Source organism: Chitinophaga sp. (assembly GCF_039596155.1).
Classification (GTDB): domain Bacteria; phylum Bacteroidota; class Bacteroidia; order Chitinophagales; family Chitinophagaceae; genus Chitinophaga.
The window spans coordinates 230,686-288,356 of the sequence record NZ_JBCNKF010000004.1; the positions used below are offsets into that span (position 1 = coordinate 230,686).

Annotated in this window: 51 protein-coding genes (2 of these 51 only partly in view); 19 read left to right on the top strand and 32 right to left on the bottom strand. The window is 45.4% G+C overall.

All coding sequences use genetic code 11. The features are described 5' to 3' along the window. The 3 genes from ABDW33_RS05775 to ABDW33_RS05785 all read left to right on the top strand — a co-directional run. Positions 1 to 400: the final stretch of a glycoside hydrolase family 31 protein gene (locus ABDW33_RS05775; protein ID WP_343689117.1), read on the top strand. Its footprint begins 1,994 nt before the window's first position; the window shows 400 of its 2,394 coding nt (coding positions 1,995–2,394); the start codon falls outside the window, past its left edge; its stop codon occupies positions 398 to 400. Between the two features lie 512 nt (positions 401 to 912). Next, positions 913 to 1,323 (top strand): KGG domain-containing protein, encoded by a 411-nt coding sequence (locus ABDW33_RS05780; RefSeq protein WP_343689118.1) that lies wholly within the window; start codon positions 913 to 915, stop codon positions 1,321 to 1,323. 146 nt (positions 1,324 to 1,469) lie between these two features. Next, entirely contained in the window at positions 1,470 to 2,123 is a 654-nt protein-coding gene (locus ABDW33_RS05785; RefSeq protein ID WP_343689119.1) for a phosphatase PAP2 family protein, read from the top strand. On the opposite strand, the gene ABDW33_RS05790 is transcribed toward ABDW33_RS05785, so the two are convergent. From ABDW33_RS05790 to ABDW33_RS05875, 18 genes are all read right to left on the bottom strand, one after another. Then, positions 2,120 to 2,716 carry a hypothetical protein gene (locus ABDW33_RS05790; protein WP_343689120.1) on the bottom strand — a complete coding sequence of 199 codons (597 nt, stop codon included), beginning with the start codon at positions 2,714 to 2,716 and terminating at the stop codon, positions 2,120 to 2,122. The two genes, ABDW33_RS05785 and ABDW33_RS05790, sit on opposite strands and share 4 nt — an antisense overlap. A 191-nt stretch (positions 2,717 to 2,907) precedes the next feature. Next, positions 2,908 to 3,834 carry a DUF4382 domain-containing protein gene (locus tag ABDW33_RS05795; RefSeq protein WP_343689121.1) on the bottom strand — a complete coding sequence of 309 codons (927 nt, stop codon included), beginning with the start codon at positions 3,832 to 3,834 and terminating at the stop codon, positions 2,908 to 2,910. A 323-nt stretch (positions 3,835 to 4,157) separates the two neighbouring features. Then, entirely contained in the window at positions 4,158 to 6,092 is a 1,935-nt protein-coding gene (glgB, locus tag ABDW33_RS05800) for a 1,4-alpha-glucan branching protein GlgB (protein ID WP_343689122.1), read from the bottom strand. A gap of 145 nt (positions 6,093 to 6,237) precedes the next feature. Beyond that, positions 6,238 to 7,983: a DEAD/DEAH box helicase gene (locus tag ABDW33_RS05805; protein WP_343689123.1), complete on the bottom strand. Its 1,746-nt coding sequence runs from the start codon at positions 7,981 to 7,983 to the stop codon at positions 6,238 to 6,240. Between the two features lie 169 nt (positions 7,984 to 8,152). Continuing rightward, positions 8,153 to 9,460 (bottom strand): 30S ribosomal protein S12 methylthiotransferase RimO, encoded by a 1,308-nt coding sequence (gene rimO / locus ABDW33_RS05810; protein ID WP_343689124.1) that lies wholly within the window; start codon positions 9,458 to 9,460, stop codon positions 8,153 to 8,155. A 324-nt stretch (positions 9,461 to 9,784) separates the two neighbouring features. After that, complete coding sequence (locus tag ABDW33_RS05815) at positions 9,785 to 10,654, bottom strand: cupin-like domain-containing protein (protein WP_343689125.1); 870 nt, start codon at positions 10,652 to 10,654, stop codon at positions 9,785 to 9,787. 126 nt (positions 10,655 to 10,780) lie between these two features. After that, a complete protein-coding gene (gene ftsY, locus ABDW33_RS05820) occupies positions 10,781 to 11,743 on the bottom strand; it encodes a signal recognition particle-docking protein FtsY (RefSeq protein ID WP_343689126.1) in 963 nt (320 codons plus the stop codon). 172 nt (positions 11,744 to 11,915) lie between these two features. After that, positions 11,916 to 12,086 carry a DUF4295 family protein gene (locus tag ABDW33_RS05825; RefSeq protein WP_072357218.1) on the bottom strand — a complete coding sequence of 57 codons (171 nt, stop codon included), beginning with the start codon at positions 12,084 to 12,086 and terminating at the stop codon, positions 11,916 to 11,918. Between the two features lie 103 nt (positions 12,087 to 12,189). Then, positions 12,190 to 12,372: a 50S ribosomal protein L33 gene (rpmG, locus tag ABDW33_RS05830; protein WP_012790733.1), complete on the bottom strand. Its 183-nt coding sequence runs from the start codon at positions 12,370 to 12,372 to the stop codon at positions 12,190 to 12,192. A gap of 31 nt (positions 12,373 to 12,403) precedes the next feature. Further along, positions 12,404 to 12,640, bottom strand: a complete 237-nt coding sequence (gene rpmB / locus ABDW33_RS05835) for a 50S ribosomal protein L28 (RefSeq protein ID WP_072357217.1) — start codon at positions 12,638 to 12,640, stop codon at positions 12,404 to 12,406. Positions 12,641 to 13,029: 389 nt separating this feature from the next. Then, the gene (locus ABDW33_RS05840; protein WP_343689127.1) at positions 13,030 to 13,617 is read right to left on the bottom strand and encodes a carboxymuconolactone decarboxylase family protein; all 588 of its coding nucleotides are present in this window, start codon (positions 13,615 to 13,617) and stop codon (positions 13,030 to 13,032) included. An 85-nt stretch (positions 13,618 to 13,702) separates the two neighbouring features. Continuing rightward, on the bottom strand, positions 13,703 to 14,257 hold the full coding sequence (locus ABDW33_RS05845) for a peroxiredoxin (protein ID WP_183286734.1): 555 nt from the start codon (positions 14,255 to 14,257) through the stop codon (positions 13,703 to 13,705). Positions 14,258 to 15,178: 921 nt separating this feature from the next. Continuing rightward, a complete protein-coding gene (gene bshB1, locus ABDW33_RS05850; RefSeq protein WP_343689128.1) occupies positions 15,179 to 15,910 on the bottom strand; it encodes a bacillithiol biosynthesis deacetylase BshB1 in 732 nt (243 codons plus the stop codon). A gap of 118 nt (positions 15,911 to 16,028) precedes the next feature. After that, on the bottom strand, positions 16,029 to 16,511 hold the full coding sequence (locus tag ABDW33_RS05855; protein ID WP_343689129.1) for a hypothetical protein: 483 nt from the start codon (positions 16,509 to 16,511) through the stop codon (positions 16,029 to 16,031). A gap of 46 nt (positions 16,512 to 16,557) precedes the next feature. After that, positions 16,558 to 17,175 carry a DUF4294 domain-containing protein gene (locus ABDW33_RS05860; protein WP_343689130.1) on the bottom strand — a complete coding sequence of 206 codons (618 nt, stop codon included), beginning with the start codon at positions 17,173 to 17,175 and terminating at the stop codon, positions 16,558 to 16,560. A 127-nt stretch (positions 17,176 to 17,302) separates the two neighbouring features. Next, a complete protein-coding gene (locus ABDW33_RS05865) occupies positions 17,303 to 18,322 on the bottom strand; it encodes an alpha/beta fold hydrolase (RefSeq protein ID WP_343689131.1) in 1,020 nt (339 codons plus the stop codon). Between the two features lie 81 nt (positions 18,323 to 18,403). After that, entirely contained in the window at positions 18,404 to 20,938 is a 2,535-nt protein-coding gene (gene ccsA / locus ABDW33_RS05870) for a cytochrome c biogenesis protein CcsA (RefSeq protein WP_343689132.1), read from the bottom strand. Between the two features lie 81 nt (positions 20,939 to 21,019). Then, positions 21,020 to 21,418 carry a cytochrome c maturation protein CcmE gene (locus ABDW33_RS05875; RefSeq protein WP_343689133.1) on the bottom strand — a complete coding sequence of 133 codons (399 nt, stop codon included), beginning with the start codon at positions 21,416 to 21,418 and terminating at the stop codon, positions 21,020 to 21,022. Between the two features lie 276 nt (positions 21,419 to 21,694). Between ABDW33_RS05875 and ABDW33_RS05880 the strand changes: the two genes are divergently transcribed. From ABDW33_RS05880 to ABDW33_RS05890, 3 genes are all read left to right on the top strand, one after another. Next, a complete protein-coding gene (locus ABDW33_RS05880) occupies positions 21,695 to 22,741 on the top strand; it encodes an agmatinase family protein (protein WP_343689134.1) in 1,047 nt (348 codons plus the stop codon). Positions 22,742 to 22,802: 61 nt separating this feature from the next. Further along, a complete protein-coding gene (locus tag ABDW33_RS05885; RefSeq protein ID WP_343689135.1) occupies positions 22,803 to 23,393 on the top strand; it encodes a hypothetical protein in 591 nt (196 codons plus the stop codon). 12 nt (positions 23,394 to 23,405) lie between these two features. Then, positions 23,406 to 24,704, top strand: a complete 1,299-nt coding sequence (locus ABDW33_RS05890) for a radical SAM protein (protein ID WP_343689136.1) — start codon at positions 23,406 to 23,408, stop codon at positions 24,702 to 24,704. A 58-nt stretch (positions 24,705 to 24,762) separates the two neighbouring features. Here the strand turns inward: ABDW33_RS05890 and ABDW33_RS05895 are convergent, their stop codons facing one another. Beyond that, complete coding sequence (locus tag ABDW33_RS05895) at positions 24,763 to 25,983, bottom strand: MFS transporter (protein ID WP_343689137.1); 1,221 nt, start codon at positions 25,981 to 25,983, stop codon at positions 24,763 to 24,765. Positions 25,984 to 26,430: 447 nt separating this feature from the next. Here ABDW33_RS05895 and ABDW33_RS05900 point away from each other — a divergent pair, with 447 nt between their 5' ends. The 4 genes from ABDW33_RS05900 to ABDW33_RS05915 all read left to right on the top strand — a co-directional run bounded on the left by ABDW33_RS05900 (position 26,431) and on the right by ABDW33_RS05915 (position 30,781). Next, positions 26,431 to 27,318 carry a hypothetical protein gene (locus tag ABDW33_RS05900; RefSeq protein ID WP_343689138.1) on the top strand — a complete coding sequence of 296 codons (888 nt, stop codon included), beginning with the start codon at positions 26,431 to 26,433 and terminating at the stop codon, positions 27,316 to 27,318. A 224-nt stretch (positions 27,319 to 27,542) separates the two neighbouring features. Beyond that, positions 27,543 to 29,018, top strand: a complete 1,476-nt coding sequence (locus ABDW33_RS05905) for a DUF5723 family protein (RefSeq protein ID WP_343689139.1) — start codon at positions 27,543 to 27,545, stop codon at positions 29,016 to 29,018. Positions 29,019 to 29,111: 93 nt separating this feature from the next. Then, a complete protein-coding gene (locus tag ABDW33_RS05910) occupies positions 29,112 to 29,468 on the top strand; it encodes an SMI1/KNR4 family protein (RefSeq protein ID WP_343689184.1) in 357 nt (118 codons plus the stop codon). Positions 29,469 to 29,494: 26 nt separating this feature from the next. Next, a complete protein-coding gene (locus ABDW33_RS05915) occupies positions 29,495 to 30,781 on the top strand; it encodes a folylpolyglutamate synthase/dihydrofolate synthase family protein (protein ID WP_343689140.1) in 1,287 nt (428 codons plus the stop codon). Between the two features lie 127 nt (positions 30,782 to 30,908). On the opposite strand, the gene ABDW33_RS05920 is transcribed toward ABDW33_RS05915, so the two are convergent. The 5 genes from ABDW33_RS05920 to fbp all read right to left on the bottom strand — a co-directional run bounded on the left by ABDW33_RS05920 (position 30,909) and on the right by fbp (position 34,589). Further along, positions 30,909 to 31,469 (bottom strand): NUDIX hydrolase, encoded by a 561-nt coding sequence (locus tag ABDW33_RS05920; protein ID WP_343689141.1) that lies wholly within the window; start codon positions 31,467 to 31,469, stop codon positions 30,909 to 30,911. Positions 31,470 to 31,485: 16 nt separating this feature from the next. Next, positions 31,486 to 32,016, bottom strand: a complete 531-nt coding sequence (locus tag ABDW33_RS05925; protein WP_343689142.1) for a YfiT family bacillithiol transferase — start codon at positions 32,014 to 32,016, stop codon at positions 31,486 to 31,488. A 64-nt stretch (positions 32,017 to 32,080) separates the two neighbouring features. Next, positions 32,081 to 32,845, bottom strand: a complete 765-nt coding sequence (locus ABDW33_RS05930; RefSeq protein ID WP_343689143.1) for an ABC transporter ATP-binding protein — start codon at positions 32,843 to 32,845, stop codon at positions 32,081 to 32,083. Between the two features lie 102 nt (positions 32,846 to 32,947). Then, positions 32,948 to 33,481 (bottom strand): CAP domain-containing protein, encoded by a 534-nt coding sequence (locus ABDW33_RS05935; RefSeq protein WP_343689144.1) that lies wholly within the window; start codon positions 33,479 to 33,481, stop codon positions 32,948 to 32,950. Positions 33,482 to 33,578: 97 nt separating this feature from the next. Then, on the bottom strand, positions 33,579 to 34,589 hold the full coding sequence (gene fbp, locus ABDW33_RS05940; RefSeq protein ID WP_343689145.1) for a class 1 fructose-bisphosphatase: 1,011 nt from the start codon (positions 34,587 to 34,589) through the stop codon (positions 33,579 to 33,581). Between the two features lie 162 nt (positions 34,590 to 34,751). Here fbp and ABDW33_RS05945 point away from each other — a divergent pair, with 162 nt between their 5' ends. Continuing rightward, positions 34,752 to 36,017: an aspartate kinase gene (locus ABDW33_RS05945; RefSeq protein ID WP_343689146.1), complete on the top strand. Its 1,266-nt coding sequence runs from the start codon at positions 34,752 to 34,754 to the stop codon at positions 36,015 to 36,017. 73 nt (positions 36,018 to 36,090) lie between these two features. Here ABDW33_RS05945 and ABDW33_RS05950 read toward each other — a convergent pair whose 3' ends face one another. Further along, on the bottom strand, positions 36,091 to 36,549 hold the full coding sequence (locus tag ABDW33_RS05950; RefSeq protein WP_343689147.1) for a hypothetical protein: 459 nt from the start codon (positions 36,547 to 36,549) through the stop codon (positions 36,091 to 36,093). Between the two features lie 199 nt (positions 36,550 to 36,748). Here ABDW33_RS05950 and ABDW33_RS05955 point away from each other — a divergent pair, with 199 nt between their 5' ends. Together ABDW33_RS05955 and ABDW33_RS05960 are read left to right on the top strand one after the other, a co-directional pair. Next, positions 36,749 to 36,946 carry a hypothetical protein gene (locus tag ABDW33_RS05955; protein ID WP_343689148.1) on the top strand — a complete coding sequence of 66 codons (198 nt, stop codon included), beginning with the start codon at positions 36,749 to 36,751 and terminating at the stop codon, positions 36,944 to 36,946. 21 nt (positions 36,947 to 36,967) lie between these two features. Next, positions 36,968 to 39,397: an outer membrane beta-barrel protein gene (locus ABDW33_RS05960; protein ID WP_343689149.1), complete on the top strand. Its 2,430-nt coding sequence runs from the start codon at positions 36,968 to 36,970 to the stop codon at positions 39,395 to 39,397. Between the two features lie 126 nt (positions 39,398 to 39,523). On the opposite strand, the gene ABDW33_RS05965 is transcribed toward ABDW33_RS05960, so the two are convergent. Further along, on the bottom strand, positions 39,524 to 39,961 hold the full coding sequence (locus ABDW33_RS05965) for a CBS domain-containing protein (protein WP_343689150.1): 438 nt from the start codon (positions 39,959 to 39,961) through the stop codon (positions 39,524 to 39,526). A 217-nt stretch (positions 39,962 to 40,178) separates the two neighbouring features. Here ABDW33_RS05965 and ABDW33_RS05970 point away from each other — a divergent pair, with 217 nt between their 5' ends. Together ABDW33_RS05970 and ABDW33_RS05975 are read left to right on the top strand one after the other, a co-directional pair. Continuing rightward, on the top strand, positions 40,179 to 41,309 hold the full coding sequence (locus tag ABDW33_RS05970; RefSeq protein WP_343689151.1) for a glycoside hydrolase family 88 protein: 1,131 nt from the start codon (positions 40,179 to 40,181) through the stop codon (positions 41,307 to 41,309). 99 nt (positions 41,310 to 41,408) lie between these two features. Then, positions 41,409 to 43,343, top strand: a complete 1,935-nt coding sequence (locus tag ABDW33_RS05975; RefSeq protein ID WP_343689152.1) for a glycoside hydrolase family 97 protein — start codon at positions 41,409 to 41,411, stop codon at positions 43,341 to 43,343. A 156-nt stretch (positions 43,344 to 43,499) separates the two neighbouring features. On the opposite strand, the gene ABDW33_RS05980 is transcribed toward ABDW33_RS05975, so the two are convergent. Then, positions 43,500 to 45,299: a beta-galactosidase family protein gene (locus ABDW33_RS05980; protein WP_343689153.1), complete on the bottom strand. Its 1,800-nt coding sequence runs from the start codon at positions 45,297 to 45,299 to the stop codon at positions 43,500 to 43,502. 267 nt (positions 45,300 to 45,566) lie between these two features. On the opposite strand from ABDW33_RS05980, the gene ABDW33_RS05985 reads away from it, so the two are divergent. The 4 genes from ABDW33_RS05985 to ABDW33_RS06000 all read left to right on the top strand — a co-directional run bounded on the left by ABDW33_RS05985 (position 45,567) and on the right by ABDW33_RS06000 (position 53,380). Beyond that, the gene (locus tag ABDW33_RS05985) at positions 45,567 to 46,202 is read left to right on the top strand and encodes a carboxypeptidase-like regulatory domain-containing protein (RefSeq protein WP_343689154.1); all 636 of its coding nucleotides are present in this window, start codon (positions 45,567 to 45,569) and stop codon (positions 46,200 to 46,202) included. A gap of 193 nt (positions 46,203 to 46,395) precedes the next feature. After that, positions 46,396 to 46,866, top strand: a complete 471-nt coding sequence (locus tag ABDW33_RS05990) for a carboxypeptidase-like regulatory domain-containing protein (RefSeq protein ID WP_343689155.1) — start codon at positions 46,396 to 46,398, stop codon at positions 46,864 to 46,866. A 209-nt stretch (positions 46,867 to 47,075) separates the two neighbouring features. Further along, positions 47,076 to 52,310, top strand: coding sequence for a PKD domain-containing protein (locus ABDW33_RS05995; RefSeq protein WP_343689156.1), 5,235 nt, complete (start codon positions 47,076 to 47,078; stop codon positions 52,308 to 52,310). An 11-nt stretch (positions 52,311 to 52,321) separates the two neighbouring features. Next, positions 52,322 to 53,380, top strand: a complete 1,059-nt coding sequence (locus ABDW33_RS06000; RefSeq protein WP_343689157.1) for a PorP/SprF family type IX secretion system membrane protein — start codon at positions 52,322 to 52,324, stop codon at positions 53,378 to 53,380. A 156-nt stretch (positions 53,381 to 53,536) separates the two neighbouring features. Here ABDW33_RS06000 and ABDW33_RS06005 read toward each other — a convergent pair whose 3' ends face one another. The 5 genes from ABDW33_RS06005 to ABDW33_RS06025 all read right to left on the bottom strand — a co-directional run. Continuing rightward, positions 53,537 to 53,860 (bottom strand): hypothetical protein, encoded by a 324-nt coding sequence (locus ABDW33_RS06005; protein ID WP_343689158.1) that lies wholly within the window; start codon positions 53,858 to 53,860, stop codon positions 53,537 to 53,539. 319 nt (positions 53,861 to 54,179) lie between these two features. Beyond that, positions 54,180 to 55,877 (bottom strand): GMC family oxidoreductase, encoded by a 1,698-nt coding sequence (locus tag ABDW33_RS06010; RefSeq protein WP_343689159.1) that lies wholly within the window; start codon positions 55,875 to 55,877, stop codon positions 54,180 to 54,182. Between the two features lie 69 nt (positions 55,878 to 55,946). Further along, positions 55,947 to 56,522 (bottom strand): gluconate 2-dehydrogenase subunit 3 family protein, encoded by a 576-nt coding sequence (locus tag ABDW33_RS06015; RefSeq protein ID WP_343689160.1) that lies wholly within the window; start codon positions 56,520 to 56,522, stop codon positions 55,947 to 55,949. A gap of 165 nt (positions 56,523 to 56,687) precedes the next feature. Continuing rightward, the gene (locus tag ABDW33_RS06020; RefSeq protein ID WP_343689161.1) at positions 56,688 to 57,446 is read right to left on the bottom strand and encodes a L,D-transpeptidase family protein; all 759 of its coding nucleotides are present in this window, start codon (positions 57,444 to 57,446) and stop codon (positions 56,688 to 56,690) included. Positions 57,447 to 57,476: 30 nt separating this feature from the next. Continuing rightward, a protein-coding gene (locus tag ABDW33_RS06025; RefSeq protein WP_343689162.1) for a hypothetical protein crosses the window boundary here: on the bottom strand, positions 57,477 to 57,671 show its 3' portion. The gene runs 24 nt beyond the window's last position; 195 of the gene's 219 nt are visible here — the last part of the coding sequence; its start codon lies off the right edge, out of view; its stop codon occupies positions 57,477 to 57,479.

Consider the following 57,671-nt stretch of genomic DNA (forward strand, 5'->3'; position numbering starts at 1 on the left):
TGTAAGAGCAGGTGCTGTAATTCCTCACTACAACAAGATCCAGTATGTAGAACAAAGAGAAGCGGAAGAAATGATCCTGCATGTGTATTACAGCGATGTAGTTACCAACAGTGTGCTCTACGAAGATGCAGGCGATCATTATGGTTATAAGAATGGCCAGTACAATAATATTCGTTTCAAACAGGTATCAACAAAACAGCAGTTTGAACTCAGGAAACGCTACTTTGGCAACTATGATGCAGCCTACAAAAAGCATCATATTTATGTACATGGATTGCCATTCAAACCAAAGGAATATATCATCGATGGCAAGGCGGTAAAACTCTCTGCTGCCAATGCTGCTGCCGGTGTGTTCAAAATCATTGCAGAACGTAAATTCGAGACACTGATAATACGATAACCTGCCGGTGATTTCATAAAACTACAAATCCCAAATTCTCATGCCTGAGGATTTGGGATTCGTAGTTTTAAACCCATTTTGATTTAAAAAAAAAGGGCACTGTAGATTGAGATCTTAGTGCCTTTTCATAACCTATGCCAACTTTAGAGTTAATCAAAATTAACACGTTATAACGTATACACAAACAGTCCTATCAAAATGAACAAAATGAACGGAACGTTCAACACTGAACGAAACATATTTCGTTAATAAGAAGTTATGAAATCAAATTCCTTTGTTACCACAACCATTTCTTTAACAAATTGTTTAGAATAAGGGCAGATTCGCTACATTTTGTTAAGCATCCTCCACGCATACCGCGGTGACTTAGCAAGAAATAGTATGCGTAACACTGTAATACAATGGGTTATAAATACACGGCATAATAGTTGTGCCTCCTTTGGCAGAGAAATATGTTTTATTATCTGACGTTAAACGGAACCCATTATTAAACCTTTCAAAATTCATTTCTTATGGCTGCAGAACAAAACAATCACTTCACCCAGGAACAAGAAAAACTCGAAAGGGAGCATTCGCACAATCACAATCATGGACATGAGCAACATGGTAACCATGCTCACCAGAGTCACACTTCTGAAGGCGAAGAAAAATCGAAATCAGAAACTCCAAGTCGCAAAGATAAACGTGGCTTCGCCTCTATGGATGCAGCAATGCAACGGGCGATAGCCAGCAAGGGCGGTCGTGCTGCACATGCACAAGGCGTAGCCCATGAGTTTAATTCTGCGGAAGCTCGTGAAGCCGGACGTAAGGGCGGCGTAGCAGTAAGCCGGAACAGACAGCATATGGCCGAAATTGGTAAGAAAGGCGGAGAAGCAGCGCACAATAAAAGAAAGAAAGCACAGCAACAACAGAACGCTGAATAACCGTTTGCCCTGAAGTTTTTCCCAAAGAGGGATTGCCTGAAATGTGGAACCCACATTGCGGTAATCCCTTTTTTATATGAGGGAGAATTTCCACAATAGAGAATTTTTTCCAGGGAATAGAAAATCAGATTATTTTTATTCCTATTATGAAAGCTACCATCCGTCAACTTCAATATTTTCTGATCCCTTATTCAATACTTTTTGCCATCGCTATAACCCTAAAAATCATCTTTACAAGAGAAGAGATTTACTTTTTTATTAATGGGTTACATTTCCCCGCAGGCGATATTTTTTTCCGGTATGCGACCGAGATGGGTAGTGCGACTACCGCCACATGTGTGGTTTTAATACTGTTATTTGTAAACTATCGTTACAGTTTATTGCTGGCCAGCAGCTACCTGCTGACCAGCATGATAAATTTTCCACTCAAGTACCTGGTGAGCGCACCAAGGCCTAAATTGTACTTCACCGATTCACCCCGTGCCATCTACTGGGTACCAGATGTAGAAGTGCTCTCAAATCATTTCAGCTTTCCTTCGGGACATACCGTATGCGCGTTTACCACCGCTGTCGTGCTGACTTTTATAAGTCCCCGCAAATGGTACGGATGTATTTACTTTCTGCTGGCCGTACTGGTAGCTTATTCCAGAATGTACCTCAGTCAGCACTTCTTCGAAGATGTGACAGCCGGGTCTTTTGAAGCAGTAGTAGTTGTGACCTGTTGGATCTCCTGGTTTAACAATCGGACATTCTTCCGGAATGCTGGTTGGAATGGTGCACTGAGCAGGAAAAATGATTAGTGCTTTTTAGTCCCTGTTGCCTGATGCGGTAACTGTGACGGTTGGGTTGGAAGTTTCTTCGGTACCTTGTTGGTAATAGTGTCCAGTTCTTCAGGACTTACCGGCTCTCCCCTTTTGTAATATTCCTTGACCATGTTCCCATCCTCATCGTAAACCTTCCACAGGCCATCGCGGAGCGAGGTGGCGTTCCTCTTAATCTCTTCAAACTTTTCCTCCTGGGTAATGGGATCGATCACGCGGTAAGTTTCAATAGTATCGTCAATATCTTTGGCTACAAAATTTCCCTCCGCACTCAGCGCGCCATTCAGGTAGAAATATTGGGCAGGACCGTTCAGTACGTTATGTTTGTAGGTTTCTTTGGCAATCATAGCACCAGATTGCGCATATTTTTTCCAAACACCTTCCTTGCGATCATCAACATAGTTGCCTTCCCAGGTGTAACCATCTTCTCCCCTGGTGGCCGCTACTTCTTCGGACCATTCGCCCTGCTTGCGTTGTTGGTCGTCCTTTTTGTTTTGTTTAATTGTAAAGCCCTGCGAATACACAAATACGCATAACAGTTGTAGTACAGAAAATACGAGGAGTTTTCTCATTCAGAAGTATTTTTCACAAGTTAGTAATTTTTATCATATCTCACCTGGTATCCCATTGCCTGTTGTCTTTCATCACCTTTCTGATCCTGACAAAGTTCACTTTTTTCTAACAACGAAAAGAGGCTATATCAATAACGATATAGCCTCTCATTTTATGATTTATGTCTTATTCCTTATGTCCCGTTTCTATACTACTTGCTCAGTTTGATGGCATCTACCGACGTATTCTTACCAGTCTCGATCTTAATACCAGTAATGGTCGTATCTGCATATCCATTGGATGCGTTTACAAATACATTGTAAGTACCTGTCTGCAAGCCTCTGATCTTCCATTCTCCATTCTTCCATGGCAAAGCATACGCAGTGTCAGTACCATTGTACACGGTCAGTACCGGATAGGCATCATATGGCGTTACTTTACCAGAGATGCTGCCTGTTTCAGATACCAGGAATACATGAATTACCGGACGCAGAATAAACTTTCCATTGCCGGTTTGAACAATAGAACGGTCCACATCGAAATCCAGCCACAGACGGTAATGACCGCTCTGGTATTCTTCCCATTCTTCAGGACGAATGTTTACCACCAGTTTAACCTGACCGTTCACTGCTTTCAACGGATACTGTACGCTGTCTTTTACAACATAACTGTTTGCCCCAAGGTTGATCTGAATTCTTCTCACCTTACCTGCAGGTACTACACCTTCAGAGAGTAAGGTGTCAGCGCCGTTACGCAGCGAGAGGATATCGTATACCCCCGGAGAAATCGCCAGTGAATCCCAGATCTTGCATGAATCGTCCCGATCGTTGTGCTCTTCGCCCCAGTGACAACGGTTGTAATCGCTGCCCCAATCAGCGTCTCCACCATTGTCGTCACCCTTTCTTTTTCCATTGGAACCGTCACAGGTGTCGATCAGTACCTGCACAGACCTGATGTCAAGAAATACATTGTCAAAACGGCTGCCCGGATCATCCGCCAGGAAGATGTTCAGTTTCTGTTGGTTGGCCCCGGGCGCTGTTGAAGAGCCGGAGTTATCCTTTTTGCAGGAATACACAGCTACAGCCAACAATACTAACATGGCTAGCCCCCATCCGGAAGTGCGGAGATAGGTCTTCATAAAAAGAATGGTTTTATTGTTTAAAAAATAAAGATTCAGCCTACCTACAGACTTGCATAATTTTTACTACTGTTATTAGTAGGCTAATTTTAGATGGAAGAAATAAACAAAAGTTTAACAGTATATGATTATTTTTTATACAGACTTCTATTTATTTATTTTTCAATTTCTTATAAAGATGAAATTCAATTACTATATGCAATTTAGCACACGTTCTGTTAGGGATTCATCGCGGAATTCAGGGATTTTGTCGCAAAGATGAATCCCAAAAAAAAAGCCCTTCCCGGCAGGAAAGGACTTCATTACTTTTAATATGATTATAGCTACACTTTCTTAAATATTGCAGCACCCAGTGGCGGTAACCTTAGCAGCAAAGTATACTCTTTACCATTGTATGCCTGTTTCTCTGCGTTTACTATAGCTGTATTGATCACACCACTTCCAAAAAACGCGGTGGCATCACTATTCAACACTTCTTTCCAGCTACCAGCTTCACTCACTGCCAGCAAATAATTCTCTCTTGCCACAGGTGTCATATTCAGCACGATCAAAATATCTTCAGCAGGATCCATACCCTTTCTCAGATATGCCAATACACTGTTATCATAATCAGATACACTCACCCACTCAAATCCATAATACTCGAACTGTTTTATGTACAATGCAGGTGTTGTTCTGTACAAGTTATTCAAAGCCTTCACAAAAGCTTTTAGGCCCTGATGCGAGAGATGTTCCATCAGATGCCAGTCGAGCTGAGATTTATAATTCCACTCCGTTGTTTGTCCAAATTCATCTCCCATGAACAATAACTTTGTTCCCGGATGTGTGAACATATAACTGTACATCAATCGCAGGTTTGCAAACTTCTGCCAGTCGTCACCAGGCATTTTATACAACATAGGCGATTTACCATGCACCACCTCGTCGTGACTCAGCGGCAACATAAAATTCTCCGTAAATGCATAGGCAATGCTAAATGTGAGCTGATCCTGATGGGCCTTTCTATAATAAGGATCCCGTTTAAAATACGCCAGCGTATCATTCATCCATCCCATCATCCACTTCATACCAAAGCCCAGGCCCCCCATAAACACGGGTTTTGATACGCCGTAAAATGAAGTAGACTCCTCAGCAATGGTCTGCACATCCGGGAAGAGAGAATAAATGGTCGCATTCATGTTCTTCAGGAAAGAAATGGCTTCCAGGTTCTCCTCTCCCCCATGCTCATTTGGTTCCCATGCACCTGCTTCACGTGAATAGTTCAAATGGATCATGGACGCTACAGCATCTACACGCAATCCGTCTGCATGAAATTTATCTAACCAGAATATGGCATTGCTCAGCAGGAAAGACCGTACCTCGTTGCGTGCATAGTTGAATATATAACTGTTCCAGTCAGGATGAAAGCCTTTGCGCATATCTGCGTACTCATACGTATGACTTCCATCAAAACGGAATAATCCATGCTCATCGTAAGGAAAATGTGAAGGCACCCAATCCAGGATAACCCCGATCCCAGCCTGGTGAAATGCATCTACAAATGCCATGAATTCCTGCGGTGTACCATACCGCGAGGTGGGCGCATAGTACCCTGTTCCCTGGTATCCCCACGAGCCATCAAAAGGATGCTCCATGACCGGCATTAATTCCACATGGGTAAACTCCATCTCTTTCACATAAGGAATCAATCTCGCGGCTATTTCGCCATAATTATAAAAAACTTCATGATTATCAGGTTCAGGACGCTGCCAGCTACCCAGATGCACTTCATATACGGAATAAGGACTTTGCAAACTGTTGTGCTGCGCACGTGTCTTCATCCAGTTGCTGTCCTTCCATTTATAATCCAGCTCCCAGGTAATAGAGGCTGTTTTAGGACGCAGTTCCCAGTATTTTGCATAAGGATCTCCCTTACGGAGCTCCTCCCCGGTATTCGAACGGATAAAGTACTTGTAGCGTGTGCCCGGTGCTACCTGCGGTATAAAACCTTCCCAAATCCCCGATTTGTCCCATCGGGGGTACAAATGGTGACGATACTGATCCCAGTCATTAAAATCGCCAATCACAGATAAGTAAATAGCATTAGGCGCCCAAACGGCGAAATAAGTACCGCTTACTCCCTGAACGGTGATTTGATGGGAGCCGAATTTTTCATACAGGTGCGGATGCTGCCCTTCCTGAAACAGTTTGATGTCTTGCTCAGAGAAGAGAGAAAAGGGCTCTACGTGCTGTAATTGATGCGTGTTTTCTTTTATCATAAACCGGGAAAGGGCTGTGGGTACAAGATAGTTTAAATTTTGAATTTGGAAGGCCCAATCGTGATCATATCATCAACTATCCGGCCACAAAAAAATATCCCGTCTCGCCAAGCGAGACGGGATATTTACACTTTATCTAAGTCGATTAGTATCTCTTCTTAAATCCAGGACGGCCTGAACCGCTGCCACTACCGCTACCTTCCCAACGACGTTTTCCACCGCCATCTTCACGGTTACGGCTGCCGCCGCCTGGACCACCACTTCTGCGGCGATCGCCATCCTGCGACATTTCAATTCTTACACTGCGACCATTGTAATCAGCTTTCTTGAAAGTCTCCTGGAATTTATCAACCACATCGTTTTCTACTTCGAAGAAGGAGTAAACACCTTTCAGATCAATACGGCCAATCTTGTTACCACGCACACCGCTGGTATCGCACAGGTAACGCAGCATATCACCACGGGTAAAGTCATCTACTGAACCCAGATTAATGAACAGGCGGGTAAATTTACCATTACCACGTGCTGCACCACGCTCACCACCTTCGAAAGTACGTCTTTCTTCCTTCACGTTCAGATCAGGAGCATCCTGGTAGTACTCAAGGAACTGGTTGAACTCAAGAGAAGCAAAACGCTTGATGATCTCTTCTTTGGTCATAGCCTGGAACTCTTCAAATATGCGTTCCAGATATGGTTCGATCTGCTCTTCGTTTACAACTACGTTGTGTACTTTATGTACGAGACCAAACAGTTGTTTTTCACATACTGCGAAGCCATCCGGTACTTCAGCTTTTACAAACTTCTTACCGATCACGCGCTCGATCTGGCGGATCTTACCGATGTCGCGGCTGCTGATGATAGCGATAGATACACCTGATTTACCAGCACGTGCAGTACGACCGGAACGGTGAGTGTAGTTTTCAACGTCATCAGGCAGTTCATAATTGATAACGTGCGTTACGTTGTCAACGTCGATACCACGTGCAGCAACGTCTGTTGCTACCAGTACCTGCAGTGACTTTTCACGGAAGCGCTTCATCACCTTATCACGCTGCTGCTGGGTCAGATCACCATGCAGTGCATCTGCATTGTAACCATCACGGATCAGTGATTCTGCAATTTCCTGTGATTCTATTTTAGTACGGGTGAAGATGATACCGAAGATCTCAGGGTTGAAATCCACGATACGTTTCAGTGCCGCATATTTTTCGCGCGGACGAACCACGTAGTATTCATGCTCAATGTTGACATTACCACTGTTCTTATTCCCTACAGTCAGTTCGAACGGATCGCTCATATATTTCTGTGCAATACGACGTACTTCCTGTGGCATAGTAGCAGAGAACAACCAGGTGGTTTTCTCTTCAGGTGTGTTAGAGAGAATACTGTTGATGTCTTCCTGGAAGCCCATGTTCAGCATTTCATCTGCTTCATCCAGTACTACATAACGTACGTTTGAGAAATTAACCGCTTTACGGTCAATGATGTCCAGCAAACGACCAGGAGTAGCTACTACGATGTGTACGCCTCTCTTCAGGTCACGCAATTGCTGCACGATGCTGGAACCGCCATATACCGCCACGATGCTCACGTCTCCCAAATGCTTGCTGAAGTTCTTCAGGTCATTGGTGATTTGCAGGCACAGTTCACGGGTAGGGCATAATATAAGCCCCTGAGGGTGACGCTGTTTAATATCAATCTGCTGTAACAGCGGCAGGCCAAATGCTGCCGTCTTACCGGTGCCCGTCTGGGCCAAACCTACGAAGTCTCTGTCTCCGCCGAGGAGTACAGGAATAGCTTTTTCCTGTATCGGTGTAGGCGCTACGAATCCGAGGTCCTGGATTCCTTTCAAAATGGGCTCTTGTAAGCCTAAGGTTTCAAATGTTGTCATTGATTTGCTTTGATCAGGCTCCGTCGGGAGCCCTGGTATTATTTGCTTTGATCGGGCTCCGTCGGGAGCCCTTGTATATTATCCCAGCGACTTGTATCAACTGGGTTACTTTTTCCTGTTGTTTCTCTGAACAAAACTTACGCATTCATACCTGCGTTGGATTGTGCGCCTAAACAAGCTCACCTTCCAGGTCATAATCGTAAGCCTTCGTAATTCTTACGTTAACAAATTCACCGGGTTTCAGACGCTTCGTGGTGTTGATGATCACTTCATTATCTACTTCTACTGAATCAAATTCAGTACGCGCCAGATAACGGCCTGACTCTTTTTTGTCTACGATCACACGATAGATCTTTCCAACCATCTCCTGATTTTTTTCGAGGGAGATTTCCTGTTGTACTTCCATGATCTCCTGTGCTCTGCGTTCCTTTTCTTCTGCCGGGATATTATCTTCCAAATCATAGGCACTGGTGCCTTCTTCATGACTGTAGGTAAAGACCCCTACCCTGTCAAAACGCATCTTTTCGAGGAAGGCTTTGAGTTCTTCCACATCTTCCAGTGTCTCACCGGGGAAGCCGGTGATCAGTGTGGTGCGAAGTGCAATACCCGGAACTTTTTCCCTGATGGCAGCGACAAGTTCTTCCATTTCCACGCGGGTGATCTGGCGCTTCATGGCTTTAAGCATATTATCTGCTGCATGCTGCAGCGGCATATCAATGTAATTGCAGATATTCGGGAATTCCTTCATTACATCCAATATTTCCATCGGGAACTTGTGCGGGTAAGCATAATGCAGACGAATCCACTCCAATCCTTTCACATTCGCCAGGGCACGCAACAGATCTGCCAGCTTACGCTGCTTGTACAGATCCAGACCATAATAAGTCAGTTCCTGTGCAATGAGCATAATCTCTTTTACTCCCGAGTTCACCAGTTTTTCTGCTTCTGTTATAATCGCTTCAATAGGCTTGGATACGTGTCCTCCCCTCATCAACGGAATTGCACAAAATGAACAGGTACGATTACAACCCTCTGCAATTTTCAGATAGGCGTAATGGGTAGGTGTACTCAGCAATCTCTCACCGATCAGTTCTGCTTTATAATCAGCATCAAATTTCTTGAGAATAAGCGGCAGTTCCATGGTACCGAACCAGGCATCCACACCGGGGATTTCTGATTCAAGATCGCCGCGGTAACGTTCACTGAGACAGCCGGTCACATACACTTTGTCAAGACGACCGTGTTGTTTCAATTCTACCTGTTCCAGAATGGTATTGATGGATTCTTCTTTTGCTTTATCAATAAAACCGCAGGTGTTGACCACTACGATATTATGATCTTTCTTAGCACTCTCATGTACCACATCGATTTCATTGGCAAGCAGCTGTCCGCTGAGTACCTCAGAATCTACCATGTTCTTGGAACATCCAAGCGTAATAATGTTAACCTTATCTTTCTTTAAAGTTTTTGTCTTCAAGCGCGAATAATTTTTTTTCGGGCAAACAAGCAGATGGCTTGTCTGATTACCGCCACGAAGACATCCAGACACGAAACCGAAGAGAACAGCGAGACTTGCTGTTTAGTGACTATGAGCCTTAGTGGGGGTTATTTTGTTCAAAGAATTGCAAAGATAGTTAATTAATTACGAATTGTCAATTCCCATTTGTCTATAAACGTCAATTTAGTGAACGTATTGTAGCAATATTTAATTTCGAGCCAACCAAACCCAGCCGATCACCAGGCATTGGCGGGATCTCACTTTTGGTTAAAATTTAAAAAAGTCTTCCGGCCGAATGGCATTTCAATAGACCAGCACACGTTCTGCCCGCCTGGCAGCGACTCTCCTTTTATAGTGATACCACCATTCAGGCGCTATTTTTATCATCAGGTTATTCATTCCCCTTAGACCGACTATATGGTACAGGCCGTTTAATTTTCCTGCCAATGTATGATCCAGCGCCCGTAAACTCATCGCTACCCCACTCTCCATATACTCCATATGGTGCCAATATCCTCCCGGCATAAAAAGCGTTTCTCCATGCTCCAGTATAGCGGTATAACCCTGTGCCCGCTTCAACGCAGGGAAACGCTCTGTATCCAGTTGCTCATGCCAGTTCACAAAACTTGCTGCACTCTCCACTGTACAAGGCATCCGGTAGATGTACGGAGACTGCTTATTCTCGAGCAACAATACCCGTTTGCGTCCTATAAACTGTGTATGGAAAATATGTGACATATCTATATCGTAGTGCATATGCGCCACAGAACCGGCACCACCTACGAATAACATCGGGTATTTCTTTAAGAATCCTGTGGCCAGTTCATCCGGCCACGTAAAATCATTAACGATCTGCGGCGCATGCTGAAATATATTGAACAGAAAGATCCTCAGTTGAACAGGACCCTCTTTCACCATATCCAGGTAATCGCCAAACCTGATATATGTATCGGCTCCATTCACCAATGTCCTGGCGCCGGCTCTTTCATTGTTGTACAAACCGACCATCTGGTTGCCTACGATGGATTTGAAATAGTTCCAGGTCCATTTCGCGGAGGCTGCCCAATCCTTACTCAATCCGGTAATGATAACTGGTTTGCGGGCTTCGTAATATCGTTTTCTGAAATCTTCGGGGGTAATACTTTCAACTCGATCTATGGTGGTAGTATGCATAAAGACGAATTGTAAATGAATGTTCTGCGCTCCTGGCGAGTGCAATACGAGAACAATAATAATGCCGATACCCCAACAAAAAAGCCCTGCAATTGCTTGCAGGGCTTCTGATAATCATATTAAAAATCAGCTATTTATATTAAACAGAGAATCTACAAATTCTTCTTTACTGAAGACCTGTAAATCTTCCATCTTTTCGCCAATACCGATATATTTAACAGGAATTTTAAATTGGTTAGCAATGGCCAATACCACACCACCTTTAGCTGTACCATCCAGTTTAGTGATTGCCAGGGCAGTCACCTCTGTTGCTGCAGTAAAATGCCTGGCCTGTTCCAGTGCATTCTGACCAGTAGAGCCATCGAGTACCAGCAGCACTTCGTGAGGCGCTTCAGGCAGTACTTTCTTCATTACACGTTTAATCTTGCTCAACTCATCCATCAGGTGTGCTTTATTATGCAGACGGCCGGCGGTATCAATGATGATCACATCTACATCTTTCGCTGCTCCACTCTGCACAGTATCAAATGCTACGGCACCCGGGTCAGAACCCATAGCCTGCTTAACGATAGGTACTCCGACACGGTCGCTCCAGATGGTGAGCTGATCTACTGCGGCGGCACGAAAAGTATCTGCCGCACCAAGTAATACCGATTTGCCCGCCTTCTTGAAGTTGTATGCCAGCTTACCGATAGTGGTCGTCTTACCAACACCGTTCACACCTACCACCATAATCACATAAGGCTTTTTGCCAGTGGGGGTATCGAAATCACGGAAACCACTGTCTGGGGCATCTACAAGGAGACTGGCGATTTCCTCCTGGAGTATCTTATTCAGCTCGCCGGTACCCAGGTATTTATCTTTAGATACTCTCTTTTCGATCCTGTCTATGATTTGTACCGTGGTATCCACCCCTACATCCGCAGATACAAGTGCTTCTTCGAGGCTATCGAGTACTTCGGTATCGACGGTAGACTTACCGGCGATGGCACGGCCAATCTTGCTAAGAAAACTCTCCTTTGTCTTTTGTAATCCCTGATCCAGGCTTTCCTTCTTTTCTCTTGAAAAGAGCTTATTGAAAAAACTCATAGCTGTCTGTTTTTTGCCGCGACGGACTGAACAAATGTGGATGAAATGATAATTACAGCGCCAATTTACAGAAAAATGTGGAGCTGGGTAATCGTTCCCGCCTCTTCTCTTAAAGAAAAAAGCTGCCCCGTTTGTAAACGAGACAGCTTTCTATATAATTTATAAAGCCGAATTATTTAGCCATGTACTCCTGCACCTTATCCTTGTGCACAATAGCCTCTTTAAAGGTATATGCACCAGTTTTCGGAGAACGTACAGCCTTGATCACCTTAGTCCAAACTTTGGATTCAGCGGCTGCTTTAGCATCTTTTACCTTCGAGTTCTTGGAAGCTGCTTTTGCCATAATATTTTTTACTTAAAAGTTAAGTGAATTGTCAAAAATTTACCCTGTCAATTGCCAATCGCATCAAGAGGATAAACGATTAACTACCAACATTAACGATCAATTATTTGATTTCTTTGTGTACAGTTACTTTCCTTAAAATTGGATTGTACTTCTTCAACTCCAGACGTTCAGGAGTGTTCTTTTTATTCTTGGTGCTGATGTAGCGGGAAGTACCTGGCTGACCAGAAGTTTTGTGTTCTGTGCACTCCAGTATTACCTGCACCCTGTTACCTTTTTTTGCCATTTTGTATACAAATTAAGTTGAATGCTTACGATTAGATTGTTTGTCCAGCTGCACGCAATTCTTTAACTACTGCATACAAACCGTTTTTGTTGATGGTTCTTAACGCATCAGCAGAAACTTTCAAAGATATCCAGCGATCCTCTTCCGCCAGGAAAAAACGTTTTTTCTGCAGGTTAGGCAGAAATCTTCTCTTAGTCTTAATGTTAGAGAAGGAAACATGGTGACCCGTAATAGGCTTCTTTCCTGTCACCTGACATACTCTTGCCATGATAGAAAAATTTTGGACTGCAAAAGTCGCAAATAATTTTGAATTTGCAAACTATTACATTCCGTGATGAATGAATAAAAGTATTTAATTTGATGTTTTACAACATTAAGCGGTGAGTTTCAATGATTTAAAAGCAGGAAACGCCTTAAATATTTATACCCACACCTTAGAAGTCTGTCAGGAATGCCTTATGGCAGGCCACCCCGGTCGTTATTGTTATCATAACAACCCTTCCTGTTTTACAACAGTATACAAACTTCCGCACCTTGAAAAATTTATCCACATTAACTGTCGGCAGGCCATTCATCCCTCCGAAATGCCCATGGCAATGACGAATTTCAGGATTATTGTTCTTCCGGTAAGATCTTCCCCGGTAAGAAACCTATCACTTACAGTAACACGATTAAACTTCTCAAAACCGCGCCCAGCCTAACTGCATCTAAGATACGGTGTTGGGTGGTGCCGTGTTTTATCAGTGCTTCTTCATGCGAAGATACACACATTTCACATCCGTTCAAAGCGGAAACTACTAAACTTACTAATTCGAAGAATTCTTTTCCTACAATCGGGTTCGCCATAATGCTCATACGGATCCCTGCCGGCTGTGTTGTATAGAACTCTTTCTTCACAAAGTGACGAAAACGGTAATAGACATTATTAGCCACCAGCAAGCTCGTGCAGCTAATTATCTCTGCCACCTCTTTATCATTTGCACCTTCTGCTATAGCCAGCTTCTCAAATGCGGCCTGCAATTCAGCCTGCTTCTCGTTGACTGCTACTGATAAACCGATCAGGTAAGCTTCTTTCCTGGTTAAGTTAGCAGCATTCAATCCGTTAGTCACGTTGATCTTCAGATCTTTCAAATAGCGGGCATCTGAATTAGACAATTGATGTAAACGGGTAGACAATGCACTTTCAGTCAGCCCCACCGCCTGCAGCAACTGTACAGCGGTATCCTGGTTGGATGTTGCGAACATATATAATATTATAAAGTTACGGGTAAGAAAAAGTCCATAGCCGGACATCCAGGAGGAGCTGACTATGGACCTCGAAATAAAAAAATTATGCGTTCAGGGTAGCCTGACCTTTTTCCCAGTTACAAGGGCACAGCTCGTCTGTCTGCAGTGCATCCAGCACACGCAGTACTTCCTTCACATTACGACCTACATTCAGGTCATACAGGGATACCCAACGTACAATACCCTGAGGATCAACGATAAAAGTAGCACGATAAGCCACCTTCTCATTTTCTTCCAGGATACCTAATTCTGTTGCCAGAGATTTGCTGGTATCAGCAAGCATTGGGAACTGCAGACCACGCAGATCTTCATGATCCCTTCTCCATGCCGCGTGCACAAACTCACTGTCAGTAGAAGCACCGATCAGGATGGCATCACGGTCTACGAAATCCTGGTGAGCTTTGTTGAACTCAGCGATCTCAGTAGGACATACGAAAGTAAAGTCTTTAGGCCACCAGAACATTACTAACCACTTACCGGAAGCTTTCAGCTCCTCAGAAGTCAGTTCATAGAACTCTTTACCTTTCTCGATAGATACTACTGCCGTTTTCTTAAACTCAGGGAACTGTGCACCCAGAGATAAAGTTGCATTCTTCATGTGCTTAATGATATTTATATTATTGGTTACTATTTCCGCTATCGGTAAATCCCCCTTCGAACCCGAAATTTCCCGGCGATATTCCATACCGCATTAAAAATTTCGGTGCAAAGGTCACTGTCTATTCATAATTAGTCAAATAGATTTTTCCTTAAAGGTTATTGAAAAAGTCTATATACCTCCAATCCCACTCCCATACTATGAATTTCAAATGTATGTTTCAGCTTCTCCACTCCTTAATACGATCTTAACGTTTTTCGAAAGGAAACGTAACTTTTTGGCACGTTATTTAGTTATATAAGTATACTCATCAATTATTAAATACGACAGGATATGAAAACGAAAAACGTACTTCTGGTGATACTCACGATAGGCCTTGCTCTGATTCCGTTCATCAAAAACAGTCTCAGTAAACACGATGAATTTGACGCTACTCAAGATCTGTTCATCTAATGTTTGAAGGGCAACGGTGTACCGCCGCACTCATACCATTTCATCTTCCCTGCACGGGAAGCAGACTTCCTATTGCCCTTAATTATTCCAATCTTTTTCTACCATAAAAACCATCATGTAACTGTTCCTTCGCCATTTATATATGGCAAAGGAATAGTGTGTTTGTTAAGCCACAATTCTACACCCCATCCACACCACATACAGATATTTCCGCCTCAACCAGGCCCGTGTTCAATTCCAACCGGATGTACTTCAAGTAAAATCTCATATAGAAATCCCCTCCGGATAAAATCCGGAATAAGCTACTGAAAAACAGTAAAATGTGAATTTAAGCGCCCCGCACTTCAGGTTATATACACAATAGGTTTCCTAAACAAATTGATTATCAGCTGGTTAAAATCAGACTAGTAGTACAGGATACCAACTTTAAAATGCATGATAGCCACATTCATTTCTATCTAAACTGCCTCACGTCACATTTCCAATAAGGTCTTTAAAGCTGTTGATTCCCAGCATTTTAGCTGTAGTGAACCCTTCTGCATAGGCGACCCCCACCATTTGACCAAACGACCGGTCACGGCTAATAATATTCTCAAAAAAAGCGGGAGAAGAAATAAATGTCGCCGGCTCATTATCTGCCGACGGGGCTAAAAACTGTGTCTTAAAACTCCTGATCGCATCCTTCTTCCGCTCTATCACAGATGAGATATCTACCACGAAATCAGGATTCTCTACTTTATTCTGCAACATATGGAATACCTGCTTTGGGCGCCAGGCCTCCTGTTGCTGCCCTTCCAGGACCGTCTCTATTTTCCTCAACCCCGATAAAAAGCAACTATCTGCCACCAACTCCGCCGCACGGCCATGATCCGGATGACGGTCCTCACGGGCATTGGTCAACACTATTTCCGGGCGGTACTTCCTGATCATCGTAATTACTTTCAGCTGCTCCCCGGTATCATTCCTGAAAAAGCCATCTGGCAATCCCAGATTCTCTCTCACATCCAGTTTCATGATCCTGGCAGCATCGGCCGCCTCTGCTGCCCGTGTTTCAGGTGTACCCCTGGTACCCAGTTCCCCTTCCGTCAAATCCAATATACCGATTTTCATTCCCTGTGCCCCGTGTACCATCAGGGTACCTGCACATCCCAGTTCCACATCATCCGGGTGCGCGACGATCGCTAATATGTCTAATTTCATCGTAAATACTTTCCTTTCGGGTGCAAATATAACCCTAACAGCGGGAACCCTTCAAACTTTCGAAATCCTGCAAAGCCACCCTCACCTACCAGCCCAATACCCCGACTTTCATATCGCTTTATTTCGATGTAATAATCACCCCCACCTTCTTCTCCTTGTCTTTCACGTCATACTTCTCTTTCAATACCTTCGTATCTACCACCACCAGGTTTGCAATTCCATTCTTTTCGAGTGCTGCCAGCATATTCATTGAATTCTCATCTATTTTAGCCCCATCCAGTATGTATTGAAATTTGCTATCGTCCCCATATTTCTTAATCGCCGCCTCAAATGCTGGTGACAAAGCTGTAAACAAACGATTATAGCGCTTACGTGCAAATGGCTTGGTCTCTATATAAATGATACCATTAGCCGCCTTCGGTCCATATTTTGCCTGTAAGGTCGGGCTCTTCACCACATTCATAAATGCGATATTCTCCGGCGAAAGATTGTTAAGGCCACCGGTAGCCTCTACGCTGTCAACAATAAACAATGTACTGTCCTGGGCCATGGAAACGGCACTCCACAACAGGAGGCCCGCTAATATTAATCTGAATTGCATGGTCGAAAGGTATAAAAAAAGCGGCAACCGCCGCTTCAAAGTCTTGTTAATTATATGCCCGGCTCCCCCGGTAAATCTCTATTTCCTGCACGATCGCTTCTATATCCTTGTCTTCATTCAGGTCATATTCACTTTTCAAATTTCCCCCGAAAAAGAACGCCACCGTTTGCCACATCCTCGCAGAAAAACCACCCTTCAGTTCTTTGATGATCTCATAACAGTTCTGTCCGGTCTGCCGGTTGATCAGTTTCATTAAGATCCGTCCCTGATAAATGGACAGGTTCTCCAGCTTGTCCCCGAACTGCGCTTTCATTTGCTTTTCCACCGTTGCCAGATAAGCCTTACGCTCACGCTTGTCATGCAATGTAGCCAGTTTACTGTTTACATCCCTCAGTATCCGGGAAGCCTGCACCGCATAAGGATATGTTACATACACCGCGTTGCGGAGACGAGTCCATGCTTCCCGCTGCTTACGGAACTTCTTAGGTAATTTATCAACTACCTCTACTATTTGGAGGGTAATGCTTGGAATGGTGTCGCCATTGACTACGATAGCGCTAACAGGAATGCTATCCAGACCGTGTCTGGCCTGGGCATTGACCCCTACACGACTAAAGAGGCAGAGCATGATAAGAATGAAAAATGCGGATATTGAGCGACCCATTTTCTTAAGGTATTCCTGATACTAAGCTAAAGTTAAGGTAAATTAGTGTAGAAAATGATATTAATATTTTGTGATATTACTGAAGCTTCTGCCGCGGACAAAGGGTGGCTAAAACTGTCTATAGCCATCAATTATCAGCCTTCTGCATCACCGTATCCATCTTTAACTTCCGCTGTGCAAAATCATATATCGCCCGCTCTCCCCCCTTCACATCATGCGAGGTCATGTAACATCCTATCACATGACTCCCTGCTTCCGGTATCGCTACCGCCTCCTTTAAACTATCCGGCGTTCTCAGCAATTGCTCCATTTTCAGGATTGCACTCACTTTCACAGTTGGATCCTGGTGCATCACATCCTTATAATAATATAGATTCAGCACCGGCTGCCTGATCTTTCTGAACGTTGCCGGTATCATGGTCGTCTCTAATAATCCCTGTAATTCTCCCACTGCTTCCAGCCTGTACTTATTATACCAATATTTTGCGCGCAATGTATCCTGATCCTTCGATACATTGTAATTCCCATGCATTACGATCCTTGACAACTGTAAACCCCACGGATTATTCGCCAGGAAGGCCATGTCATTATTAATCTCAATATTCGGCGACAAATTGATCACTGCATATACATCATTCGGATAGGTGGCCGCCAAATCCAATGCCAGCGTCCCTCCTGTAGATGTACCCATCAGAATTACCTTCTCCCCCAATGCCTTCCCGATCGCCAGCGCTTCTTTCGCATCCCGCCATAACCCTGTAGCCGTCATAGTCAGCAATGGCTCCGATGTATCCAGGCCATGTGCATCCAGCCTCGATAGAAACAAATTACAACCATACCGCTTTGCAAAATCAAGGTGCACAGGATTTCCCTCTCCCTGGCTCGCAGAAAAGCCATGAAGATATACCACCGCATACTCCGTTCTGGCATGCAGGGAATCATGCCAAACGATCCGGGCCTGATTATCAGGCTTTATAGGGTGCTGTGCTTCCTTCTGATTAATATACTTTTCCAGTCCCGCGGCATCTGCCGGTACCTGTGGGAACATAGGATCATACACAGGGACTGCAGGTCTCGGCCCCATGTAATAAATAAGTATCAGGGATGTCAAAATCATAAGGGCGACGCGCAACCATCTGCTATTCATACTACTGGTATTAAAAACAAAACAGGTAATAACCGAGATTATTACCTGTATCAAATATTATCATTTTATATGATCAAGCGACTAAACCGCCCTTTCTTTGGCTAAAGGCTTTTTTACAGCTGGCTTGTCCTTGTTCTGACGCAGGCGCTGGAACATACTCATAATGAATCCGATCACCGTCACGATCACCCCTATCCATAATACGTTAATGAATGGGAATATGAAGGCTTTCATCACTATGTAATCCCTGAAAACAGTGGATTCTTTCACTTCCAGTTCCACTTTTTTATCCTTTGGCAGAATCTTGCTAAAGCGGACATAGAGTGACAATGGTGCCACGGTATCCGGGATATTATATTCGTAACTACTGTCGCGGATCAGGTAAATCGGCTTCAGATTGTACTGGTCATTGTTCTTTGTATACACCTTCAGCGTGGCTCCTACAGCCAGGTCATTCGGCTCAGCGGTATAGTTACGGCTGGTTGGCTGTGGGTCAAGGCCTTCCATCACCATGTACCCGTTAGAAAAGAAGATAGAATCTCCCTGCGCTACTACATGCGGCTGATAAGTCGCAGTGTCACTATCATCTTCTTTCAGCGGAACTGCTGTAATATAAGTAAAGATATCCTTGTTCCAATAATGTTTTGAATCCGGGTTAGGTGTCAGGGTCTGCTCACCCTTATTGCTCAGGAATGCATCCGGATGTAAGGTAAAGGCTTCCAATGTTTTACCGCTGGTCGCATCCTTCCGCTCGTATCTTACCAGGTAATAAGTCTTGGACTCTCCCGCAGGCGTAGAGTCCCCGGCGTAAGTCACATGATAATCCCCCATCTGTACCGGGAAGTTGCGCGGCAGCATCAGGTTTTCCCGCGGATTCTCTTTACTGTTTGCACCAAAGAAACCACCATCCAGCATCTTCATCCTGTCGATCGAGATGGTCTCCTTCTTGGAAGAGGTGATCACAATACCCAGCAGGACCATACCAAAACCAATGTGTGCCACAGAGGCACCTGCTGCCTTCAGCTTACCTTTCTGACCTATCCAGATATAAGCGAGGTTAGCAATGATGGCATAATAGCTCGCAAACATCATGAGGTAAATGGCCATCAGGAAACCCGCCCCGTAGGTGTCATAATTCACCCTGCCGAGCCAGCCGGAAAGCACCGTAGCGATCAGCGCCAGTGCAGTTGGGATCATCAGTTTACGGGTAAATTCACCTCTGGGTGTATCCTTATATTTCAGGAACTGTACAATTGCTGAAAGGATACCTACCACAATAGCAATCCAGATCTGGATCTTATTATAATGAAACACACCATCTGAAGGAGGTGCAATGTCATTGGTCAGGTGCAGGAGTTTCTTGATACCCAGGTTGTTGATCAGCTTATTCCACACCGGGATAGATGTCGTAAAGGTGATCTGGATGGCAGCGATCATCAGGATCAGCGAACCGATGAAAAGCCAGAACTCACGGCTATAAGTACTTTCTTCTTTGTGAACAGTAGGGATCTCCTTTCTGCGGGCAATGAGCATACCAAATGCCGGGATGAACGCAAAAAGGAAGAAGGTCAGCTGTCCGCTCATACCCAGGTCGGTAAAGGAGTGTACAGAAGTATCTCCCAACACACCACTACGGGTCAGGAAAGTAGAGTACAGGATAAATATAAATGTAATGAAGAAAAAGAAGAAGGTTGCTTTCAGCGCATGGCCGGATGACTTAAAGGCCAGCAGGGTGTGAATACCGGCTACCAGTGTCAGCCAGGGCACAAGTGAAGCGTTTTCTACAGGGTCCCATGCCCAGTAACCACCAAAGGTCAGTGATTCATACGCCCAGGCAGCCCCCATCATAATACCCAATCCCAGCACGCCGGCACTGAACAGCGCCCATGGAAGTGCAGGTTTGATCCACTCCTTATAATCCCTTGTCCATAAACCGGCAAAGGCGAAAGCAAAAGGAACAATGGTAGAAGCAAAACCCAGGAACAGGATAGGTGGGTGAATCACCATCCAGTAATTCTGCAGGGAAAGGTTCAAGCCATTACCGTCTTTGATAAAGTTCAGGTAGTTAGGGCTATTTACCCATGGTAATCCCTGGTTCTCTGGTGCATGACGCAGCAGGAGGAATGGATTGCTACCTATCTTGTAATTTAAGATAAAGATACCGATCAGCATACTGCCCAGGCAAACCTGTGCAAATGAGATCATGGTCATCACCGGCGCTTCCCACTTTTTGGTAGTACGGATCAGTACCAGCCCGAGAATACTCTGCCAGATAGACCAGAGGAGGAAACTACCTTCCTGGTCGGACCAGAAGCTGGATAACAGCAAACTTACCGGGAGGTCACGGCTGGAGTTGCGCCAGATATATTTATATTCAAAATAGTGGCTGTACAATGCGTAATACAGGCAACCAAACACGGCAAAAACAGATGCAGCCTGAACAATAAAAGCCCAACGGCCCTGCAGCCTCCAGGAATTACGTTTTACCTCGTCTTCAGTACGAACGCTTACCCAATAGCTGACAGTGGCCAGTATCGAGGCCACAAAAGCCAGCACTGCAAAAAAATGTCCAAACTGCCCGGGCAATAAATGCTCTCCTATATATGTCGTCTTCAAGATAAAATGTGCTAGAATGAAGAAATAGCCCGACGGAGCGGGCCATTAACTACTTTTAAATATGATTATCAAGCAGCTGGCCTATACTTTGTTGCCAACCGCTACCTGGTCATTTTTGTATTTAGAGGGACATTTCATGAGGATCTTGCCACAATGAAATTCTCCATCCCGGATCATTTTGCCGGTCAATACCACGCTTTCTGCCTTTTCAAAGTCAGTAGGTTTAGTACCGAAATAAACTACTTTACAAACTTCTCCGGATTTGTCCTGAACGTAGAAGGTGAAAAGGTTGGCATCTTTCTGTGCATCGTACACCATGGTCCTGGTAGTATCGAGTTTTCCAATCACCTGGAATTCCTTTCCTTCTTTCTGACGAGCTGTGGCGAATGTTTCATAGGTACTGAAATCACCGGCAACTGTTACAATCACCCCAATTGCTACTGCAATCAGTACTAATAAAACAATATTAGATTTCTTCATATCGCAAATAGTTCTTAAGCTTCCCCTAAATGTGCTTTGTTAATGTGCTTTTTTATCCATCAAAACGGTCCATTCACATTTCGATGCGCAAAATTACGGCAAAATGAGGTGTGAAAGTGGAATTTTTACATGAAAGGAGATATGATATTTATCATAAAAGCTGAAGCTGCCAATACCCGTCGTGCCCCTGGCTGATAACCCTCCACGCTGTACAATACCGCTTTATGTATAAAGTACTATCTTTGCGGCGAAATTTAGTATAAGAACTTCAAAATCATGGCGGATTTATCCAACTTTGATCCCAATTCTGTCAGTCTGGTATCTAATAATATCTTTGGATTACCAACCACTGAAGCGGATGCAGCCCTCATCTTACTCCCTATCCCATGGGAGGTAACGGTGTCTTACTGTCACGGCACTGCAAGAGGACCTGAACAGATCTGTAAAGCAAGTTTGCAGGTCGACCTGCTCGACCCGGACGTTAAAGAAGGCTGGAGAAAAGGCTTCTACATGCGCGACCCGGATAAACACATCCTGCTGCGTAGTGACTACCTTCGTAAAGAAGCTGAACTCTACCTGAAATTTCTCACTGAAGGGGGCGATATCTCTGAAAATGAATTTCTGAAAAAGACCCTGGTCGACGTAAATAAGGGTACTGCCCTTATGAATGAGTGGGTGTATGCTCAAACGAAAAATGTACTGGAACAGGGTAAAATGGTAGGTCTGGTGGGAGGTGATCACTCTACCCCTCTCGGCTATATTAAAGCACTGGCCGAAGAGAAAGGAGCATTCGGTATTCTGCAGATCGATGCACATTGCGATCTGCGCAATGGTTATGAAGGATTCCAGTACTCCCATGCATCTATTATGTACAATGTTCTGAACGAAATACCACAGGTAACGAAACTCGTTCAACTGGGTATCCGGGATTATTGCGAAGAAGAACTCCAGTATATCCGGAATAATCCGGAACGTATCAACACCTTCTTTGACAGGGACATCAAACATCGCCAGTATGAAGGCACGAACTGGGCGACCATCTGCGATGAAATAATAGAAAAGTTGCCTCAACAGGTATATATCAGCTTTGACATTGACGGATTGGATCCTAAACTTTGCCCGCATACAGGTACACCGGTACCAGGAGGCTTTGATTGCGAACAGATTTACTACCTCTTCAAAAAGATGCTGGCCAGCGGCCGCAGGATCGTCGGTTTTGATTTGTGTGAAGTAAGCAGCGCACATGAAGAATGGGATGCCAATGTGGGCGCCAGGGTACTTTTCAAGTTATGTAACCTGATGGTGCATCCGGATAATATATAAGGGGAGATCCGGATACTATATAGTTGATAAAAGTGCCTTCTGATAACAAGTAATTTCACACATGCAGTCTTATAAAATAAGGATCTTACATCCCAATGCCATGACCCGCCTGCGGTTACAACCCGCTATGCACGGACTTATTGGCATCCTTTTTTTGCTCGTTACAATCGGCATTTACAATGGGCCTCATCCTAACTGGGTAGTTGCTATTTTCTTTTTCCTGCTGGGAATTGGTAGCCTTGTCTTCCCTTTTATCATGCGACGCTTTAAGAATATACAGTCGGCCAACAGCCTCGTGCGCACCGTACAAGCCTTTGGCTGCCTGACAGGCAGCCTGTACGTGCTGACACATATGCAGCCACTGGCTGCCGGCATGCTGTTCCTTACGGGCATCGCAGCAGCATATATTGGCTATGCAGAATACAAGATCTTTATGCCTTCATATATTAAGGTAGACTTTAACGGCGCTACACTGCCGACCACCTTCTCTGAAAAGGTGATTAGCTGGAGCCGCCTGAATAACTTAATTTTGCGCAACGACCTGCTCACTATAGACTTTAAAGATAATAAAGTACTGCAACTGGAAGTTTTGGATGAACCCGGTGCAGATAAGGAAGCTGAAATGAATGCATTTTTTAAGAGCAGGCTTTAATCACAACTCAGTATGTTAAAACAGTCGCCGTACATTTTATATTCCGACGGTCAGGGGAATATTTTCGAAGATACATCCATGCTCACCACCGGTCGTAGCGGTTGGGATGCATGGCCAATAGAACTGGACGAATGGATTGAACTGCCGGAAGGTGGATCACTGTATGAATTACCCGGTCGCCGTGGAATTGGTTTGAATGCCGAAACCGGTGAGATGCAGTTATGCGATAAAGGATGGGCAGTGGCGGCCTTTATTCCACCTGCGCATACAGGCTTTTATATGGCGGCATATGAAACGATGCCCGACGCTCCTACCCTGCCATTGTTCTGCTATACAGCAGTAGGCTGGCTGGATGGGAAATTCTATGTGCCTGCAGTAAGAATCGAACAGGATATCAGGCAGGAATGTGGTGGTTTCGATGAAAAGAAAGTAAAACAGGGTGTAAAAGACCTGATCCAGGCATATCCGCATAACAGACTTGTGAAACACCTGGCAGACAACTGCGCACTGACATATCATTGTCCGGCGGCACGTAATTATTTTATGGGTCGTTGGGAATGTCCGATTCCATCTTCTCCTGCATGTAATGCAAATTGTATTGGTTGTATTTCCTTCCAGCCTGAAGAGGAAACTATTGTATCTACACAGGACCGTTTGCGTTTCAAGCCTACGGCAGAAGAGATCGTGGAGTTTACGGTACCCCACCTGGAAACTGCCCCTTTCCCAATTGTGTCTTTTGGACAAGGTTGTGAAGGAGAGCCACTGCTGATGTGGGAGACAATCCGCGAATCTATTATTGAAATGAGGAAACATACTGCCAAGGGAAGTATCAATATCAATACAAATGGTAGCAAGCCGGATGCAGTACGGGAATTGTGTAAAGTGGGATTGAACAGTATTCGTGTGAGTCTGAACTCTGCGCAGGAAAAGTACTATACGCCTTATTACAGGCCAAATAACTATACGTTTGATGATATCGTGGAGAGTCTGAAAGTGGTAAATGAATTTGATGGCTGGACGTCGATTAACTATTTTGTATTCCCGGGTATGACGGATAGTGCGGATGAGTATGAGGCACTGCGTAAACTGATCAGGGATACGAACCTGAAGATGATCCAGTGGAGAAATTTCAATATTGATCCGGATTGGTACCTGGGTAGGTTAGGCATTACCGAGACTGGGGAATGCCTGGGCGTGAAGCAGCTGCAGGAATTGATACTGGAGGAGTTCCCACACTTGAAGTATGGATATTTTAACCCGCCGATGGAACGCATCAAGGGGGATTACACGCAGGATTTTGCACACTTTTAATAAAAACAAAAAACGCTTTTACTTTTCGGTAAAAGCGTTTTTGTTTTATGTGTAGCCGCTACCCCTTACCAGGATAAACGCCCTTTTTTCTCTGCCACCGCTGGTACAAATAATTAAACCCTAATGCTGCAGCCAGACAAAAACCAGCTGCCACATACCACCACACCTTAAACCCATAATGCGCTATCATTGCAGAGCCTATCGTGGGTGATAAGATGGTCGATATCGCAAATGACACCGTATACAACGCCGCATACTGTCCCCTGTTATGCTCTCCACTCCGGCTGATAAAAAACGCTGTCATAAAAGGTATACTCAACATCTCTCCTGCAGTAAATAAAACAATGAAAACGATGCTGACAAAACCTGCAGCCGGCAAGATATTAAAACTCAAATATGCCAGGCTGGCTAATGCCACACCCCGTGTCATGAACTCCAGAGGATGCTTCCTGTTCTCAATTTTATAGATCAGCACCATTTCAATTGCGGCGACCAGCAAACCATTGATCCCTAACACCATCCCAATCTGCGCCTCCTCCAGGTGAAGCACTTCTTTAAAATACAAAGCCACCATTGTAGAGAGCTGTAAAAACCCGGTCGTAAACAAGATAGAAAGTCCAATAAAAGCAAGGTATACTTTATCCCTGTACACGCTTTCTGTTTTCACTGTTACCTGCCTGATGGCAGGTGTTTTTGGAGCAACATGTACCGGCGGAATAAAGAACCGCATCACCAGAATAGCTGCCACACAGGTAAGCCCATCCACCCAGAAAAGCAGATGATAACTATAGCTCGCAACAATCCCCCCTACAGCGGGTCCTACCGACCACCCCAGATTGGATGCCAGCCGGTTCAGAGAGTAAGAGCGTGTTCTGTTTTCCGGTGTACTATAATGAGCGGTAGCCGCTGTATTGGCCGGGCGAAATGCGTCTCCAACAGCACTCAGAACAAAGATACACAGGCAGAATTGCAGCAATGTCTGCATCTGCCCCAATATCAAAAAGATGAGCCCCTGCAACAGCAGGCTCCAGAATTGTACAGGGTAAAAACCTAACCGGTCAGATAACCGGCCACCGGCAAATGCGCCTACTATACCGCCAATCCCATAGCAGGTCATCACCAAACCGGCCTGTTGTACAGAAAAGTGCAGCTGCTGGGTAAGGTACACCGTCATAAAGGGAATCACCATCGCACCACAGCGATTGATCAGGAGTACAACAGCAAGTATCCAGGTTGAGGTAGAAAGGCCTGCATAGGCTTTTTTGTAGAGAGAAAGCAAAGGAATGCGGTTTTAGAAAGCAAAAATCACCGCAAAGGTAATTAGAATTATCCCTTTTAAAAATCAGGTAGCCAAACGTATTAAATACATTCCAGCCCTACCGACCCAGGCTATTTCGAACTTACCCTAAAGTCGCCTCTAAGTCGTCGCCAAAAGGGCATCAAAATATCACCAAGAGGGCACCAAAAGGTCACCTCAATATCCAATCGATATACAAGTGCCCTTTTGGTGCCCTTTCAGTGACGAGTTAATGACGGGTTAATATGGGTGTAGACCCGAAGAAAGCCAGCAACTGATATATTGGAATGGTTTTCGATAAGTAGTTAAGTTTCGGCGCCCATCCGGCATTCTGTGAGGATGCCAGGTAAATTTTCTTAAAAAGATCCTAAAACTTTCATCCTGTTACAAAGCGGGCACACGTATTAGAAAATATCTTATTTTTGACCTATGCAGCAACAAAAGGAAAACAATACAGATAAAAATATTAAGGCAGTAGGTGTCACTATTGCCGTGCATGCATTAGTTTTATTGGCATTGATCCTGGGCGGCTTCTCCGCACCTCCCCCGCTCCCTAACCAGGACCTGGGTATGGAAGTGAACCTCGGTACCTCCGACGACGGTATGGGCGATGAACAACCACTCAACCCCAACCCACCCAGCGCTGACGCTGCCAACGCTTCGACACCACAAAACGAACCGGTACCCTCCCAGGACAACTCCACCCAGGAAGATATCGCTACACAGGATAATGAAGATGCACCGGAAGTAGCAAAGCCGGAAAAACCAGTGGAAAAGCCAAAGGAAGTCGCTAAAAACCTGGATAAGAAGCCAACGACAACACCAAAGAAAACATCTGAAAATAACCCGGTGGCAGTAGAAAAACCTCAGAAGGCGAAAGCTGTATTTGGTGGTGGTACTTTCACTGGCAGCAATAGTGGTAACAACGCTAATGGTTCTAACAGTTCTACAGGCGAAGGAAATACCGGCAAGCCCGGCGACCGCGGCCAGATCAATGGCGACCCAAATGCCAGCGGCTATACCGGCGGTGGACTGGGTGGTGGTAAGTCTGATTTCCGCCTGAATGGCCGTAGCCTGATCAGCAAACCTAGCCTCACTTACGATGGTGATGAATCTGGTTATATCGCTATCAACATTAAGGTTGACAGAAATGGAAATGTAATCGACGCGTCCCACTCGCTGAAAGGCTCAACCCTGAACAACCCACGACTGATCGAAATTGCTAAAAGAGCAGCGAAGCAATTGAAATACAATACAAATGCTGATGCTCCAGAGGTACAGTTTGCATTGATCCGCTTCTACTTTAAAGTGCAATAACCCGAAAACTTTATACAAAAACGAGTCCCTTCCTCCACCAGGAAGGGACTTTTTTTACGATATATGTAAATAGCTTATTCAATCCTCATTTGTAATAACATAATTTAATAACAATAATATATTTAGATATATTTGCATGGGAAAATCTTTTGTAGCGCTCGCCAATATATAGGTACTTTTTGCGTTATAGGAGAGGAAAACCGAACTGCCAACTAATTAGATATATGCTGTTTAGAGTAATTCGAGCCTTTGGCTTTGCAACTGTTATTACCATATCTTTTATCCAGCCGCAGAAGGCAAAAGCCCAGATGAATATGAACATGGGCGGGTACGCAAACAGTCATTATGCCGGGATTTATGGAGTACCTTCCAACCCCGCAATGGCTGCCGGCACCCACTTTAAATGGGACATTAACGTAGCGGGAGTAAATGCTGCCCTGGGCAACACCTATGCACGCTTTCCGAAGTCACTGATCTTCCATCCGCCGGATTCGCTGGAAGGCCTGAAACGTAACAGGGACTACTTCCTCGATACCATGTCGACGGGCAAACAATTCGGCTGGGGTAATATGGATGTGATGATGCCGTCTTTCATGTACTCCTTCAACGAAACCAGATCCATTGCATTCGTTTGGCGTGTTCGCGCACAGGCCAATGGCGGTAACATGAATACCGACGTTGCCAACTTCTTTGCGAACAACTTTCCGAATGCCCAGTATTATAACCAGCGTTTTGATATGCAGGTGGCAAACGGCAGCTTCCATATGTGGAATGAGTATGACCTCACCTATGCCCAGATCCTTAAAGACGACGGCATGCACCTGCTGAAAGGGGGCGTAACGCTGAAGATCCTGAATGGTATCGCCGCCGGCTACGCACAGGTAGAAGATGCCAGCTTCAATATGACATCTGCTACAACTGCCAACATCTACAGCGGTACATTGAAGGTTGGGTACAATGATGGTATCAACAACTGGAAGAAGCCAAATACAAGCAATTACAAGCCATTTACCGGCAACTGGGGCTTAGGTATGGACATCGGAGTGGTATACGAATGGAGAGCGGAAATGGATGGCTTGCAGGGCTATGCCGACACAGACTGGAACCCGGAAGGTGATGATTATAAAATGAGATTGGGGGTTAGTATTACTGACTTCGGTGGTATCTCTTACAAGAAAGTAGCTTCTAATACCGACCTCAGTCTGATCGCTAACAATGTGAATCCATATGAGATCAAAATGAGAAAAGGTGAAGGCTGGCAATCCTACTATCGCCGCCTGCAACAATACTTTACGCCGATTGCAAGTGACCAGAAGTTCCGTATGAACCTGCCCACCGCATTCAACGTGATGTTCGACTACAACATCGATGCCCGTTTCTTTATTAACGGCGCTGCAGTGATGTCACTGAACAGTGGTCGCTATGATCCGAGCAAAACCTATATGGTATCTCACTTCACGTTGACCCCTCGTTACGATAGCCGTCATTTTGGTGTGTATATTCCAATCGATGTCAATAATCATACACAGTTTGATATGGGTGCCGGTTTCCGTGTGGGTCCGCTGGTAATTGGTTCGAACACTGTATTGTCTAATCTGTTCCAGAAGAATAAGAACAGACTGGATGGTTTCGTCGCCTTGCGCCTGGTACCTGTCAGGTTTGGTAAGACCCTGCTGGGTTGCCCTGCGACACAGTTCTAAACTTCGTTAAATTTTTACACATAGAAGAGCCTGTATCATTGCTGATACAGGCTTTTTTTATGCAGGAACCCGGCGGAGACAGGGGTTGTTCATATACCAAATAATTCTACCTTCCTTTCACGGGAGCAGGCACTGGACACAGCCGCCGAGTTGACTGCTATGATAGGAAGTGATTTTGAATTGCCGGACATATGGCATGAAACGTGGATGCCTATTTTCAGCAATGGCAGCGGAGACTTTATCTGTTACGACCTGGCAGGAAGCTTTGATGGACAACCGGGGCAACTGATCGAATACTGGCATGCAGATAATGACAGAAATATCATTGCCGGGGATTTGACCAGTTTTCTTGGAGCATTGGTTGATTTGTATACCATGTACGATCCTTCTGACGAATTTGTACAGGTGGAGGATCTACCCGGTTATCCTGTAAGGCATATTGTGCAGTAAAATATTTTTTTCATTTACTTTTGGGTATGAACTACCAACAAACTCTGGACTACCTGTATGAGCGGCTGCCTATGTTCACACGTGTGGGTGCCAGCGCTTTCAGAAAAGACCTGCATAATACCATCGCATTATGCGAACAACTTGGCAATCCCCAGCGCCTGTTCAAAACAGTTCACGTAGCCGGTACTAACGGTAAAGGCTCTACCAGCCATATGCTGGCAGCAGTTTTTCAACAGGCCGGATACAAAACGGGGTTATATACCTCTCCTCATCTCAAAGATTTCAGAGAGCGGATACGGATCAACGGAGAGATGATTGACCAGGAGTTTGTAGTGGAATTTGTGCAGCAGGTACAACCTTCCATTGAACAACTTGATCCCTCTTTTTTTGAACTTACCGTAGCCATGGCATTCCAGTACTTTGCACTGGAACAGGTAGACATTGCTATCATCGAAGTGGGGCTTGGTGGCCGGTTAGACAGTACAAACATCATCACGCCCGAACTGTCTGTCATTACCAACATCAGCTATGATCACATGCATATGCTGGGTAATACATTACCTGAAATCGCCGGTGAAAAAGCGGGTATAATCAAACCCCATATCCCGGTGGTAATTGCACAGACCCAAACGGAAGTAGAGCAGGTATTTATTGACAAAGCCAAAGCCATGGAAGCACCCATCACCTTCGCCGATCAGCACTGGTTGGTACAGGAAAATGACCTGGCAAACGGGCATCTGCATATACAGTTACGCCCGGCGCATAGTGAGCAGGTATGGGACATTAAACCCGATCTGAACGGACAGTACCAGTTGAAGAATATCATGGGGGTATTGAGTGCGGTAAAGGTCCTGCAACAGGCCGGATGGGAATTGCCCGACGAAGGTGTAAAGACTGCACTCAGTCACGTAAAGAAATTAACTGGCCTGAGAGGGAGATGGGATATTGTGTCGCAGCACCCCATGACGATCCTGGATGTAGGACACAATGAAGCAGGGATTACAGAGATTGTAGGGCAACTGGAGCATATGACATACAGGCATTTGCATATAGTGACCGGTTTTGTGAAAGATAAGGAAGTAACCAAGGTATTAAAACTGTTTCCACCCGCAGCTACTTATTATTTTACAAGGGCACAGATTCCGAGGGCACTGGATGAGAATGAACTGGCAGAAATGGGTGCTGCTGCAGGTTTGAGAGGCAAATCTTATCCCAATGTACAACAGGCTTTTCAGGCGGCTAAACAGCATGCACACGAAGAAGATATCATCCTTGTATGTGGTAGTTTCTTTATAGTAGGAGAAGTCATGTAATTAAGAAAAGGTTATCTCAACAATAAACCGCCAGGTATGGCAATCGTTCACACGAAATTTTTGCTTTGCCGGGAACCGGGACAAAACCCGGTAAGATCTACTCTACTGTTGAGATAACCTTCTTTCTTTATAATATCGTCAGTTCTTTCAGTTTTAATAATGCATAAAAGATGCAGGTCACGTGCAGGCTTTGCAAGAGTTCATTCTTCTTCAGCATCTCCTCCAGCTCTTCCATTTCCAACAGCACAATTTCGATCTCCTCATTCTCATCCAGATCCTGCTCCTGTACTTTCCTACCTCCTGTAGCCAGGAACATATGCGTGAAGTTATTGCTGCTTGCGGGGTTCGGGGCAATCTTACCTAAATTGATCAGCTGATCGAATTCATAGCCTGTTTCTTCCAGCAGCTCCCGGCGCATGGCATATTCAGGAGAAGGGTCATCGTTGTCCATGGTGCCACCGGGAATTTCCAGTAACGTCTGGCGAATGCCATGACGATATTGTTTTACCATGATCACCCTACCCTGGTCATCAAGGGCCACACAATTTACCCAGTCATTGTATTCCAGCACATAGTAAGGCGTTACAATCTTTCCCTTCGGTGTTTCACATTTATCTTCGCGGGCAGTTAACCAATTACTTTTAAAAAGATACTTTGATTCAAGCAGTTTCCAGTCTAATGCCGACATATATTCAGTTTAAAGTTTAAAGCCAGTTGTTCCTTTCCTTCAGTTTTTCGATGTGTGCCAGGTGATGTTTTCCATGCCAGGAATAGGTACCTGCTACCTGTCTGAGGAAGAAGGTTTCACCATGTTCCGGATGGGTGAACACGCGTTCCCATTGTTCGGGGGTCATGTTATCCATCAGTGACACCCAGCGGGTATGAAGTGCGTGGAGCAGTGTGAGAGAAATATTGATTGGTGTTTTGCCTACATCCGGAAGTTCGGCCCAGGCGGCTTCATCGTAGGGCTTGATGACAGGATTGTCTTCCGTCAGGGCCAGTTTGAAGCGGGTGTAGGCATTCATATGACTATCTGCCAGGTGGTGCACCACCTGCGTGACTGTCCAGCCGCCGGGGCGGTAAGGAGTGGCCAGTTGGGGGGCATCCAGTGTTTGCACCGCTATTTCTACCAGTGAAGGCAGGAAACGGATGTCATTGATATAACTCTTTAGCTGTAAGTCAGAGATTTTTGAAGGGGCCTGAAACCGGCCAATCGGGTATTTGAGATCTTCCATAATACTATTTAGCCGGCAAAGTGCTCCTTTTTTATAATAAAATACAAGATGATGCAGGCGATCATTACAATTCTCTCAGTGCCTCCCCAGTCAGGTGAATGAACACATCTTCCAGGTTAGCTTTCTTCACTTCTTTCTTCCTTTCAAAACCACCTGCGACCAATTTATCGATCAGTGCATCGGGAGATTCCAGGGCAATAATCCGACCATGATCGACAATGGCACATCGATCGCACAGGATTTCGGCTTCATCCATATAGTGGGTAGTGATCACCACCGTAGTACCCTGCTGGCGTACCTGCAGGATCAGGTCCCAGAGATTGCGTCGTGCCTGTGGATCTAAACCGGTAGTAGGTTCGTCCAGGAAGATGATCTTAGGTTTATTGATGAGTGTAGTGGCAATAGAGAAGCGTTGTTTCTGTCCGCCGGAGAGTTCTTTGAACTTGTTTTTGGCTTTATCTTCCAGGTTGAAGAGTTTAAGTAGTTCTTTGGCGTCAGCCTTTTGGTTGTAAAGCCCGCAGAAGAGGTCTATGAGTTCAACCAGGTTTAAACCGGGATAATAGCCGGAACTTTGCAGCTGCACACCGATGACTTTCTTAATTCTCTCCGGATCTTTGTCAAGGTCAATACCATCTACGAATACCTTTCCGGAAGTCTTCTCACGGAGGGTTTCGATGATCTCTAAAGTGGTGGATTTTCCGGCACCGTTGGTACCCAGCAGACCGAAAATTTCATTTTCGTATACGTCGAAACTGATCCCGTCCACTGCTGTAAAATCCCCATATTTCTTAACAAGGTCCTTGACTTCTATGATCTTCCTCTTTTCCATAGGACTAAATTAGCACAAAAAAAATCGCTTTTGCCTATGGCAAAAGCGATTTTTTTTTGAAAGTGGCGAATAGCCTGCAGCCGGATAGAAATAACAAAATGTCTATTTTTTTGGCGCCGGAGCCTCTTTATGTTGTATAAATACCTGTGTGAAGTATATGATCCTGCCGTCTTTCCGGGAGTGCGCAGATCCGATGCCGATCCTGTCATAATTACCCAGCATATTCTTTCTATGCCCCGGGCTTTTGATCCAGCCATTTACTACCTGCTCTGCGTCCAGGTTCCCATAAGCGACATTCTCTGCTGCATCCGGAATGTTTCCAAATACGGTGGTCAGTCTTGCTATACGCTCCTCAAAACCATCGTGACCAAAGGCGGTTGCACCTGTAGCCATTGCTTTACTGTGCTTGTAGGCCTGCCCGCTGCATGTAGCATCCAGGATCAAAGGAGGTTTACCCTGGGAAGCCCTGAATTTGTTGGTATAATAAAGAATCTCCTTCGCCATGTCCATGTCATTGCCTTCATCATAGCCCGATCGGGTGGTGGTAGTATCTGCCGGCGCAGTGCCACGGTTACAGGCCAACAGGTTCAGCGACAGGATACTGAATAGCATCAGTAATGTAAGTTTGCGTGTCATATAGTTTCGAATAAATAAAAGAAATCCGTCATTAGACTAAAATAACTTATGCTGGTTTAGCAATACTTATACCAAAAACTTACATGTTAGTATTTTTTTAACTATTCACTATTCTCTGCCAAACCTCCATCATATTTCTGGAGCCCAGGAACACGGGTACCCGCTGGTGCAATTTTGATGGTTTCAGTTCCAGGAGACGTTGTCTGCCGGTAGCCATCGCGACCCCACCTGCCTTTTCCATAATGAATGACATCGGGTTGCACTCATAACATAAACGTAAACGACCGCCTGCATATTTTCCAAACGCCGGATACATGAAAATACCGCCCTGGATCAGGGTACGATGAACTTCTGCTACCATACAACCTACAAAACGGTGACGGTAGATTTTGCCATGCTCATCCTTGGCCAGCCAGTAGTCGATAGCCTTGCGGACACCATTTTCATAGAGGTGGTAGTAACCGATGTTAACGGAAAAAATGTCGCTTTCAGGAGGACACTTCAGGTTGGGATGTGACAGGCAGAACTCGCCGATACTCGGATCGAGCGTAAAGCCTTGTACGCTCCTGCGGGTGGCATAGACCAGCATCGTAGAGGAACCATAAATAATATAACCTGCTGCAATCTGTTCATAACCTGGCTGTAGGAAGTCTTCCAGCTCACATACGGAACCCACCGGCGTAAGACGGCGATACACAGAAAAGATAGTACCAATAGACACATTGACGTCAATATTGCCGGAACCATCGAGGGGATCGATCAATACTATGTACTTGGAAGCTTTGGAGTATTCATCGGTGAAGGGAATAAAGTCTTCATTTTCCTCAGAAGCGACCCCTGCACAATAAATACTGTGTCTCAACGCGTTGATAAACTGATCGTTGGCGAATACGTCCAGTTTCTTTACGTCTTCTCCCTGTACGTTTACCTTATTGGCTTCGCCCAGGATATCAGCTATACCGGCTTTATTCACTTCCACATTTACCCGCTTAGCAGCCAATCCGATATCCCTCAATAAACCCGATAACTGGCCGGTAGCACCGGGATAATTCCTCAATTCCTGGATGGTGAACTCGTCGAGAGTCATCACTTTTCTATTGATACTCATTCTATAATGGATTAGTTAATATTGATTGCACAAGGATACACTAATGTAACAGATTTCGACCTATTTTAACGGAACTGTCATTTTCCTGCAAACAAATTTTAAAACATATTCAAAGTTGATTTACTTTGCTCCGAATTTTTTTAACGGAAGATAAACTCACATATGAAGGTTTTCAAATTTGGCGGTGCAAGTTTAGAAAGTATTGAACGAATCCAACAAGTAGCTGCGATTGTTCAGTCATTTCCTGATCAACAGATCCTGATCGTTATCTCTGCCATGGGCAAGACGACGAACGAACTGGAAAAGGTGGCCGAAAACTTTTATCTCCGTAAGCGCGAAATTGCGGCACAGTTGCTTTTCAACATCGAAAAATCGCACACAGAAGTGGCAGAAAAGCTGTTGGGAAACAGCGCTCATCCTGTTTTTGATCAGCTGCAAACATTCTTTACCGAGGCTGAATGGACCCTGGGCGAAAAACCAGGCCGTACTTACGACTATTATTATGACCAACTGGTTAGTCTTGGGGAACTGCTCAGCACTGCCATCGTCAGCGCTTACTTCAACCTGGCCGGGGTACCCAATACCTGGCTGGATGTACGCGACGTGTTCAGAACAGACGATACTTTCCGCGAGGCAAACATTGACTGGGAAGTAACAGGTCGCCAGGTGGAGCAAAAAGTACTGCCGCTCTTCAATAAAACAAATATTGTGGTGACACAGGGCTTTATCGGCAGCACGGACGAAAACGAGAGCGTAACACTGGGCCGGGAAGGTTCCGACTATTCTGCGGCGGTGTTTGCAAACCTGCTGAATGCCGAGAGTGAAACCATCTGGAAAGACGTAGAAGGACTGAAGAATGCGGATCCGAAATTATTCCCGAACACCATCAATATCCCTGAAATCAGTTTCAGCGAAGTGATAGAAATGGCCTACTATGGTGCACAGGTTATACACCCGAAGACCATCAAACCTTTGCAGAACAAGCAAATCCCATTGTATGTAAAAAGCTTCCTGAATAAGGATCTTCCTGGTACTGTCATCAGGGAAGACATAGATGTAAAACAGCTACCTCCCATTATTGTTGTAAAGAAGAACCAGGTATTACTGACTATAACATCCAGGGACTTTGGATTTGTAACTGAAGAAAGGATCAGCGATATCTATGAATTGTTCCATAAACTGAAGATCAAGATCAACCTGATGCAGAACGCTGCCATTAGCTTCAGCTGCTGTATTGACAATAGCCCGGAGAAGATCGAGACATTGATCAAAGCCCTGCATGAAAATTACAAGATCAAATACGATGAGGGACTGGAACTGCTGACGGTGAGATATAACAAAGACGGGGTGATGAATGAATTGATCAATAACCGCACGATCTTACTGGAACAACGGTCGCCGGTGACGATCCAGGCATTAGTGAAATAAAACAACGTATTCCGATAAAAAAAAGCCTGTATCTTTCTTTAGATACAGGCTTTGCTTATTTTATACATTACTGTTAATTCAGTCTTTTCAGATAATACCAGGTACCACTATACCAGGAGCTGTACAACACCAGCAGTCCGTTTTTTGTTTCCAGCGGACGCAGGTCAAAGTCATCTGAGGTACCTCCTTCCACGCCACTCATGCTCATTCTGTAATAAATCTGTGTCTGCTTCTCAACGTCGTAAATCCATTGCATAGCATACTTAAAGGTAGAATCGTTCCTGGTCAGGATCAGGGAATCTGTCGTAATACGCATGTAAAAGTTGGTGTACAATACTGTATCCTGCAGAGATGGCATTGAACCAGGTCCGAAAATTGTCTGGGTCACCTGAAATGAACCGGTTGAATACTTCTTAATTACGTCAAGGCTCTCCTTCGCAAAAGAATGGTTGTCCTCTAAAGTAAACGGAGGATCTTTTTTACAGGAAGCCATCACGAGCACTAATAGGCTGATAATCAGACATCTATTCATAAGGGTATAGGTTTTCAAGGATATATTGAACATTTTAATAATACAAATTTATTAAAATTTTTAATAATTCCTTACAAAATGGCTATCTGAACGAAAATTGATTATTTGGCCATTTTTCCACTAATATTATTTTTTAAAAAAAGGAAGATCTTGCTGCAACCTTTTTTCAACTCCATCGTCTTTTTATAAAACAACCCATATGAAAAAGGTATTCATATTCACTATTATAACCCTGGGTATGCTTACCATTATTGCGCTGGAAGGCCGTTCCTTACATGACCAACAAATCAGGGATCACTGTTATGATAGTAAGATCTTACCAGTATTTCTGCTCAACTTCGGATACCAATGGACTAAACCGCTAAGCCACGACCACAGCCATCAACTAGAGATCTGATTGTTTATGAAAAAACTTATCATGCTTATTTTGCTTATGTATATAAGCTACCGGGAATGCCATGCCCAAAGTGTAAATGGAAAGGTCACGGTCAAAGTGCTGGATGACAAAGGGCAACCACTCCCCTATGCCAGTGTTGTACTGCGGCAATCGAAGGATTCCAGCCTGGTGAAGGGAGAACTGAGTGCAGCAGATGGCAGTGCCGGTTTTGATAAGATCAGTAACGGCCACTATTTTGTACAGGCATCTTTAATAGGATTCCAGGCTGCTTATACGCCGGCCTTCTCCATTGACCCCCAACATACGGCTGTACAATTTCCAGGGATGACATTGAGCAGCGCTTCTAAAAATTTACAGGGTGTAACAGTCTCTGCGCAGAAGCCTTTTATTGAACGAAAAGAAGGAACCACTGTATTGAATGTAGAAAGTAGTGTGGCAGCAGCAGGTAGCAGTGTACTGGATGTACTGCGCGGTGCACCTGGTGTTCAGATAGATAAAGATGATAATATTCTTTTAAAAGGGAATGGTGGAGTAACTGTCATGCTGGATGGAAAACTCACCTACCTGAGCGGCGAACAACTCGCCAACCTGTTGAAAAGCTTGCCGGCAGAAACGGTCTCACAGATTGAGATCATGACTTCTCCTTCCGCCAAATATGATGCTGCCGGCAACTCTGGGATCATTAACATCAAAACAAAAAAAGGAGTCGCAACAGGTATGAATGGCTCCTTAAATGGTAGTGGAGGTTTTGGCCGGTATGGATTTTTTAATACCGGCTTAAACCTAAACTGGCGCACGGAAAAATTCAATGTGTTTGGCAACTACAACCATGGTGACAGGCATTTTTTTAACGAACGCCTGGCTACCCGCGTGGTCAATGCTGGTAACAAGGAGCAGGCACAATACTTCTCTGCGCCGCAGTTTGGCAAAAAGAACTTTATCAGCAATCAATACAAATTTGGCTTCGACTATTTCCTGACCCCCAAACATACAGTGGGTGTATTGCTGAACGGCAATAACAATTTCTTTCTCGGTACTATTCAAAATACAACGAATATTTATAAACTGGGTAATCCTGCCCTGGATTCAGCATTGTATTCTACCACACTGAATGACCACAACTTCAATTCAAATACAATTAATGTCAATTATAAGGGGCAGCTGGATTCACTGGGTACGGAGATCAGTGTGGATGCAGATTATGCAAAATTCAATTATCACAGGAGAGTGTACCTGAATGATAGTATGTACTATCCGGAAGATCCTGGGTTTACAAATCCCCATGCCATCAGGAACTTTACAACCACCAGTATTACCATCAAAAGTATTAAGGGGGATTTAGTACTGCCTTTCAACAAAACGACCAAACTGGAAACGGGTGTGAAGGGCAGTTTTGTAACGACCGACAACGTACTCCAGTACGACTCACTATACAAGGGAGAATATATTCCGGCGGTGTCACAGAGCAATCATTTTATCTATACAGAGAATGTGCTGGCAGCTTACGGTATCCTTAAGAAATCATTCAAAGGCGGTACAGATGCGCAACTGGGCTTACGTGTGGAGGGAACAACCTCTACCGGCAACTCTGTCACCTACAAGTCTGTCGTGAAACGGCATTATGTAAGTTTCTTCCCCAACCTCACAGCAGATCATACTTTTAGTAAGGACCATAAACTGGGCATCACCTTTGCCAGGCGTATCAACAGACCGGATTATGAGGATATGAATCCTTTTCTATTTTTCTCTGACAGGTATACATACGGTAGAGGAAACCCTTACCTGAAACCGGAGTTTACGAATATCATAGAGATGACCTATACCTTTCGCCAGAAGTATATCCTGAATGTGAGTTACGACAGAACTGAGAATTTCATAGCAGAGTATTTAGAGCAGAATGATTCGACAAAGGTGACGACGAGCTATGACAAGAACTATGACTTCAGGCAGGGATGGCACGCGAGCCTGACGTTGCCGGTAAACCCGACAAAGTGGTGGAGTATCAACAATAATATCAATCTGAATTATAACTATTATGCGCTGAGGGATTCGGGAATGGATATTGTGAACGCGGCGTTACAGGCATTCTTTGAAACTACGCATACTTTTACTTTGCCAAACAACTGGAAGATAGAGCTGAATGCATATGGTGGTACCCCTTACCAGTGGGGAGTATGGAGAGGTAAAGCGTATTATGCAATCGGTGCCGGGGTACAAAAAACGCTTTTAGACAAGCGGCTGAATATGAAACTGAACTTTACCGACGTGACAAATGGAGACCAGTTCAGGGGAGCGGCGGTGTATGGCAATGTGAACTACCATACTCACAACCAGTGGCAAAACCGGAGGGCGACGCTGAGCGCGACCTATAGTTTTGGGAATAGCAAGATCAAGGGAGCGCGGGAAAGGCAGACGGCAACCAGTGCGGAAGCCAGCAGATCTGGCGGATGATTTTAACAGGAAGGGGCATTAGCATAGCAGTTACCTCCCGTACATAATAAAACAATTCCATCCTGTAGCTCTCAGGTAATAATGGGAAGAGCCTGTATTTCCGGATACAGGCTCTTTTTTTGTAATTTATCTGGTACCTTTGATATAACCTTCCAGGTTATTAATAATATATTTTTGTTCATTGATAATGTACTTGACCACGTCGCCTATGGAGATCATCCCTATCAGCCTGTCCTGACGGTCAATTACCGGCAGGTGGCGGATATGTTTTTCCGTCATTTTCACCATACAATCTTCGATTGAATCCTCTTCGGTGACCGAAATGGGGTTTTCTGTCATGATTTCACGGATGAGGGTGTCTTTTGAAGCACGGCCTTTTACGATTACCCTACGGGCATAGTCGCGTTCAGAAAAGATCCCACAGACTTTTTCATTGTCCAGAACGATGAGTGCTCCGACGTTTTTGTCTACCAGGACGCTGAGTGCGTCAAAGACGGTGATGTCGGGATGGATGGAGTAAACTGCATGACCTTTGACTTGCAGTATATCGCGTACTGTTCCCATAACGAGGAGATTTAGGAGTGAAGAATGGAGTAGTGCTTTATTTCTAAGTTAAGGTTTTTAAGGGAACTTTGCAAGTTTGGGGTCAGGCAGGTTAAATTCCGTCATCCCATAAAAATATAGCTGACAAAATATTGCATTACAAATTTTTAAATATTACTTTACGCAAATTTTACATCAAAACATGTATTATTTGCTACCCTAATAACATTCATCATATATGAATTATCGAACACAATTCCGGGTTTTAGTCGCTACTGCAGCGTTGTTCGTGAATCTGGGAGGGACATTTGGCCAGAAAATATTCAAGGAATGGCCCCTTGGGAATGAGCCGAATGTTATCGGCCCATATGTAGCTAATCACTATGTAGCATCTAACTTTGACAACTTTGGCTCTTCCGAGCCGCCTACTTCAATTACCTATCCTGAAGTACTGACCTGGTACGGCGCACTGCAACTGGCAAAAGTAACGGGAGACAAGGCACTGGCTGAAAAACTGGCGCTCAGGTATGAACCGCTCGTGGCACAGGCCCACCACATGATGCCTAGCCCCGACATGATGGAGCACAGTGTATTTGGCGCTGTTCCGCTGGAACTTTACCTGCAGACCAACCAGAACCGTTACCTGGACGTAGGCAAGCCTTTTGCTGACCAGCAATGGGACCTCCCGGAGGGCCCAACGCCGGAACAACAGGTATTGGCTGGCCGGGGACTCTCCTGGCAATCCCGCATGCAGATTGAAGATATGTTCCTCTTCACGCTGCTGCAAACACAGGCTTTCCGTGCTACAGGTACCAAAGAATACATCAACCGGGCAGCAACCGAACTGACCGTATATATAGATGCCCTGCAACAAGCGGGTGGATTATTCAACCTGTCAAACGATGTTCCTATCTACTGGAGCCGTGGCAATGGCTGGGCAGCGGCAAGTATGGCATTAATACTCAACTACTTACCTTCTGAAAATCCAAACCGCGCACACATCCTTGACTGTTACAAAAAGATGATGGGTGCCCTGAAGCAATACCAGACCCCTGACTACAAATGGGGCCAGATTATTGATGATGAAAAATCATGGACGGAAAATTCTGGTAGTGCCATGTTCACCTATGCACTGGTAATGGGTGTAAAAAGGAAATGGCTTGAAGATGAAGCATATGGGGCAATGGCCAGAAATGCCTGGATGGCAATTGTAAAAGGGCTGAATGAAGCCGGCGATCTGAAAGATGTGTGCGAAGAAACGAAGAAGAAGAACGATGCCAATTATTACCTGAACAGGGAAAAAGTAACAGGTAGCCTGGTTGGACAGGCACCGGTGTTATGGACGGCTGCCCTGCTGCTGGACAAATAACAAGGATCATTGTACAAAAAAGCCGCTGTTGCCAAGGGTAACAGCGGCTTTTTTTTTGAAAATGGTTTTTATACCTTTAAAAAAAACTCAGGTCTCATTATGAAATTCCACCCATGGCTAGCATGTGCCTTCCTGCTGGGAAGCACCAACGCCATTCATGCACAGAAGAAATTTACATTAAGCTCTCCCGACAAGACCATTACGCTGTCAGTAGCTGTAGGTACAAACATTACTTATAGTGTATCGCAGGATAACAAGTCATTAATAGGTTCATCCCTTGTTTCCTTTAACAAGGGTAACTGGAAAGTGAGCAGTTCCAGGCAAAGTACCCATCAGGGTAAACTAAACCCTGTGGTCAGGCAAAAGACGGCTGTCATTGACGATCATTACAATGAGCTGCATATCGATTTTAACAACGCATTATCGCTTGAATGGCGGGCATATGATAATGGTATTGCCTGGCATTGGATCAGCCGCGAAAAAGGGGCTTATAAGATCACAGAAGAGCAGGCAGAGTTTAACCTGGACAAGGCAGGTAAAGCCTGGTATCCGCAGGAGGACGGTTTTTATTCCCACAATGAACGCAAATATATCCCCTATACCATTGGTGAGATCGGGGATAATAAGCTGGCGAGCCTGCCGGCACTGTTCGAAGTGAACGGAACAAAGTTACTGATCACAGAATCAGGGTTGTATAATTATGCCGGCATGTGGTTACGTGGTGGCAACTCCATTCACGGGGTATTTCCGCATTTCCCTAAAGAACTGAAGGTGACAAGCGACAGAGATGAACAGGTCGTATCCAGGGAGGATTACATAGCCGCATTGAAAGGTCCGCAGGCATTTCCGTGGAGAGTGGTGATGATAGCGCGGAATGATGCAGCGCTGCTGACGAATCAACTGGTGTATCAGCTGGCACCGGATGCGAAGGGCGATTTCAGTTGGGTAAAACCGGGCAAAGTACAGTGGGACTGGTGGCATTACAACAATGTATATGATGTCGATTTCAGGGCGGGGATTAACAATGATACTTACAAATATTACATTGATTTTGCCAGTAAGAATGGGATTGAATATGTATTGCTGGATGAAGGTTGGTGCAGTACGCGGGATTTGTTCAGCCTATCTCCCGGTATCAATGTAAAAGAACTGGTGGCATATGGGAAAAAGCGTCATGTAGATATTTTACTATGGACCAGCTGGATGGTGCTGAACCAGCAGATGGAGCCGGCATTGGATACCTTTGCGGCATGGGGTGTGAAAGGGATCAAGGTAGACTTTATGCAGCGGGATGATCAGCCGATGGTACAGTATTATGAGAAGGTAGCCAATGCGGCAGCGAGGCGTAAACTGCTGGTAGATTTTCATGGGGCATATAAGCCCGTTGGCTGGCTGCGTACACATCCGAATGTGCTCACATCGGAAGGTGTGATGGGAAATGAAATCAGCAAGTTCGCCAACCTGATAGACCCAGGGCATACCACTACCCTACCTTTTATCAGGCAGGCTGCAGGGCCAATGGATTTTACTCCCGGAGGCATGCTGAATGTACAGAAAGACGCATGGAGCGCCCAGCCTGCAGAGCCGATGACGTTGGGAACGAGATGTAATCAGTTAGCCATGTACGTTATATTCGAAAGTCCGTTGCAGATGCTATGTGATATACCGACGCATTACCTGCATGAACCCGAAGCGATGGAGTTGTTAAGTAAAGTGCCGGTACAATGGGCACAGACGATTCCATTGCAGGCAAAGGTCGGGGAATATGTGGTGATGGCCCGGCAGGCACTAAACGGAGATTGGTATATAGCGGGGATGACGAACTGGGAAGAGCGGACGGTAAATGTGGATCTTTCTTTTTTGCCGGTGGGTACCTATCAGATGGAGTTGTGGAAAGATGGTGTGAATGCAGATAGGAATGCAAAGGATTTTAAGCTGGAGAAGCGGGCGATTGCGCATGGAGGGCAGCTGGTAGTAAAGCTGGCACCGGGAGGAGGATTTGTGATGCGGTTAACGCATTCATTGAATTCCTGATGAAGTTATAAAACGATGCTCGTTTCCAGCAGGCAGCCGAATAAAAGAGATGTACTAAAACAACGTTCAGGGAGTTTTATAAAACGATGCCTGTTTCCGGCGGCCAGCCGAAAAAAAGAGTCTGTATCATTCCCCGATACAGACTCTTTTTATTAGTTATTCCAGTGTCTTTGCTCCACTTACAGTAGCAGCTGCTGTCTGGTGAAGATCGAATACTACAATTTCATTCTCTCCTTTCTTCAGCCATGGTGCCGGACAATACAAACGTTTCTGCGGGCCGATTTCCCAATATCGTCCCAGGTTGTGTCCATTCACCCATACGATCCCTTTTTTGAAGTTACTCATATCGAGGTAAGTATCAGCAACGGTATTCATTGTGAAGGAAGCCTTGAAGAAGATACCAGGCCGGCTGGTGTCGGCGCCTGGTTTCAGCTGAGACACGAAACCATCTTTCATCGGCATGCCATATACCTGCCAATCCATGAGGGTCATGCCTTCGAGGGTCACGCGATCAGTGATCCCTTTGCGGTCGATGAGTTCCTGTGCGAAATTGATACGGCCCATTGCTTCTACAAAGATTTCCAGGATCGGATCTTTCACATCACTTTTGGGCAGGTTGATGCTGTTTTCACCAAGCCGGCGATCTATTTTACCAACGTATTTACCATTCAGGAATACGGTGGCATAGTCATGCAGGTCAGTGATCTTCAATGTACCATATTTACGGCCGATCAGTTTCGTTTTGTATACCATGAAACCGTAGTCCTGGCCATATGCTTCGAACGTTTTAGGCTGTACAGAAGCAACTGGGGCCGGTAGGTTTTCCCATACGCTGGCGTAAGGTTTTACTTCGAAATTTGCCACTGTAACAGCAGGAATAGGTGCTGGAATAGCAGGCAGTTTCTTTTTAGTATAGCTGGCAATGAGGTTTCGCAGTGCCATATATTTTGCTGTCGGTACACCTTGTTCATTGATAGGTGCATCGTAGTCGTAAGTGGTCAGGTCCGGTTCATAGCCTTTACCACCTGAGTTGGCGCCGGCAGTATAGCCAAAATTGGTACCGCCATGGATCACATAGAGATTGAAAGAGCGGTTAGTGCTGAGCAGGAACCTGACTTCTCTCAATATTCCGGAGGTATCGGGATGTGCAAATTTCTCGCCCCAGTGTGTTAACCAGCCCGGGTAGGATTCGCTGCTGAAAGCAGGTACATCAGGGTTCTGGCGTTTAGCCGCATCGAAGTCCCCTTCAGAACCACCTGAGTCCAGACCGATGGCAGCACCCGGTACGGATCCTGCTTCCAGTAAAGGATCTACAGGACCATCTGCAGTGTAGAATGGCACGTTGATACCATTCTGTTCCCAGAGGCCTTTCAGTTTATAAAGGTATTGTTTGTCGTTGGCGTAGCTACCGTATTCATTTTCTACCTGTACCATGATGATTGGACCACCATTGGTAACGAGCAAAGATTTTACCTGTTCGCTGAGGGCTTTCACGTAGCGTTCAACAGCGGCCATATAGCGTGGATCGAGGCAGCGTACTTTAATGTCCGGTGTACGGAGCAGGTAGGGTGGTAAGCCACCAAATTCCCATTCACCACATACATATGGACCTGGGCGGAGAAGTACCCACATTCCTTCCTGCTGGGCGATTCTAATGAATTCCGCCACATTGCGGTTTTCCGAAGAGAAGTCGAAGGAGCCTTCTTCCTGTTCAAGATAATTCCAGAATACGTAGGCAGCAATGGTGTTGCACCCCATGGCTTTGGCCATCTGGATCCTGTGTCGCCAGTATTCTTTCGGAATACGGGCAGGGTGTAATTCGCCGCTGATGATCTGATAAGGCTTTCCATCGAGGAGGAATTCACTCTTTGCCAGGGCAAAGGTGTGTTTTGCCTGGGCCTGTACCATTTGACAGCTGAGTAGCGCGAGCGCGCTCATGACAATTAGTTTTCTCATTCGTCCCTGTAACAATTGATTAAGTTGGCAAAATAAGGAATGTTACGAGAATATAAAGGGTAAAATAGTATTAGTACAGGTATCAGTTGAGGGATAAACCGTACGGTTAGCTTTGACTGAGGGCTTATCGGGTGATTGTTTTTTCAAAAACCTGCCAGCTGATGGAAATTGGAAAATTATGGCATCCGATTATGGAATTCCAATAATGCCGGCATCCTGTCATTGTAAAGCGCTGTTCGCACGCATGAAAACTTAAATTTCTGTCCAATGAAAAAATATACAGTCTCGATTTCCACACCTTGCAAGGCTTCCATGCAAAATATGACGCCTATGATAGGGGGCCGGTTTTGTAATAGCTGTCAGCAGCAGGTGGTTGATTTCACAAACATGAGTGATCAGCAAATAATTGATTATTTAAAAAAGCATAACCATGTATGTGGCAGTTTGCTTCCATCGCAATTGAACAGGGAGCTGGTGGAAAGACCAAAGCGCAGATGGGTACCGGCGGCGTTGCTGGCGGGAATGCTGGCGCTCGTATTACCTGAGATCGGGAAGGGGCAGCATAAGATAACAGGAACAGTAATAGCGGCATCCGGCCATACGCCAATACAGGGAGCAATGGTTTACTTGTTAGACCAGCATGGTAAGCCTATGAAGACGGGAACGACGTCAAAAGAAGACGGAAGCTTTAGCCTGGAGGTGCCGGCAGATTTCGATAAAGGGGTAAGATTACAGGTGAGTTTAATAGGGTACGAAAAGACGACCATACGTATAAGCGGCAGGAAGCTGAAAGCGAATAAGCAGGTGGAATGTACACTAAAAATGAATGAAATCATCCTGGGAGGTCTTGGGTTCGAGGTGACTACAGGTTGGCAGCGGTGGAAGAACAGATTTTTCAGCTAGGAAATTAAAACAGATTCAAATGAAAAAATACACGCTCTCTATACCCGAACCGTGTGGTGCCCCTTTGCGGGACATGCCTATAACAGAAATAGGAAGATTTTGCCGCGACTGTCAGAAGCAGGTGGTTGATTTTTCCAACATGACTGACCGGCAAATAGTTGCTTATGTTGAAAAGCACGGGAATTGCTGCGGCATGTTACGACCATCTCAATTGAACAGGGACATGCTGGTTCCTACACAAAAAACTACCTGGGTACAGGCGGCCTTATTTGCAGGCATGCTGGCAGTGACACTGCCGGAAACAGCTAAAGCGCAGCAGCGAATATTGACGGGTGTTGTAAAAGATTCGGCCAGTGGAGAACCATTACCGGGCGTCACGATGAGCATTCCGGCGACTACAATTGCAGCATACACTAATAAAGACGGTGTATTTGTTTTACAGCTCCCGGACAATTATAGCAGCGATTTTAAATTAGTGTCGAATTACATCGGTTATCAATCAAAAGAGATCCAGGTAACGGGAGAATTACTGACACAAAATATTGAGGTAAACTTACAGCTGGCGCAAATACCAGATAATTTGTCAGTATTTGCAGGAGGCGTACAGGTAATGGTTATATATGAGAACTGGTGGCAAAGATTGAAGCGAAAATTATTCAGGTGAGATGTGCAGTTAATTATTAAAATAACCTTAACTTATATTTATTCACCACACATACTTAATCATCATCGCATACACGAAAAAAATATACCAACCTGCCTGAACAATTTCGGCGGCGCTCTTGTTATCGTTGTTGCCCTTTAGCAATATACATTAAATCACAAAGTCCCTATATGATGCGCCGTAGTGTCTTGTTCGTTTTATTCCTTCTGATGGCCATACCTGTATTTGCACAATCCCCTCCCTCACCCACCATTACCAGCGTTACCCCTACAACTACCTGCCAGGGATCCCAGGTGGTCATTACAGGTACTAATTTCACAGGTATTACTGCTGTAACAATCGGGAACAAGCCGGCAGCAGCTTTCAACATCAACAACGCAAACACAATTACAGCCACCGTAGCAGAAGACGCTGTCAGCGGGCAGGTGACCGTAGATAGTATAAATGGAGGCAACATCACCATAAAGCCTTCGCCCAAACCGTCTCTGAAAGACCTTGGTCTACTCGATGATCCTTTCACCAACTGTAATGGTAATAATAACTACACGTTAAATGTAGAAAACACGTCCAGTGTCACCGGCACCGGCAACAATTATGAAATCAACTGGGGAGATGGCACAGCTATATTTACTCAAACAGACTGGCCTGTTGGTGCACAGCTCTCGCACACATTCAATACACAGGGTTATTTTACGGTGACTATAAAAATCACGCCTGCAAATGGCTGCACCCGTACTACTACCTATAAGTTCTATAATGGCCTGAATCCAATAGCCAGTCTCACCACCACGAACTCTACTACCGGTCTTTGCGCACCTGCACCAGTAGAGTTTCAGATTGGTAACTGGTTCAATAACTCAACAGGCACGGAATATATACTAGATTACGGAGACGGCAGCCCACAAACCATTTTAACGCATCCGTTGAACGCTACCAACACCGTATTTAAAATCTCTCACACCTATAGCAAATCTTCCTGCCCCAAGGCGGACTTCACTGCAACTTTGTATGCAAGAAATGCCTGTTATACTACTACCTATACGCTCAATCAGATCGTGATCCGGTCTAAGCCCGTAGCTGATTTCGTTATCAACGCCAGCTTTTGTCTGAATGATGATGTTTGTGTGATCAATAAATCGAATACGGGTACAAGCGGAAATAATTGTAGTTCCAGTACCGATTACGAATGGGATTTCGGAGATGGGTATACATCCACATTGCGTGACCCGCCTTGCCATAGGTATGCAGCAGCCGGGAATTACAAAATTACATTAAAGGCAACCAGTATAACATGTGGTAGCGATACCAAATCAATTGATATTACCATTAAACCGAATTCACCTGTCCCTGTTGTGACGACCCCTGTTGTGTATTGCCAGTTCGCAACGGCCATGCCATTAACAGCTACCGGCACCAATATCAAATGGTATTCTGCCGGGGGAAGTTCATTACCCGGTCCTCCCACCCCTTCGACTACCGTATCGGGCAATACAACTTATTATGTCACGCAGACAATTACAGGGCAATGCGAAAGTCCGCGAGCCGGGATCAATGTCACCGTCAATGCATTGCCTTCAAAACCGGGCGTAACCTCGCCGGTGTCGCTCTGTCAGGGGCAACCTTCCAATCCTCTGACTGCAACAGGTGCTGGTTTGAAATGGTACGCAGCTGATGGTACACCATTATCTGCAGCACCAACACCATCTACGGCTGCCGTAGGGAGCACCAGTTATTTCGTGTCCCAGACAACGAATAACTGCGAAGGTCAGAAAGCTGAGATCATCGTCAATGTAGGCACTTTGCCTGTCACGCCGACGGTAACGACACCAGTCAGCTATTGCCAGGGACAAGCCGCTTCTCCACTTACCGCATCAGGCAATAGTCTGAAATGGTACAATGCGGGAGGAACAGTGTTATCAGGTGCCCCTACACCGGCTACGGCAGTTCCCGGTACGACCGTTTATTATGTGAGTCAAAGTAATGGTTGTGGAGAAAGTCAGAAAGCTGCCATTACAGTAAATGTCAGTCCTGCACCTGCTGCAAACATCAGTTATTCACCTGCGACACTGTGTAATGCCGCCGGAAGTCCGGTTGTAAATGTCACCCAGACAGGGACTACAGGTGGGAGCTATAGTGCCCCTGCAGGATTAACGATCGATCCGGGAACAGGCGCCATCACACCAGCTACAAGTGCAGCAGGCAATTATATCATCAGGTATACAGTAACAGGTACCGGTGGTTGTGCTACAATCGTGGCCACGACTACAGTAACTGTCAATGGTACGCCCAATGCTGCCATCAGTTATCCGGCTATCTGTTCTGCTGACGGAGCAATAGCACCCACTGTCAATGGTAGTAAAGGCGGTACCTTTACATCAACCACCGGTTTGACCATTGATGCAGCAACAGGCGTTATCACACCGGCAACCAGCACTCCCGGGAATTATGCGGTGACGTATATAATTGCTGCAGCTCCTCCCTGCCCGGGTTTTCAAACTTCAACAAATGTTACAGTTACCAGGGCACCAGCAGCCGCTATTAGTTATACGCCTGCCACGCTATGTAATACCAGTAGCAGCCCGGCGGTGAACGTAACGAGAACCGGCGATGCGGGTGGTACATATTCCATTACGCCGGCGGGGATGACCATCGATCCGGCAACAGGTGCACTTTCTCCTGCCGGCGCTGTACCCGACAACTATACCATCAGGTATACATTGACAGGTGCAGGTGGTTGTAAGAACGTAATCGCCATGACCGCCGTCACGGTAAGCAGCACACCCGTAGCTACTATACAATATGCCGGCAGTCCTTATTGTGGTGATCTGAATACCGCTCAACCAGTGAAGCAGACGGGTAGTGCAGGAGGTACTTATACTGCCCCCGCAGGGTTGATCATCAACGCCGCCACCGGTGCCATTACACCAACAACCAGTACGCCGGGTACTTATACTGTGACCTATACAATCGCCGCGGCATCACCTTGCCCCGGTTTTCAAACGACTACGAATGTAACGATCACGCGGCCACCCTTGGCCACCATCAGCTACACGCCTGCCACCCTCTGCAACACCAGCACCAGTGCAGTGGTAAATGTAACCAGAACAGGAGATGCAGGTGGTACATATACGATATCTCCCGCGGGCATGCCCGTTGATCCGAATACAGGAACACTTACGCCTGCCGGAGCTAAGCCGGGGAGTTATACCATCACCTATACGCTACCCGGTGGTGGCGGTTGTGCCAATGTAACAGCGACAACAACGGTAATGGTAAGCAATACACCTGATGCCACGATCACATATGCCGGTAGTCCTTTCTGTGGGAACATAAATGCACCACAATCTGTCACACAAACCGGCACTACCGGAGGTACATATTCAGCAGCAACTGGCCTGGTGATCAATCCCGGCACCGGTGCCATTACGCCATCCGGTAGTACGCCCGGAACCTATACAGTGACGTATACCATAGCTCCGGCACCTCCCTGCCCCGGTTTTCAGACCACCACCGTGGTGACAATCTATGAAAGCCCGGTCATACATTTCCCTGTAGCAGATCAGGAAGTGTGTTCCAAGCAGGCTGCTATATTTACGCCTACTTCTTCCGTACCTCATACGAACTATTCCTGGGCTGTTTCAGGCACGTTGCCTCCAAATGTAACGGGCACCAGCGCAGGAAACTTTACAGATAATTTAAGCCTCTTATTCACGAATAACGGGACCACTGATGTTGTCATCACGGTGAGGGTGATCCCCTACAATCCTATTCAAACGACCTGTGCCGGTGCAGCCTACGATGTTCATTTAACAGTTCATCCCGAGGTGCCAATGCCAGTTACCAGTGATGTAAGTACCTGTATGGGAGGAGGAACTATTACTTTACAGGCCACAGGCCTGCCGGGGCACACCATTCGCTGGTACGATGCACAACAAACATTGTTACCTTCTCCACCTGTCATTACCACGAACGATTCTGTCCGGCTGCAATACTACGTGAACCAGCGTAGCGCATTTGGTTGTGAAGGGCCAAAGGCGGGTGTTGTTGCTACTGTGCATCCTACGTTGAAAATAACCGGCGCTGACTTTACTAATCCGACAGCCTGCGGTATTCCATCTGGTACTATCGTGTTGCAGACGAGGAACCTGAATGACCAGATCGTACCTAATGTACCCGTGATCGTACACTACAAAAAATTTCAGACAGAATTAGTCGCTTCCGGCTTCACGAATGGCGATGGCAAGATCACATTACCACTGACGGCCGGCAGTTATACAGACTTCTATGCAATAAGCACCGGTGGTTGTACCACCGCACACCTGAATGATGTATTTGTATTGAAAGATCCTGATCCACCGGCCAAACCCGTAGCGGGTTATAATCCACCTGTCTGCAGTGAGACACCACTCACTTTGACAGCACTCTCAGCGACCAGTCCGCAGCACGGCGAGATTGCATACGTATGGGCAGGCCCCGCTTTTGGTCCTTATCCTGATACTATAAATAATACCGTAGTTACTTTCCCTTCAGCCAGCATGGCTGATGCAGGCACTTATGTCGTATATGCCACACAACATAACTGTATCTCCGCTGCGGATAGTTTTATAGTAGTGATCAACAGATCGCCCTCAAAACCGGTGATCAATACCCGCACACCTATTTGTGTGGGAGATGACCTGTACCTGAGTGCAACAAGTGGTATTAGTGACAATTCAACATTGACTTATTTATGGACGGGCCCGGGGCGTGGATTCCCGGTGAATGGTCCGCATGCCGGCATTGACAGGGTAATACTCACCGATGCAGGCAGATATGCCGTGACTGTTACTTCCAGTGAAACGGGATGTGCTGCAACTACTGACACACTGATTGAAATTGGTAACTATCCGGTTATAAAATTTGCTACCGATACACTGATCCTGCCTACCGGATTCAGGATTACACTCGACCCGGCCATCACCAACGCCACAGAACCTGGTATACTGCCCATGCAAAACTATACCTGGACACCAGCGGACGACCTGCAATGTAATGACCCGCTTTGTGACAAGCCTGTACTGACAGTAAAGAATGATGCCTGCTATGTAGTAAAGGCTACGAATAGCTATGGTTGCAGTGGCAGTGATACGATTTGTGTACGTGCCTTCTGCAAAGATGCGCAGGTCTTTGTACCGAACGCCTTTACACCTGATGGCTTACCGGAAAACAGGATACTGATGGTACGTGCCAGTGGGATTGCTGCAGTGAAATCGTTCCGGATTTTTAACCGCTGGGGCAGGGTGATGTACGAGCGGAACAACTTCGCACCTAACAACAGCGAATTTGGCTGGAATGGTTATATCAACGGCAAAAAAGCAGACACGGGGGTCTATGTGTACACAGTGGAAGTCGTCTGCGAGAATGGTACCCCTTATACATTGAAAGGGAATGTAACATTATTCTAAAGTATTATAGTATGAAAAAGATTATCCTCTTTTTGTTCTTATATAGTTTCAGATTAAGCGCGCAGGATGTGGGCTATTCTCAATATTACGACCAGCCTATGCTCAGAAATCCTGCGCTCGCAGGCATTTTTGAAGGAGATATCAGGGTGACCGCTTCCTATAGAAATCAGTGGGAAAGTGTTACTGTACCTTATAGAACTTTTGGATTGAGCGCGGAATACAAAACGCCTTTTCATGCCTTGTTTTCTGAGAACAGCACTGTCACCTATGGTTTGCAGGTATTGAGGGATGTGGCAGGTACATCAGAACTTAGTACTACGCAGATTATGCCGGCTGTGAATAGTAGTTTTTATATCGGGCGTGACAAGGTATCTTACATCTCTGTTGCATTTATGGGTGGTCTTATGCAACAACGGTTTGATCCGGGTAAGTTACAATTTAACGATCAGTTTGTGATGGGTAGTAATGGTGCGTTTAGTATACTGCCGTCTTCAAGACAGACCTTTGATCAGACAAGTGTGAGCTATTTCGATCTGGCTGCAGGTGTAAGTTACAATGGTACTTTAAAAAATGAGATCGATCTTTTTGCCGGTGTAGCGGCATACCATCTGAATAGCCCGCAGGTAGGGTTCTTTAAAGGGAACCGCATTACCTTAAATAAGCGTGTATCTGTCAATGCAGGTTTGTCGGTACCTACCAGTGAGGTGAACAGGTTTATTTTGTATGCCGATTATTTTAAACAGTTCAGAAAGATCATTCCTGTTGATGCGGTGGGGATTAGTACCATGCAGTTTGGAGCGATGTATAGCTGGGATCTGTCAGATCAGATGGATCTGTCTAAGAATTTTACCCTGGGGGTTTTGTATAGAAAGAATGATGCTGTTATACCGGTGGTGAGGATGGAGATGTACAATTTCCTTTTTGGATTAAGTTATGATGTGAACGTGGATAAACTGGCAGCAGCATCACAGCGGAGAGGCGGACTGGAAGTGATCATTTCTTACAGGGGTTTTTTGAACAGTCGTAATGAAAGCAGGCGTCAGACTTTGTGTCCGACTTTCAGGCGGTAATGTATGTTGACGTACGGTGCACTCTTTTTCAGGTAGTGCTCCGGATCACTCCGCGGTTAGATAGATGGATAACGTATACTTTGGAAAAGACCATCGTGGCTGTGATTGCGATTGCAGGGTGGCTCATTCCACCTTCAAGCGGCAACAGATTTTCTATTACAATGTATACCCAATCCTTACTTTAATAGCACTGGTTGCTGGCACACTTCTACTGGCCAGAAAATCATACAACACCATCAGGTTTCCTTTCATCTTCGCATTGATCTTATACTTCTCACTTACGCCCAATAATGCGCTTCCCTGCCACAAACTCAAATTTTTCTCCTGCTTTGCAAATCGGTCCAGGGCCTGGGCTGTACGCTTATCAACCTGTGCTTCTACATGGTCAGACTTACGCTTTACCTGGGTTAAATACCTCTCAGGCAGGGTAATTATGCTGTCTTTCCTGAGTGTTGAATAGCTTACGGGATGATTGAACAATATAGAAAAGGATGCGAGTAAAATAAATTCATAGTTGTATAGAGAATAGGTTTACAAACTTGTGCAGTCAAAGTATTGCTATAACCGCAAGGCAGAAATAACACATTAGTGCTATAAACTAATGATTGGGCAAAAAAAAGTCCTCCCTGCCTTTGGGGGTAGGGAGGATAACTAACTAAACTTATTCAGCTCTTTCATGGCAGGATCGTTGCAGGGGCTTTTCTCACCTAACCACGTAGCAGCTATTCGCGTGCTTCCTGATTGCTTTCATTTGATATCAGTAAAAAGGCTGACTTTGGGGAGCCAGCCTTTTTATATTTTAGATATTGCCTTTCTTCAATTCCCTAAACATATAGTCGACTGCACGTGCTGTGAGTGCCATATATGTAAGTGAAGGGTTTACACAGGCAGCCGACGTCATAGCGGCACCATCTGTCACAAACACATTCTTAACAGCATGCATCTGGTTGTAGCCATTCAGGATAGAAGTCTTAGGATCACGTCCCATACGTGCAGTCCCCATTTCATGGATGGCCATGCCTGGATATGAACCTGCATCATAAGTCCTGACATCTTTCATGCCTGCAGCTTCCAGCATTTCTGCCGCATCGTTCATCATATCTACACGCATCTTCTTCTCATTTTCTTTGAATTCTGCATCGAACTTCAATACTGGCTGACCCCAATCGTCTTTTACAGATGTATCAAGTGTAACCTGATTGGATTCGTACGGCAGGCATTCGCCGAAACCACCAAGCCCTACTGACCAGTTACCCGGTTCAGACAGCATACTTTTAAAGTCTTTACCTACGCCCATTTCGGCTACACCACGTGCCCATCCTTCGCGGCTGGCACCGCCCTGATAACCGAAGCCACGCAGATAACCACGCTTGTCGCTACCGATATTGCGATAACGCGGGATGTAGATACCATTTGCACGGCGGCCGAAATAATATTTATCATCAAAACCTTCTGCTTTTCCGGAAGCACCGGTGCGGAAGTGGTGGTCCATGAGATATTTACCCAGTACACCGCTATCATTGCCTAACCCATTCTGGAAACGGTTGGAGGTGGAGTTCAGCAGCACGAATGTAGTACCCAGGGTAGACCCATTTACGAAGATGACCTTTGCATAAAACTCTGTCATCTGTTTGGTATGTGAATCGATGACCCGAACGCCTGTTGCCTTGCCTAGTTTTTCATCGTAAATGATAGAGTTTACAATGCTATCAGGGCGTAAGGTCAGGTTGCCGGTGGCCATAGCAGCAGGCAGTGTGGAAGACTGTGTGCTGAAGTAGGCTCCAAACGGACAACCGCGGCTACAGAGGTTACGGTACTGACAATTGGTACGGCCGGGAAGAGGCTTGGTGATATTAGCCACACGCCCCATGGTCATGATACGGCCTTTGAATTTTTCTTCAATACGTTTTTTCACTTCTTTCTCCACGCAGTTCATTTCCATGGCTGGCATGAACTGGCCATCCGGTAATTGGGGAAGGCCCTCTGCCTGTCCGCTGATACCAGCGAATTTCTCCACATAGTCATACCAGGGTGCGATGTCTTTATAACGGATAGGCCAGTCAACAGCAATCCCGTCTTTGAGATTAGCTTCGAAATCGATATCGCTCCAGCGATAAGACTGGCGGCCCCACATGATGGATTTGCCCCCTACGATATCCGGGCGGAACCAGTCAAAACGTTTTACCTCGTTGTAAGGAGATTTGGAATCATTGAGCCAGAAGCGCTCATTGTATTCACTATATGGATAGTCACGACTTAATTTAGGGTGCGTTTCTTTTTGTTCTACGGTAATTTTGCCACGGTGCGGAAACTCCCATGGAGCTTTGGTGGCGGTATCGTAATCCTTCACGTGTTCTAACTGTTTGCCCCTATCCAGCATGAGCACTTTGAGACCTTTTTCTGTCATTTCTTTGGCAGCCCAGCCACCACTTACGCCCGAGCCGATCACGATGGCATCATACGTGTTCTGCTCCTGAGCCTTAGTATTCAGATTCATGGAATTTCTACTTGAGTTGATGAATTAATGTGCGCGAACGAACGAGTCTTAATTATTGACGTTGAATTACTACATAGCCCAGGCTTTCTCACCTTTAGCATAAGGAATACAACCTTCATATTTACCTGGTACCGGTACATAGCGGAGTGCTTTGGTCGCACCGGCTTCGGAGGTGAAATACCCTGTGAGGGTTAATTCTTTCAGGATCTGGAAATAGTGAGTGGGATCCTTTTCCTTTTTGTTCTCCCGTTTATTGTAAGCGACGCGTTCCTTGTCGATGTCCGTCAGTACGGTGGTTTTCTGTTCGGCGGTAAGGTCTGCAAATGGCTTTTTGTATTGCTTTTCTGCGGCATCATCGATCTTTTTCAGACCGTCCAATACCAGTTGCTGGTCTTCGGGTTTGTAACAATCGTTGAGCATGAGGGCAATAAACTCGTCTACTTTTGCGGCTTTAGCACCAGGCGTATCGGTTTCCGGTATGATCGTTTCTACAATCTCGGCCAGTATCTTTTTGGTCTCGGGCGCCTGCAACGCATAGTTGTCGGGCCCTTTTGGATTGCAGCCTTCAAGGGCTGACAACGTGGACGCGGAAATTGCCGACCCTAAGAGAATGGCAACGTTCCTAATGGCTTCTCTTCTGTTCATAATAGTAAATTGATTTGACCTTTGTACTCAAGTTTCATAAAAAAACTGACTTTTCATAGAAAAAATAAATAAACGGAAGGAAAAGTTACGAAAAGAAAGGGGGGTATGAAAGCAAAAAGCGCTCCTACCCAAGGCAGGAGCGCTTTTTATGGAAGCAATGATTTTTTACATAATATACTGCCCTTTGTTATCTACAAGGACAACCGGAAGGCGATGGTGTTGTTCAAAGTAATCGTACGCGGTTTTGAGGTCCGCCCAGAACTTGGTGGATGTTTTGTCATCCGGGTTCAGCTTTACGCCCTGCAGGTATTCCATGGAGCGGGTACGACCAAACTTCACAGGGAATACGTGTACCGGAATGAAGTCCTGGCCTGCGTTTTTGGCATTTACAGCCAGGATATATACTTCTTCGATGAATTCGTCGGTGAGGGGGATACAACCAATGGTAAGGCAGCTACCATGGATATAGATCTCATTGCCCGGTTTCTTCTGATCGCTCAGGATTTTGTCAGAGAAATTCGGGTAATTGATCCCCAGCGACAGGTGGTAGTTACTATTCGGATTAAAGTCATTGATATAGTAGAATCCTTCCGGTACCTGCTGGTCACCTTCCTTACGTTTAGGGCCCATTTTTCCTGACAGGGTACATACCCGGTAGGATTTAAACAGCCGGAAAGTATCGGTAGCTTTGTTTTTAACCCAGATCTCCAGTTCACTATCCAGTTTGAACGAGCGTAGGAAGATGTATTTGGCCGGGTACTCCAGGCCTTTCTTTTCAAACTCCTTCTTTAATTGCTCTTCCTTATCCCTGTAAGCTACGCCTACTTTCGGGAACATCTTCTGGTTGTCCAGAAATGACTGCTGCTGGGCGAACACTTTTCCTACCCCAAGTAGTATCATTACTGCTAAAACGACCTGCTTCATAGATATTATATCCCTTTTACTATTTCACGTTTACGGTTTAACCGGTGTGGCATCCGGTTGTGCATTGAATGTTCTATACGCAAGATAAAACAATAATATCGAAAAAATAACGTATATCACAATTCCGACTTTACGGTTAGCAAACCGGAGGATGTAATGGCGCTCTCCCTGATAGATCAATACTGCCGTAATCATCTGAAAAATTCCTGCCAATAGAAATAATGC

Coding starts and splice junctions, on each gene's coding strand:
- bshB1 (WP_343689128.1), bottom strand. CDS start 15,910: ATGAAATTAGACATATTAGCGATCGTCGCGCACCCGGATGATGTGGAA.
- ABDW33_RS05845 (WP_183286734.1), bottom strand. CDS start 14,257: ATGAAGAATGCAACTTTATCTCTGGGTGCACAGTTCCCTGAGTTTAAG.
- ABDW33_RS05930 (WP_343689143.1), bottom strand. CDS start 32,845: ATGGAAAAGAGGAAGATCATAGAAGTCAAGGACCTTGTTAAGAAATAT.
- glgB (WP_343689122.1), bottom strand. CDS start 6,092: ATGATAAAAGAAAACACGCATCAATTACAGCACGTAGAGCCCTTTTCT.
- ABDW33_RS05865 (WP_343689131.1), bottom strand. CDS start 18,322: ATGAATAGCAGATGGTTGCGCGTCGCCCTTATGATTTTGACATCCCTG.
- ABDW33_RS05925 (WP_343689142.1), bottom strand. CDS start 32,016: ATGGAAGATCTCAAATACCCGATTGGCCGGTTTCAGGCCCCTTCAAAA.
- ABDW33_RS06015 (WP_343689160.1), bottom strand. CDS start 56,522: ATGAACAGAAGAGAAGCCATTAGGAACGTTGCCATTCTCTTAGGGTCG.
- ABDW33_RS05965 (WP_343689150.1), bottom strand. CDS start 39,961: ATGGGAACAGTACGCGATATACTGCAAGTCAAAGGTCATGCAGTTTAC.
- ABDW33_RS05860 (WP_343689130.1), bottom strand. CDS start 17,175: ATGGGTCGCTCAATATCCGCATTTTTCATTCTTATCATGCTCTGCCTC.
- ABDW33_RS05875 (WP_343689133.1), bottom strand. CDS start 21,418: ATGAAGAAATCTAATATTGTTTTATTAGTACTGATTGCAGTAGCAATT.
- ftsY (WP_343689126.1), bottom strand. CDS start 11,743: ATGAGTTTTTTCAATAAGCTCTTTTCAAGAGAAAAGAAGGAAAGCCTG.
- ABDW33_RS05945 (WP_343689146.1), top strand. CDS start 34,752: ATGAAGGTTTTCAAATTTGGCGGTGCAAGTTTAGAAAGTATTGAACGA.
- ABDW33_RS05905 (WP_343689139.1), top strand. CDS start 27,543: ATGCTGTTTAGAGTAATTCGAGCCTTTGGCTTTGCAACTGTTATTACC.
- ABDW33_RS05840 (WP_343689127.1), bottom strand. CDS start 13,617: ATGTTCGCAACATCCAACCAGGATACCGCTGTACAGTTGCTGCAGGCG.
- ABDW33_RS05955 (WP_343689148.1), top strand. CDS start 36,749: ATGAAAAAGGTATTCATATTCACTATTATAACCCTGGGTATGCTTACC.
- ABDW33_RS05855 (WP_343689129.1), bottom strand. CDS start 16,511: ATGCAATTCAGATTAATATTAGCGGGCCTCCTGTTGTGGAGTGCCGTT.
- ABDW33_RS05935 (WP_343689144.1), bottom strand. CDS start 33,481: ATGACACGCAAACTTACATTACTGATGCTATTCAGTATCCTGTCGCTG.
- ABDW33_RS06020 (WP_343689161.1), bottom strand. CDS start 57,446: ATGAAGCAGGTCGTTTTAGCAGTAATGATACTACTTGGGGTAGGAAAA.
- ABDW33_RS05950 (WP_343689147.1), bottom strand. CDS start 36,549: ATGAATAGATGTCTGATTATCAGCCTATTAGTGCTCGTGATGGCTTCC.
- ABDW33_RS05880 (WP_343689134.1), top strand. CDS start 21,695: ATGGCGGATTTATCCAACTTTGATCCCAATTCTGTCAGTCTGGTATCT.
- ABDW33_RS05915 (WP_343689140.1), top strand. CDS start 29,495: ATGAACTACCAACAAACTCTGGACTACCTGTATGAGCGGCTGCCTATG.
- ABDW33_RS05790 (WP_343689120.1), bottom strand. CDS start 2,716: ATGAGAAAACTCCTCGTATTTTCTGTACTACAACTGTTATGCGTATTT.
- ABDW33_RS05990 (WP_343689155.1), top strand. CDS start 46,396: ATGTTACGACCATCTCAATTGAACAGGGACATGCTGGTTCCTACACAA.
- ABDW33_RS05970 (WP_343689151.1), top strand. CDS start 40,179: ATGAATTATCGAACACAATTCCGGGTTTTAGTCGCTACTGCAGCGTTG.
- ABDW33_RS05995 (WP_343689156.1), top strand. CDS start 47,076: ATGGCCATACCTGTATTTGCACAATCCCCTCCCTCACCCACCATTACC.
- ABDW33_RS05920 (WP_343689141.1), bottom strand. CDS start 31,469: ATGTCGGCATTAGACTGGAAACTGCTTGAATCAAAGTATCTTTTTAAA.
- ABDW33_RS05805 (WP_343689123.1), bottom strand. CDS start 7,983: ATGACAACATTTGAAACCTTAGGCTTACAAGAGCCCATTTTGAAAGGA.
- ABDW33_RS05890 (WP_343689136.1), top strand. CDS start 23,406: ATGTTAAAACAGTCGCCGTACATTTTATATTCCGACGGTCAGGGGAAT.
- ABDW33_RS05980 (WP_343689153.1), bottom strand. CDS start 45,299: ATGAGAAAACTAATTGTCATGAGCGCGCTCGCGCTACTCAGCTGTCAA.
- ABDW33_RS05985 (WP_343689154.1), top strand. CDS start 45,567: ATGAAAAAATATACAGTCTCGATTTCCACACCTTGCAAGGCTTCCATG.
- ABDW33_RS05900 (WP_343689138.1), top strand. CDS start 26,431: ATGCAGCAACAAAAGGAAAACAATACAGATAAAAATATTAAGGCAGTA.
- ABDW33_RS05795 (WP_343689121.1), bottom strand. CDS start 3,834: ATGAAGACCTATCTCCGCACTTCCGGATGGGGGCTAGCCATGTTAGTA.
- ABDW33_RS05815 (WP_343689125.1), bottom strand. CDS start 10,654: ATGCATACTACCACCATAGATCGAGTTGAAAGTATTACCCCCGAAGAT.
- ABDW33_RS05960 (WP_343689149.1), top strand. CDS start 36,968: ATGCTTATTTTGCTTATGTATATAAGCTACCGGGAATGCCATGCCCAA.
- rpmB (WP_072357217.1), bottom strand. CDS start 12,640: ATGGCAAGAGTATGTCAGGTGACAGGAAAGAAGCCTATTACGGGTCAC.
- ABDW33_RS05825 (WP_072357218.1), bottom strand. CDS start 12,086: ATGGCAAAAGCAGCTTCCAAGAACTCGAAGGTAAAAGATGCTAAAGCA.
- ABDW33_RS06010 (WP_343689159.1), bottom strand. CDS start 55,877: ATGAATCTGAATACTAAGGCTCAGGAGCAGAACACGTATGATGCCATC.
- fbp (WP_343689145.1), bottom strand. CDS start 34,589: ATGAGTATCAATAGAAAAGTGATGACTCTCGACGAGTTCACCATCCAG.
- rpmG (WP_012790733.1), bottom strand. CDS start 12,372: ATGGCAAAAAAAGGTAACAGGGTGCAGGTAATACTGGAGTGCACAGAA.
- ABDW33_RS06000 (WP_343689157.1), top strand. CDS start 52,322: ATGAAAAAGATTATCCTCTTTTTGTTCTTATATAGTTTCAGATTAAGC.
- ABDW33_RS05780 (WP_343689118.1), top strand. CDS start 913: ATGGCTGCAGAACAAAACAATCACTTCACCCAGGAACAAGAAAAACTC.
- ABDW33_RS05885 (WP_343689135.1), top strand. CDS start 22,803: ATGCAGTCTTATAAAATAAGGATCTTACATCCCAATGCCATGACCCGC.
- ABDW33_RS05975 (WP_343689152.1), top strand. CDS start 41,409: ATGAAATTCCACCCATGGCTAGCATGTGCCTTCCTGCTGGGAAGCACC.
- ABDW33_RS05785 (WP_343689119.1), top strand. CDS start 1,470: ATGAAAGCTACCATCCGTCAACTTCAATATTTTCTGATCCCTTATTCA.